The 57,671-nt window shown below is 46.3% G+C and carries 51 protein-coding genes (2 of these 51 running past the window's edge); 31 read left to right on the top strand and 20 right to left on the bottom strand.

What is annotated here, in order from left to right:
* From ACZ5ZC_RS00665 to ACZ5ZC_RS00655, 3 genes are all read right to left on the bottom strand, one after another.
* Nucleotides 1–189, bottom strand: the beginning of a protein-coding gene (locus ACZ5ZC_RS00665) for an acetoacetate--CoA ligase (protein WP_054867461.1). Its footprint begins 1,818 nt before the window's first position; only the first 189 of its 2,007 coding nucleotides appear in the window; its start codon is at nucleotides 187–189; its stop codon lies beyond the left edge, outside the window.
* 87 nt (nucleotides 190–276) lie between these two features.
* Entirely contained in the window at nucleotides 277–1,203 is a 927-nt protein-coding gene (locus ACZ5ZC_RS00660) for an electron transfer flavoprotein subunit alpha/FixB family protein (RefSeq protein ID WP_464931634.1), read from the bottom strand.
* Nucleotides 1,200–1,952, bottom strand: a complete 753-nt coding sequence (locus ACZ5ZC_RS00655; RefSeq protein WP_054867460.1) for an electron transfer flavoprotein subunit beta/FixA family protein — start codon at nucleotides 1,950–1,952, stop codon at nucleotides 1,200–1,202. Before ACZ5ZC_RS00655 ends, ACZ5ZC_RS00660 begins: the two co-directional genes overlap by 4 nt.
* Nucleotides 1,953–2,088: 136 nt before the next feature.
* Here ACZ5ZC_RS00655 and ACZ5ZC_RS00650 point away from each other — a divergent pair, with 136 nt between their 5' ends.
* The 10 genes from ACZ5ZC_RS00650 (at nucleotide 2,089) to ACZ5ZC_RS00605 (ending at nucleotide 14,890) form a co-directional block, all read left to right on the top strand.
* Nucleotides 2,089–3,726, top strand: a complete 1,638-nt coding sequence (locus ACZ5ZC_RS00650; RefSeq protein ID WP_464931633.1) for an electron transfer flavoprotein-ubiquinone oxidoreductase — start codon at nucleotides 2,089–2,091, stop codon at nucleotides 3,724–3,726.
* 241 nt (nucleotides 3,727–3,967) lie between these two features.
* Nucleotides 3,968–4,768 (top strand): ABC transporter ATP-binding protein, encoded by an 801-nt coding sequence (locus tag ACZ5ZC_RS00645; RefSeq protein ID WP_337168898.1) that lies wholly within the window; start codon nucleotides 3,968–3,970, stop codon nucleotides 4,766–4,768.
* Nucleotides 4,768–6,720 carry an AMP-binding protein gene (locus ACZ5ZC_RS00640; RefSeq protein ID WP_464931632.1) on the top strand — a complete coding sequence of 651 codons (1,953 nt, stop codon included), beginning with the start codon at nucleotides 4,768–4,770 and terminating at the stop codon, nucleotides 6,718–6,720. Before ACZ5ZC_RS00645 ends, ACZ5ZC_RS00640 begins: the two co-directional genes overlap by 1 nt.
* Nucleotides 6,720–7,613 (top strand): branched-chain amino acid ABC transporter permease, encoded by an 894-nt coding sequence (locus ACZ5ZC_RS00635; RefSeq protein WP_006741061.1) that lies wholly within the window; start codon nucleotides 6,720–6,722, stop codon nucleotides 7,611–7,613. The genes ACZ5ZC_RS00640 and ACZ5ZC_RS00635 overlap by 1 nt, the downstream gene beginning before the upstream one ends.
* An 11-nt stretch (nucleotides 7,614–7,624) precedes the next feature.
* Nucleotides 7,625–8,692 (top strand): branched-chain amino acid ABC transporter permease, encoded by a 1,068-nt coding sequence (locus tag ACZ5ZC_RS00630; protein ID WP_104973556.1) that lies wholly within the window; start codon nucleotides 7,625–7,627, stop codon nucleotides 8,690–8,692.
* A 45-nt stretch (nucleotides 8,693–8,737) separates the two neighbouring features.
* Nucleotides 8,738–9,982: an ABC transporter substrate-binding protein gene (locus ACZ5ZC_RS00625; RefSeq protein WP_006741059.1), complete on the top strand. Its 1,245-nt coding sequence runs from the start codon at nucleotides 8,738–8,740 to the stop codon at nucleotides 9,980–9,982.
* Nucleotides 9,983–10,062: 80 nt separating this feature from the next.
* Nucleotides 10,063–10,884, top strand: coding sequence for an ABC transporter ATP-binding protein (locus ACZ5ZC_RS00620; protein ID WP_464931631.1), 822 nt, complete (start codon nucleotides 10,063–10,065; stop codon nucleotides 10,882–10,884).
* Between the two features lie 9 nt (nucleotides 10,885–10,893).
* Nucleotides 10,894–12,096, top strand: a complete 1,203-nt coding sequence (locus ACZ5ZC_RS00615) for a phenylacetate--CoA ligase family protein (protein ID WP_464931630.1) — start codon at nucleotides 10,894–10,896, stop codon at nucleotides 12,094–12,096.
* Between the two features lie 124 nt (nucleotides 12,097–12,220).
* Nucleotides 12,221–12,826 (top strand): methyltransferase domain-containing protein, encoded by a 606-nt coding sequence (locus ACZ5ZC_RS00610; RefSeq protein WP_464931629.1) that lies wholly within the window; start codon nucleotides 12,221–12,223, stop codon nucleotides 12,824–12,826.
* Between the two features lie 150 nt (nucleotides 12,827–12,976).
* On the top strand, nucleotides 12,977–14,890 hold the full coding sequence (locus tag ACZ5ZC_RS00605) for a BCCT family transporter (protein ID WP_301660769.1): 1,914 nt from the start codon (nucleotides 12,977–12,979) through the stop codon (nucleotides 14,888–14,890).
* 90 nt (nucleotides 14,891–14,980) lie between these two features.
* On the opposite strand, the gene budC is transcribed toward ACZ5ZC_RS00605, so the two are convergent.
* From budC to budA, 3 genes are read right to left on the bottom strand one after another with little or no spacing between them, the layout of a single operon-like run.
* Nucleotides 14,981–15,739: a meso-2,3-butanediol dehydrogenase gene (gene budC, locus ACZ5ZC_RS00600; protein ID WP_005392589.1), complete on the bottom strand. Its 759-nt coding sequence runs from the start codon at nucleotides 15,737–15,739 to the stop codon at nucleotides 14,981–14,983.
* The gene (gene alsS / locus ACZ5ZC_RS00595; RefSeq protein WP_464931628.1) at nucleotides 15,736–17,439 is read right to left on the bottom strand and encodes an acetolactate synthase AlsS; all 1,704 of its coding nucleotides are present in this window, start codon (nucleotides 17,437–17,439) and stop codon (nucleotides 15,736–15,738) included. Before alsS ends, budC begins: the two co-directional genes overlap by 4 nt.
* A gap of 29 nt (nucleotides 17,440–17,468) precedes the next feature.
* A complete protein-coding gene (gene budA / locus ACZ5ZC_RS00590) occupies nucleotides 17,469–18,254 on the bottom strand; it encodes an acetolactate decarboxylase (RefSeq protein ID WP_054867453.1) in 786 nt (261 codons plus the stop codon).
* Nucleotides 18,255–18,351: 97 nt separating this feature from the next.
* Between budA and ACZ5ZC_RS00585 the strand changes: the two genes are divergently transcribed.
* The 3 genes from ACZ5ZC_RS00585 (at nucleotide 18,352) to ACZ5ZC_RS00575 (ending at nucleotide 20,586) form a co-directional block, all read left to right on the top strand.
* Complete coding sequence (locus ACZ5ZC_RS00585) at nucleotides 18,352–19,233, top strand: LysR family transcriptional regulator (protein ID WP_464931627.1); 882 nt, start codon at nucleotides 18,352–18,354, stop codon at nucleotides 19,231–19,233.
* Between the two features lie 129 nt (nucleotides 19,234–19,362).
* Nucleotides 19,363–20,064, top strand: coding sequence for a hexitol phosphatase HxpB (gene hxpB / locus ACZ5ZC_RS00580; RefSeq protein WP_054867451.1), 702 nt, complete (start codon nucleotides 19,363–19,365; stop codon nucleotides 20,062–20,064).
* Between the two features lie 15 nt (nucleotides 20,065–20,079).
* Nucleotides 20,080–20,586 carry a hypothetical protein gene (locus tag ACZ5ZC_RS00575; RefSeq protein WP_046875948.1) on the top strand — a complete coding sequence of 169 codons (507 nt, stop codon included), beginning with the start codon at nucleotides 20,080–20,082 and terminating at the stop codon, nucleotides 20,584–20,586.
* A gap of 133 nt (nucleotides 20,587–20,719) precedes the next feature.
* On the opposite strand, the gene ACZ5ZC_RS00570 is transcribed toward ACZ5ZC_RS00575, so the two are convergent.
* From ACZ5ZC_RS00570 to ACZ5ZC_RS00560, 3 genes are read right to left on the bottom strand one after another with little or no spacing between them, the layout of a single operon-like run.
* A complete protein-coding gene (locus ACZ5ZC_RS00570; RefSeq protein ID WP_080936814.1) occupies nucleotides 20,720–20,848 on the bottom strand; it encodes a DUF2474 domain-containing protein in 129 nt (42 codons plus the stop codon).
* 20 nt (nucleotides 20,849–20,868) lie between these two features.
* Nucleotides 20,869–21,876, bottom strand: a complete 1,008-nt coding sequence (cydB, locus tag ACZ5ZC_RS00565; protein ID WP_017820345.1) for a cytochrome d ubiquinol oxidase subunit II — start codon at nucleotides 21,874–21,876, stop codon at nucleotides 20,869–20,871.
* A 28-nt stretch (nucleotides 21,877–21,904) separates the two neighbouring features.
* Entirely contained in the window at nucleotides 21,905–23,269 is a 1,365-nt protein-coding gene (locus ACZ5ZC_RS00560; protein WP_045545446.1) for a cytochrome ubiquinol oxidase subunit I, read from the bottom strand.
* Nucleotides 23,270–23,423: 154 nt separating this feature from the next.
* On the opposite strand from ACZ5ZC_RS00560, the gene ACZ5ZC_RS00555 reads away from it, so the two are divergent.
* Entirely contained in the window at nucleotides 23,424–24,839 is a 1,416-nt protein-coding gene (locus ACZ5ZC_RS00555) for an aminotransferase-like domain-containing protein (protein ID WP_464931626.1), read from the top strand.
* Nucleotides 24,840–24,848: 9 nt separating this feature from the next.
* Here ACZ5ZC_RS00555 and ACZ5ZC_RS00550 read toward each other — a convergent pair whose 3' ends face one another.
* Together ACZ5ZC_RS00550 and ACZ5ZC_RS00545 are read right to left on the bottom strand one after the other, a co-directional pair.
* Complete coding sequence (locus ACZ5ZC_RS00550; RefSeq protein ID WP_047008221.1) at nucleotides 24,849–25,397, bottom strand: sugar O-acetyltransferase; 549 nt, start codon at nucleotides 25,395–25,397, stop codon at nucleotides 24,849–24,851.
* A gap of 248 nt (nucleotides 25,398–25,645) precedes the next feature.
* A complete protein-coding gene (locus ACZ5ZC_RS00545; RefSeq protein ID WP_031427956.1) occupies nucleotides 25,646–25,966 on the bottom strand; it encodes a DUF1840 domain-containing protein in 321 nt (106 codons plus the stop codon).
* Between the two features lie 132 nt (nucleotides 25,967–26,098).
* On the opposite strand from ACZ5ZC_RS00545, the gene ACZ5ZC_RS00540 reads away from it, so the two are divergent.
* Entirely contained in the window at nucleotides 26,099–26,935 is an 837-nt protein-coding gene (locus tag ACZ5ZC_RS00540) for a phosphate/phosphite/phosphonate ABC transporter substrate-binding protein (RefSeq protein ID WP_193447203.1), read from the top strand.
* 11 nt (nucleotides 26,936–26,946) lie between these two features.
* Entirely contained in the window at nucleotides 26,947–29,568 is a 2,622-nt protein-coding gene (locus ACZ5ZC_RS00535; protein ID WP_464931625.1) for an ATP-binding protein, read from the top strand.
* An 86-nt stretch (nucleotides 29,569–29,654) separates the two neighbouring features.
* On the opposite strand, the gene ACZ5ZC_RS00530 is transcribed toward ACZ5ZC_RS00535, so the two are convergent.
* The 6 genes from ACZ5ZC_RS00530 to ACZ5ZC_RS00505 form a co-directional block, all read right to left on the bottom strand.
* The gene (locus ACZ5ZC_RS00530; protein ID WP_464931624.1) at nucleotides 29,655–30,557 is read right to left on the bottom strand and encodes a hydroxymethylglutaryl-CoA lyase; all 903 of its coding nucleotides are present in this window, start codon (nucleotides 30,555–30,557) and stop codon (nucleotides 29,655–29,657) included.
* Nucleotides 30,538–32,598, bottom strand: a complete 2,061-nt coding sequence (locus ACZ5ZC_RS00525) for an acetyl/propionyl/methylcrotonyl-CoA carboxylase subunit alpha (protein WP_464931623.1) — start codon at nucleotides 32,596–32,598, stop codon at nucleotides 30,538–30,540. Before ACZ5ZC_RS00525 ends, ACZ5ZC_RS00530 begins: the two co-directional genes overlap by 20 nt.
* Complete coding sequence (locus ACZ5ZC_RS00520) at nucleotides 32,591–33,373, bottom strand: enoyl-CoA hydratase-related protein (protein WP_464931622.1); 783 nt, start codon at nucleotides 33,371–33,373, stop codon at nucleotides 32,591–32,593. The genes ACZ5ZC_RS00525 and ACZ5ZC_RS00520 overlap by 8 nt, the downstream gene beginning before the upstream one ends.
* 105 nt (nucleotides 33,374–33,478) lie before the next feature.
* The gene (locus tag ACZ5ZC_RS00515; RefSeq protein WP_395193860.1) at nucleotides 33,479–35,086 is read right to left on the bottom strand and encodes a carboxyl transferase domain-containing protein; all 1,608 of its coding nucleotides are present in this window, start codon (nucleotides 35,084–35,086) and stop codon (nucleotides 33,479–33,481) included.
* Between the two features lie 114 nt (nucleotides 35,087–35,200).
* Nucleotides 35,201–36,370, bottom strand: a complete 1,170-nt coding sequence (locus ACZ5ZC_RS00510) for an isovaleryl-CoA dehydrogenase (protein ID WP_464931621.1) — start codon at nucleotides 36,368–36,370, stop codon at nucleotides 35,201–35,203.
* A 45-nt stretch (nucleotides 36,371–36,415) separates the two neighbouring features.
* Nucleotides 36,416–36,802: a MerR family transcriptional regulator gene (locus ACZ5ZC_RS00505; RefSeq protein WP_005373242.1), complete on the bottom strand. Its 387-nt coding sequence runs from the start codon at nucleotides 36,800–36,802 to the stop codon at nucleotides 36,416–36,418.
* 209 nt (nucleotides 36,803–37,011) lie between these two features.
* Between ACZ5ZC_RS00505 and ACZ5ZC_RS00500 the strand changes: the two genes are divergently transcribed.
* From ACZ5ZC_RS00500 to choV, 14 genes are all read left to right on the top strand, one after another.
* Entirely contained in the window at nucleotides 37,012–38,190 is a 1,179-nt protein-coding gene (locus tag ACZ5ZC_RS00500; RefSeq protein WP_464931620.1) for a thiolase family protein, read from the top strand.
* 70 nt (nucleotides 38,191–38,260) lie between these two features.
* Nucleotides 38,261–39,754, top strand: coding sequence for a CoA-acylating methylmalonate-semialdehyde dehydrogenase (locus tag ACZ5ZC_RS00495; protein WP_256898736.1), 1,494 nt, complete (start codon nucleotides 38,261–38,263; stop codon nucleotides 39,752–39,754).
* 95 nt (nucleotides 39,755–39,849) lie between these two features.
* Nucleotides 39,850–41,004 carry an acyl-CoA dehydrogenase family protein gene (locus ACZ5ZC_RS00490; RefSeq protein ID WP_005373226.1) on the top strand — a complete coding sequence of 385 codons (1,155 nt, stop codon included), beginning with the start codon at nucleotides 39,850–39,852 and terminating at the stop codon, nucleotides 41,002–41,004.
* Nucleotides 41,005–41,053: 49 nt separating this feature from the next.
* Entirely contained in the window at nucleotides 41,054–41,830 is a 777-nt protein-coding gene (locus tag ACZ5ZC_RS00485) for an enoyl-CoA hydratase (RefSeq protein ID WP_140074837.1), read from the top strand.
* 10 nt (nucleotides 41,831–41,840) lie between these two features.
* Entirely contained in the window at nucleotides 41,841–42,971 is a 1,131-nt protein-coding gene (locus tag ACZ5ZC_RS00480) for an enoyl-CoA hydratase/isomerase family protein (RefSeq protein WP_337168916.1), read from the top strand.
* Nucleotides 42,972–42,989: 18 nt separating this feature from the next.
* Nucleotides 42,990–43,886 carry a 3-hydroxyisobutyrate dehydrogenase gene (mmsB, locus tag ACZ5ZC_RS00475; protein ID WP_005392560.1) on the top strand — a complete coding sequence of 299 codons (897 nt, stop codon included), beginning with the start codon at nucleotides 42,990–42,992 and terminating at the stop codon, nucleotides 43,884–43,886.
* 9 nt (nucleotides 43,887–43,895) lie between these two features.
* Nucleotides 43,896–44,654, top strand: coding sequence for an SDR family oxidoreductase (locus ACZ5ZC_RS00470; protein ID WP_005392559.1), 759 nt, complete (start codon nucleotides 43,896–43,898; stop codon nucleotides 44,652–44,654).
* 456 nt (nucleotides 44,655–45,110) lie between these two features.
* A complete protein-coding gene (locus ACZ5ZC_RS00465) occupies nucleotides 45,111–47,132 on the top strand; it encodes a diguanylate cyclase (protein WP_085344421.1) in 2,022 nt (673 codons plus the stop codon).
* A gap of 525 nt (nucleotides 47,133–47,657) precedes the next feature.
* Entirely contained in the window at nucleotides 47,658–48,257 is a 600-nt protein-coding gene (gene betI / locus ACZ5ZC_RS00460; protein ID WP_005392557.1) for a transcriptional regulator BetI, read from the top strand.
* 18 nt (nucleotides 48,258–48,275) lie between these two features.
* Nucleotides 48,276–49,736, top strand: coding sequence for a betaine-aldehyde dehydrogenase (gene betB / locus ACZ5ZC_RS00455; RefSeq protein ID WP_085344420.1), 1,461 nt, complete (start codon nucleotides 48,276–48,278; stop codon nucleotides 49,734–49,736).
* A gap of 181 nt (nucleotides 49,737–49,917) precedes the next feature.
* Nucleotides 49,918–51,633, top strand: a complete 1,716-nt coding sequence (gene betA / locus ACZ5ZC_RS00450; protein WP_464931619.1) for a choline dehydrogenase — start codon at nucleotides 49,918–49,920, stop codon at nucleotides 51,631–51,633.
* Between the two features lie 38 nt (nucleotides 51,634–51,671).
* Complete coding sequence (locus ACZ5ZC_RS00445) at nucleotides 51,672–52,610, top strand: choline ABC transporter substrate-binding protein (RefSeq protein ID WP_005392553.1); 939 nt, start codon at nucleotides 51,672–51,674, stop codon at nucleotides 52,608–52,610.
* A gap of 78 nt (nucleotides 52,611–52,688) precedes the next feature.
* The gene (choW, locus tag ACZ5ZC_RS00440; RefSeq protein ID WP_005392552.1) at nucleotides 52,689–53,531 is read left to right on the top strand and encodes a choline ABC transporter permease subunit; all 843 of its coding nucleotides are present in this window, start codon (nucleotides 52,689–52,691) and stop codon (nucleotides 53,529–53,531) included.
* 2 nt (nucleotides 53,532–53,533) lie between these two features.
* The gene (choV, locus tag ACZ5ZC_RS00435) at nucleotides 53,534–54,712 is read left to right on the top strand and encodes a choline ABC transporter ATP-binding protein (RefSeq protein ID WP_006741028.1); all 1,179 of its coding nucleotides are present in this window, start codon (nucleotides 53,534–53,536) and stop codon (nucleotides 54,710–54,712) included.
* Nucleotides 54,713–54,815: 103 nt separating this feature from the next.
* Here choV and ACZ5ZC_RS00430 read toward each other — a convergent pair whose 3' ends face one another.
* Nucleotides 54,816–55,472 carry an NAD(P)H-dependent oxidoreductase gene (locus ACZ5ZC_RS00430; protein ID WP_464931618.1) on the bottom strand — a complete coding sequence of 219 codons (657 nt, stop codon included), beginning with the start codon at nucleotides 55,470–55,472 and terminating at the stop codon, nucleotides 54,816–54,818.
* A gap of 238 nt (nucleotides 55,473–55,710) precedes the next feature.
* Here ACZ5ZC_RS00430 and ACZ5ZC_RS00425 point away from each other — a divergent pair, with 238 nt between their 5' ends.
* Entirely contained in the window at nucleotides 55,711–56,115 is a 405-nt protein-coding gene (locus ACZ5ZC_RS00425; RefSeq protein ID WP_005392547.1) for a globin, read from the top strand.
* Nucleotides 56,116–56,199: 84 nt separating this feature from the next.
* Here the strand turns inward: ACZ5ZC_RS00425 and ACZ5ZC_RS00420 are convergent, their stop codons facing one another.
* On the bottom strand, nucleotides 56,200–56,982 hold the full coding sequence (locus tag ACZ5ZC_RS00420; RefSeq protein WP_005373196.1) for a slipin family protein: 783 nt from the start codon (nucleotides 56,980–56,982) through the stop codon (nucleotides 56,200–56,202).
* Between the two features lie 10 nt (nucleotides 56,983–56,992).
* Nucleotides 56,993–57,671, bottom strand: the 3' end of a protein-coding gene (locus tag ACZ5ZC_RS00415; protein WP_085344417.1) for an NfeD family protein. 698 nt of this gene lie beyond the right edge of the window; the window shows 679 of its 1,377 coding nt (coding positions 699–1,377); its start codon lies off the right edge, out of view; it ends in the stop codon at nucleotides 56,993–56,995.

Raw genomic sequence — 57,671 nt, 5'->3', positions numbered from 1 at the left:
GTTACAGAAATGCCAGGTATGTCGCCAAAATTCGTCATTGTGGTCAATGGACCACTGGTGTAAAGACGTGTAATTATTGATTGAGATATCTTCGGTTTGGTGCGCATTAACCGTCTCGATAAATCGTAGCAAGTTGCTATTGCTGATGCGCTCAGCAGATGGTGACCAAATAGGTGCAGAATTTTGCATAGGTCCCTCTAATTTCGATTCTTTTTGAATATGACCAAAACAAAATAAAGGGGCGAACATAGCAGTGTTCGCCCCTTATCTGATTGTTTAAAGTTGTTCGGCAAGTTGAGGTAGTACCTCAAATAAATCACCAACCAATCCATAGTCGGCAACTTCAAAGATAGGAGATTCTGGATCTTTGTTGATCGCGACAATCACTTTGGATTCCTTCATTCCTGCAAGGTGTTGGATGGCACCGGAGATCCCAACTGCAATATAAAGCTTAGGCGCAACGATTTTACCGGTTTGACCCACTTGTAAATCGTTGGCAACAAACCCAGCATCAACCGCCGCGCGAGAAGCGCCAATGGCGGCCCCCAGTTTATCGGCGACTTGTTCGATCAATGCGAAGTTCTCTTTGCTACCGACTCCGCGTCCACCTGACACAACCACCTCTGCCGCGCTTAATTCAGGACGCTCTGACACGGTTTTATCGACAGAAACCAATTCAACCAATGGAGTTGAGATGGTGACTTGCTGATGCTCGATATCAGCTTGGTTGTGACAAGTAACCGGCTCAAACGCAGACGCGCGCACGGTGATGACGCGAACCTTGTCGCTGGTGGTCACTTTGGCAAATGCATTCCCTGCGTAAATAGGGCGGATAAAAGTGTTTTCATCGATAACTTGGACAATATCGGAAATTTGCCCAACGCCGAACTTCGCTGCTATTCGCGGTGCAAGATCTTTCCCTTTTGATGATGAGCTAGCCCAGACTGCGTCAAAACCTTCAGCAATACTCACCACAATAGGTGCGATACTCTCGGCAAATTGATGCTTAAGTTGCTCATCATCGACACAAATTACGTTTGATATACCATCAACGCGACAAGCTTGCTGAGCGACTTCTTCACACTGGTGGCCCACTACGATCAAAACATTGTCTTGACTGACTTGTTTTGCTGCATTAACCACTTTGAGTGTGTCCGCATGCAATTGGTTATTGTCATGTTCCGCTATGATTAAGTTCTTCATGAAATCACCTTCGCTTCGTTACGCAGCTTATCGAGAAGCTCTGAGACAGATTCAACCTTGATGCCACCTTTTCTCTGCGCTGGTGGTGTGACTTCTTGAATGGTTTGGCTAAATACCACTTCAACACTCAGACTGTCAGGTGTGATTGTATCTAACGGCTTGCGCTTAGCTTTCATGATATTAGGCAATGAGGCAAAACGCGGTTCATTCAGGCGTAAGTCAGTACTGATCACTGCAGGTAAGTTCATAGCGACCGTCATCAAGCCGCCATCCACTTCTCTCACGACCTGAACTTTTTGATCTTCTATCTTAACGTCGGAAGCGAAAGTTGCTTGAGGCCAGTCAAGTAGGGCTGCCAACATCTGAGCCACTTGGTTGTTGTCGGTATCAATCGACTGTTTACCCGTAATCACAAGCTGTGCTTGTTCTTGCTCGACCAGAGCTTTGAGCAGCTTAGCGACGACTAATGGCTCTATTTTGTCTTCAGTATCGACATGAATAGCGCGATCGGCACCTAACGCAAGCGCAGTACGTAGTTGCTCCTGACATTGGCTACCGCCAGCACTGACAACGATGACTTCATCTGCAATACCTTGCTCTTTTAGTCGTACGGCTTCTTCAACGGCTATTTCGCAAAATGGATTAATCGTCAGCTTGACGTTATTGGTTTCAACATCGCTATGGTCCGCTTTCACGCGAACTTTAATGTAGGGATCAATGACCCTTTTGATTGGCACTAGTATTTTCACGTTAGATTCCTTTTTACAGTGAAGACTATGTGATGACGTCTTTAAAATGATGTTAATTTACCTTTACGTTTGCGTCAACTTTAAATATATTGTTGCTTAACAAGTTGGCAACATGCAAAGAAAAAGGAATGCAATCATGGAAAGAGACTGCATGGAATTTGATGTTCTGATTGTAGGCGCTGGTCCCGCAGGTTTGTCTGCGGCATGCCGAATCAAACAATTAGCAGCAGAAAAAGAACAAGACCTCTCTGTTTGCGTGGTAGAAAAAGGCTCTGAAGTTGGAGCGCATATTTTATCGGGTGCGGTGTTTGAACCGCGAAGTTTGGATGAACTGTTTCCAGATTGGCAGGAGAAGGGCGCACCACTCAATACCAAAGTAAACCTAGATAAAACCTATTATCTGGGCAATGAAATCAATGGTCATGAACTGCCGTCTTGGGCAGTGCCTAGCACGTTGCACAATGATGGGAACTACATTATCAGCTTGGGCAGTCTATGCCGATGGATGGCGTTGCAGGCTGAGAACTTAGGGGTGGAGATCTACCCAGGTTTTACCGCCAGTCAAGCGATCATCGATGAAGATAGTCGTGTTTGTGGCGTGATCACGGGCGATATGGGATTAGATAAAAATGGTGAACAAAAAGGAAATTTCGAACCTGGTATTGAACTGCGAGCGAAGTTTACTTTATTTGCTGAAGGCGCACGGGGGCATATTGGTAAGCAGTTGATTAACCGATTTAATCTTGCTGAAGAGAAAACGCCTCAACATTACGCTATCGGTTTTAAAGAGCTGTGGGAAATCCCATCAGAGCAGCATCAGCAAGGCTTAGTAGTGCACGGATTAGGTTGGCCGTTATCAAACGAAGCTGCAGGTGGCAGTTACCTCTACCATTTAGAGGGAAACCAAGTTGCCGTCGGGTTGATTGTTGACTTGAACTATAAGAATCCGCACTTGAGTCCATTCGATGAATTTCAGCGTTTTAAACATCACCCGTTGATTGAGCAATACCTCAAAAATGGTAAACGCATTAGTTATGGCGCAAGAGCGATCACCAAGGGCGGTTTCCATTCGCTTCCCACGCAACAGTTTGCTGGTGGCTTGTTGATTGGCTGTGATGCAGGAACGCTTAACGGCGCTAAAGTCAAAGGCACGCACACCGCAATGAAATCTGGCATGCTTGCCGCTGAAGCAGTATGTGAAGCCCTTGAGAGTCAGTCTGTTACTGTTGATTATCAAAAGCATTTCAAACAGTCTTGGCTGTATGAAGAGCTTTATCAAGCACGTAACTTCTCAAGTGGCATTCACCGCTTTGGATCGTGGCTGGGCGGTGGCTTAGCGCTGCTGGAACATAACGTGTTAAAAGGCAAAGCCAAGTGGCATATCCGCTGTGATAAGCCCGATCACCAGTCTTTGCTATTGGCGGAAAACAGCAATAAAATTGTCTATCCGAAGCCTGATGGCGTGTTAAGTTTCGATCGCCTCTCTTCTGTTTATCTATCCAATATCTTCCATGAGGAAGATCAACCATGCCACTTACGACTGGCGAACCAACGGATTCCTATTGAGCAGAACCTTGAATTATATGCAGAGCCAGCACAGCGCTATTGTCCGGCTGGCGTGTATGAAATCGTACAGGGGGAGGAGCAGCCAGAGCTGCAAATAAATGCGGCGAACTGTATCCACTGTAAGACCTGCGACATCAAAGATCCAAGTCAAAATATTACCTGGACACCGCCGGAAGGTGGTGGTGGCCCTAACTATCCGAATATGTAGTCGTCTGAGAATAATTTTTATTAACAATTTATTTACTTAAAGTTTGCGTTAGTTCAAATCTTTCTCGATGAACTCGATTGCAACTTAATCTTTCAAGCACTATTCTGATTTTAAATTGACGTTTACGTAAACTGAATACAAAGTTGATGCATAGGTGTAAAAGCGGTTACCAGTATCAAAGTTAGGTTTGATCAAATAGTGCTCAATGGAACGCACTTAAATAACGAAAGGGAGATCAACTATGGTATCGGAATCGCCTCTGTTGCAGGTAAACGATATTTCATTGGCTTTTGGTGGGGTGAAAGCTTTAACTGACGTGAGCTTCCATGTGAATGAAAAGGAAATCTTTTCAATCATTGGTCCAAACGGTGCAGGTAAAACCTCAATGCTCAATTGCATCTCTGGTCGATACACACCAAACAAAGGCTCTGTAATCTTCGCTGGAGATGATGTAACCAAACGAACACCTAGCCAACGAGCTGAGTTAGGGTTGGGAAGAACCTTCCAAAACTTAGCGCTCTTTTCTCATATGTCAGTACTGGACAACATTATGGTTGGCCGACATCACCTACTGAAAAACAACTTCGTCACGGGGCCACTGTATTGGTTCTCTAACGCACAGAAAGAAGAGATGGCGCACCGCAAGTACGTGGAAGACGTGATCGATTTTCTAGAAATCCAGCACATTCGCAAAGCCACCGCTGGCACACTTTCTTACGGTTTACGTAAACGTGTAGAACTTGCTCGTGCCATTGCCTTAAAACCTAAGTTGTTGCTGCTTGATGAACCGATGGCAGGCATGAACTTGGAAGAAAAGGAAGACATGGCGCGTTACATCATGGATTTAAACGAAGAGTTAGACATCACCATCATCATGATCGAGCACGATATGGGCGTGGTGATGGATATCTCTAACCGCGTATTGGTGTTGGATTTTGGTAAACACATTGCTATGGGCGAGCCAGAAGGAGTGATGGCCAACCCGCATGTGAAACAAGCGTACTTAGGCGAAGAGCTACCGACATTAGAGGAGAGTGCATAATGGCACAGCAACATAATGATTGGGCAGATATAACCCGCTTAGATACCTTTCCAAAAGTATTGCAGCACAACGCCAAGCACTGGCCCGAGCAAGTCGCAATGCGTGAAAAGGAGTTTGGTATTTGGCGAGAGTTCACTTGGCAAGATTATGAAAACCGAGTGAAGTGGATGGCGCTCGCACTCAAAGACTTAGGTGTTGGTGAGCAAGACGTTGTTGGTTTGCTGGGTGATAACCGCCCGGAATGGGTATGGGGCGAGTTGGCCGCACATGCGATCAAAGGTTTCTCGCTGGGTATCTATCAAGATTCCATGCACGAAGAAGTGGCGTACCTCATCAACTATGCCAAAGCAAAAGTCGTGGTTGCGGAAGATGAAGAGCAATGCGATAAGCTACTTGAGCTCGGTGATGAGATCCCAAGCGTAGAATTCATTATCTATTGTGACCCGCGTGGAATGCGCAAGTACGACGACCCACGACTGATTGACGTTGAAAAGGTCTATAAAAAAGGTCAACTGATCGACAAAGCGGATCCGGATAAATATCTCAATATGGTTGCGGCAACCAAAGGCAGTGATCTTTCGATTCTTTGTACCACGTCGGGTACGACTTCCAAACCAAAGTTGGCTCAGCTACACAGCGGCACTTTCTTAGATCACTGTGCGGCTTATCTGCGTGCCGACCCGCGCTCTCCAGGCGACAACTACGTTTCTGTTCTGCCTTTGCCTTGGATTATGGAGCAGGTATATGTGGTTGGTCAGGCGTTGATTTCTCGTCAAATCGTTAACTTCGTGGAAGAACAAGAAACCATGATGTCCGACTTGCGTGAAATCGGTCCAAACTTTGTGCTGTTAGCGCCGCGAGTGTGGGAAAACATTGTGGCAGACGTGTCTGCGCGAATGATGGATTCCACACCGTTTAAGCAGAAGATGTACAAACTGGGCATGAGCTTAGCGAATAAAGCGTTGGAGCAGGGTAAACGTTCTAAGTTGGCTGAATGGATTCTTCTGCGTGCTCTGCGTGACCGTTTAGGGTTTTCGAACCTGACATCTGCGGCAACCGGCGGTGCGGCGATGGGACCGGATACTTTCCGTTACTTGCAAGCGATCGGTGTACCACTCAAGCAGCTTTACGGTCAAACCGAAATGTGTGGTGCGTACACCGTCCACCAAGCCGATGACGTGGACTATGATTCGGTCGGCGTTGCGTTTGATAATGCAGAAGTGAAAGTCATCAACCCAGACAGCAATGGCGTGGGTGAGATCATCGCGAAAAGTACCGGCATGTTTACTGGCTACCTGAACAACCAGGAAGCGTATGACGAAGACGTACAAGACGGATGGATGCATACGGGTGATGCGGGTTACTTTAAAGATTCTGGTCACTTGGTGGTGATTGATCGTCTGAAAGACATGTCGGAAACCAGCCATGGCGACCGCTACTCTCCGCAGTTCATTGAAAACAAACTCAAGTTTTCGCCGTTTATTGCAGAAGCCGTAGTGGTGGGCAAAGGTCGACCTTGGCTATCCGCCATCATCTGTATTCGCTACGCGATTGTTGCGAAGTGGGCAGAGCAGCGAGGCTTAGCATTCACTAACTACACCAACTTATCTGCTCAACCAGAAGTGTATCAAGCTATTCGTGAAGAAGTGCTGAAAGTGAACGAATCCCTACCCGATGCACAGAAGATCAGCAAATTCATTCTACTTTACAAAGAGCTAGATGCCGACGATGGCGAGCTAACTCGCACACGTAAAGTACGCCGTGGTGTGGTTGCAGAGAAATACGGAGACATCATCGAAACCATCTACAGTGACGATCCAAAAGTCGATGTGGATACGGTGATCACTTATCAGGATGGCACCAAAACACGCATTCAAACGTCGCTAGTGATTGAAACGCTTATTGAACATGAGCCAATACTAGTGGATAGCGAACAACGGAGGATCGCATAGTGAATACGGATTTATTACTGCAACTCGTCATTAATGGCGTGATCGTTGGCATGTTGTATGGCGTGGTCGCCATGTGCTTTGTACTGATATACAAATCGACCCAGGTGGTGAACTTCGCTCAGGGGGAGTTTCTTCTGATTGGGGCGTGGGTATGTTGGGCGGCGCTTGTTCATCTGCAACTGCCATTTTTTATCGGCTTTTTACTCACGCTCGCGTTCATGATGGTGTTCGGTATCGCCGTGCAAACCATTGTGCTCAGACCGTTAATTGGTGAACCGATTATCTCTGTGATCATGGTGACCATCGGTCTGTCTATGTTCTTCCAAGCGCTGATGAAGTGGATATTCGGCGTCTCGGCTGTTTCTTATCCGCAGGTGTTCGAAACAAATGTGGTGAATATCGGTGGTTTGAATGTTGAGTTTGCTTACATTCTGAGTTTGATCTTCTCAATGTTCATCATGGGCGCGTTCTACTGGTTCTTTAAATTCAGCAAAATGGGCTTGGCGATGCGCGCAACAGCGTTTAACCAGCAAGTCGCGCAGAGTCTTGGCATTTCCATCAAGAAAGTGTTCGCCATCAGTTGGGCTATTTCGGCAATGGTATCCGCGACAGCAGGGATTGTTATCGGGATCGTGAACGGTGTCTCTGACGCGCTATCCATCATCGGTATCAAAGTCTTCCCAGCCGTTATTTTGGGTGGTTTGGACTCGGTGGTCGGCGCGATTGTCGGTGGCATCACCATCGGGGTGCTAGAGAACTTAGCTGAGTTCTTTGATAGTCAATACCTGCAAGTGGGTAACCTGTACAACATCGCACCATTCTATGTGCTGTTAATCATTCTTGCCTTCAAGCCATACGGCCTGTTTGGTACCAAAGATATCGAGCGTATTTAAGGAGAAATAACATGGCTCAACTTAGCATGCGCCCATGTGGGGATTTTCGAACCACATACAAAAGTGATACGCCAATTTTTGAAACCAAAACCATCAGAAGCCTTGCGATTGCAGGTGTCATCGCCATGCTGGCAGCACCGCTGGTCTTGGATATTTACTTCCTAAACCTGTTTATTCAGATTGCATACCTCGGTATCGCGGCATTGGGCTTAAACATTCTGGTTGGTTTTACCGGACAAATCTCGCTAGGTCACGGTGCGTTCTTTGGCTTTGGCGCCTTTGCATCGGCTTGGCTAAATAACCAGTTTAACATTCCAGTCGTGTTTGCGATTCCGCTCGCGGGTTACTTAACCATGATTGTAGGGATGCTGTTTGGTCTGCCAGCGGCTCGAATTAAAGGTTTATATCTAGCTATCGCAACGTTGGCGGCGCAGTTTATTTTAGAGGACTTCTTTGCTCGTGCAGACTGGTTCAGTGGCGGCTCATATGGTGCTGGTGCAAACCCTATCAATCTGTTTGGCTTTGAGTTTACGACCGACGAAAGTTTCTTCTACATCGCTCTATTTGCGCTGATCTTCATGTATATGTGGGCATCGAACTTGATCCGTTCTCGTGATGGTCGCGCGTTTGTATCGGTACGAGATCACTATCTGTCGGCAGAAATCATGGGCATCAACCTAACTAAGTATCGTCTGCTCTCATTTGGTGTATGCGCATTCTATGCGGGCATCGGGGGCGCACTCTACGGACATTATCTAGGTTTTGTATCAGCAGAAGGTTTCACCATCATGATGTCTATCCAGTTTTTGGCAATGATCATCATTGGTGGCTTGGGTTCAGTCAAAGGCACATTGATGGGTACGATATTTATCGTATTGCTGCCTGAAGTTTTGGAGTTTGGCGTGACGGGGTTGGCTGAGTTTAGCAATAACACTTCGTTCATTGATGGCCTGGCTTACTTCAAAGAAATGGCGATTGGTTTAGTCATCATGCTGTTCCTCATTTTCGAACCTCAAGGGTTATCGCATCGCTGGCAACAGATTCGAGCATATTGGAAACACTATCCGTTCTCATATTAACGTGGAATTAAGTGGAATATACCTCAATAACAAGGACAACGAGTTATGAACAAAGGACATCTAGCGACAACGTTGGTGCTATCTTCGGCACTGTTTACTACCGCAACTTGGGCAAAAGACTCTGTATTCGTCGGGCAATTGGTCGACTTTTCTGGACCAACGGCGTATGTGAGTAAGCCTTATGGTTCTGGCGTGCGAGACGCATTACGCTGGATTAACCAAAACGGTGGCATTAACGGTACCGAGCTCGAATTTGAAACAGTAGATATGGCGTACAAAGTACCAGTGGCGATTTCTAACTATAAACGTTGGGTGGCACGCAAAGACATGGTTGCGCTGCAAGGCTGGGGCACGGCAGATACCGAAGCTCTCATCTCGTTTGTGACCAAAGACAAAGTGCCAGTGTTCTCTGCCTCTTATTCAGGTCACTTAACGGACCCAACCGGCAAGAACCCAAAAACCGCGAAACCAGCGCCTTATAACTTCTTCTATGGTGCGTCGTACTCAGATGCGTGTCGTGCACTAGTGAAGTGGGCGAAAGAAGATTGGGAATCAAAGGGCAACCAAGGTGCGCCGAAATTTACCCACATTGGCGATAACCACCCATTCCCGAATGCGCCAAAAGAAGCGTGTGCAGAATATGCTGAAGAGCTTGGTTTTGAGGTGCAAAACCCAGTCGTTGTGTCACTAAAACCAGGGGACTTCAAAGCACAATGTCTGTCACTCAAAGAGTCTGGCACCAACTACGGTTACATTGCCAATATCGGTAGCTCGGTAATCTCACTCGTGAAGTCTTGTAATACGGTTGGTACAGAGTTCCAGTACATGGCGAACATTTGGGGCGGTGACAAACCAGTACTTGAAGCGGCGGGCGATGGCCTTAAAGATTATGTTTTTCCTGGCATGACGGCGTTTTGGGGAGACGATAACGAAGGCATGAAACTGGTTCGTGAGATTTCTAAGCAGTCTGAATCAGAGCCTGGCGAGTTTAGAACTCACCACTACATTCGCGGTATTTGTTCTGCGTTCTACATGAAAGAAGCGATGGAGTGGGCGAAAGACAACGGTGGCATCACGGGTGAAAACATCAAGAAGGGCATGTATGTCCATGACAACTGGGTCCCACAAGGCTTAGAAGGTGTTTGTGTACCTGCGAACTGGAAACCGGAAGATCACCGTGGCACAACAACCGTGAACGTGTTTATGGGTAACAACAACGGCGGCGCAGTAGATATAAAGAAAGTGTCTCAAGTGACATTGTCACGTCGTGACGATTGGCTAGGTTACTAATCTACGACTTATTAATAACAAAGCTTACTGAAAATAAGGATGGGTGAGAGGACACTCTCACCCTAGCAAGGAGTAGCTTGATGGCTGAATTAGCAACGAATATCGAACCGGCAGAAATACTGCTTTCAGTGAACAACATTGAAGTCGTCTACGACGAAGTAATACTAGTACTTCGCGGTGTGAGCTTAGATGTTCCAAAAGGGCAGATTGTGACCTTACTGGGCGCCAACGGTGCGGGTAAATCCACGACGTTAAAAGCTATTTCTGGTTTGTTGAAAACCGAAGATGGTGAAGTGACGCGCGGTGAAATCAACTTCATGGGCGAGCGCATAGACAACAAAAGCCCGGAAGAGATCGTCCGTTCGGGCATCTTCCAAGTTATGGAAGGGCGCCGAATTGTTGAAGATATGACGGTAATAGAAAATCTTCGCTTAGGGGCTTACACGCGTACGGACAACGAAGTCGAGCAAGACATCGAAATGGTGTTTGATTATTTCCCTCGCCTTAAAGAGCGCACCGGTCTAGCGGGTTATTTGTCAGGTGGTGAGCAGCAAATGCTAGCGATTGGTCGTGCACTGATGGCTCGTCCAAAAATGATCTTGTTGGATGAACCTTCGATGGGGCTTTCGCCGCTGTTGGTGAAGGAGGTGTTCAGCATTATTAACAAGATTAATAAAGATCAAGGCATTACCATGCTTTTGGTTGAGCAGAATGCCAACTTTGCCCTTCAAGCGGCCGATTACGGTTACATCATGGAATCAGGCAAAATCGTACTGGATGGCAGCAAGCACGAACTGCTAAACAATGAAGATGTGAAAGAGTTCTACCTTGGCGGCGGCGATGAAGATCGCAAGAGCTTCAAGAATCTGAAATCTTACAAACGTCGTAAGCGTTGGTTATAAGGAGCAAGGATGAACGAACTATTTGATGCGAAAGAATCGTTATCTCCGCAGGCACGAGAAGAATCGCTGTTTCAACGTCTGCCAACGTTGATTGAAAATGCAAAAGCCAACAGCGAACATTATGCGGCGCATTTTGCTGAGTTAGATCCTACATTGGTGAATAATCGTGAAGGGCTTACCCAGTTTCCAATTACGCGCAAATTCAATATTCCAAACCAGCAGCAACTTAAACCGCCGTTTGGTGGTTTAAATAGTGTTGCGATTGGTCAGATGGCGCGTGTATTCCAATCACCGGGGCCGTTGTATGAGGCACAAACGGATGAGGTGGATTTCTGGCGTATGGGGCGCGCGTTTCACGCGGCTGGATTTAGTGCGGGCGATTTAGTGCATAACACGCTCTCTTATCATTTCTCGCCTGGTGGATTTATTATGGATGGTGGCGCAAGAGCTTGTGGCTGCGCGGTATTTCCGGCGGGTGTCGGGAATACCGAAGCACAAATTGAAGCGATTAAACAGCTGCAGCCAACGGGTTATACGGGCACGCCTTCTTACTTGCTGACGTTGCTACAAAAGTACCAAGAGAAATATGGTGAGTCGCCGAGTTTTACCAAAGCGCTAGTCTCTGGTGAAGCAGTCACTGCAGACATGCAACAGATGTTTGAGGTTAAAGGAATTGCAGTCTCTCAAGCCTACGCAAGTGCTGAGCTTGGTTTGATTGCTTATCAAGTGTCTGGCGAGCAAGGCTTGGTGGTTGCCGAAGATATTATCGTTGAAATCGTTAATCCTGATGGCATTCCTGTACAACCGGGAGAAGTCGGCGAAGTGGTCGTGACATCGCTCGATGAGAAGTTTCCGCTGATTCGCTACGCAACGGGAGATTTATCGGCATACCTAGAAACGGGCTCGGATTCGCCACGCACGAATGCGCGAATTAAAGGCTGGATGGGGCGTGCGGACTCAGCGGTGAAAGTGAAAGGCCTGTTTGTTTATCCGCATCAGATCCAAGAAGTCTGTCGTCGCCACGATATTAAAGGCTCCTTGAAAATTGAGCGCGATGGCTTCAACGATGCCATTACTTTCTGTTGTCATGATGTGCATGTATCAGCAGAGGACATTCAAGCAACACTCCAGTCTGTCACTAAACTGAAAGGCAATGTCCAGTTTGTACCGAACCAAGCGGAGCAGCCGTTAATCAATGACCTGCGCAGTTAACCCATCATTGTAAAACGCATTTATAAAAAGCTAACAACGTAAAAATCAAAGGCTAGGAGAGGGGATACCACATTGTGCTGCGTATCCCTTTCTTTTTGTGCCAGTACAATCAGGAGGGCGATAAATGAAGCAGGCACCGACCATCAATCAACAGTTTTGGGATAATTTGTTTACCCAAGGCACCATGCCGTGGGATGCCAAAACCACACCTCAAGAGCTAAAAGCTTACCTAGAAAACGCGCTTCATAGAGGTCAGTCTGTATTTATCCCTGGCTGTGGTGCTGCTTATGAACTCAGCTCTTTTATTCAATATGGGCATGATGTGATCGCGATGGATTACAGCCAACAAGCAGTAAAAATGGCGCAATCGACGTTAGGCAAGCACAAAGATAAAGTCGTGCTGGGGGATGTATTTAACGCTGACTCTGCGCACTCATTTGATGTGATTTACGAGCGTGCCTTTCTCGCTGCACTACCGAGAGACCAGTGGCCAGATTACTTTGCTATGGTGGATAAATTGCTGCCAAGAGACGGTTTGTTAATTGGTTATTTCGTTATAGATGATGATTACCACTCTCGCTTCCCTCCATTTTGTTTGCGAAGTGGGGAGTTGGAGGGTTATCTAGAACCGACGTTTAAGCTTGTGGAATCCTCAGTGATGGCAAACAGTGTTGAGGTTTTTAAAGGTAGAGAGCGCTGGATGGTGTGGCAGAAAAGCTGCCGTATTTAAACGCTATGGCATCAAATAATGAATACAAAATCAGCGTCACATAATGCATATTTTAAAGATAATTATTCTTGTGGTAACGATAATTGTTGTGAATTGGCGAAGTTGTGAGAAATGTAGATCATGTCCTTTGAAAACATAAGGATATATAATATGGACAAATCATTTTCTCTCATCGATAAGCCTACCTTCTTAGGCTCACTCTTTCTTTTACTTAGCGTCGTTATACCTTTAATTTTATTTCCCACACAAGGTGCGGATTGGATAGCTTCAGCCAAATTTTTCATGACCGATAAGCTTGGTGTGTTATACCTCGCACTGGGTATCGCAGCAATGTGTTTTATGATTTACACCGTGTTCAGCGATCTTGGCCAAATCAAACTTGGTGAAGCCGACGAGCAACCAGAATTTGGTAACGCCTCATGGGCTGCAATGCTATTTTGTGGAGGTATTGGCGCAAGTATTCTGTATTGGGGGTGTATCGAGTGGGCATACTACTATCAATCACCACCATTTCAGTTGGAAGCAGGCAGTGAAGAAGCCATTCGCTGGGCCGCGACTTATGGTCTGTTTCACTGGGGACCGATCGCTTGGTCAATTTACCTTATTCCTGCTCTGCCTATCGCTTACTTCTTTTATGTACGCAAACAACCTGTTTTGAAAATCTCTAGTGCGTTAATGCCTGTATTAGGAGAAAAGCGTGCAAACGGTGGTATTGGCAAGTTTATTGATGTGTTGTTTATTTTTGGTATGTTGGGTGGTGCGGCGACTACGCTTGGCTTAGCAGCGCCTCTTATCAACGGTGGTCTACATCATATCTTCGGTCTTCCAAACAATACCTTCAGCCAAGTGGCTGTATTACTTCTCTGTACTGCTATTTTTGGTTACTCCGCGTATGCAGGGCTTGAGAAGGGGATCAAATTCCTTAGTAACATTAACTTCTGGGGTGCGATGGGCTTGTTACTCTTTGTACTTGCCGTTGGGCCAACCGTGTTCATGTTAGAAACGGGCTTAGATTCTATTGGTCGTATGTTGTCTAACTTCTTTGTTATGGCTACCTGGGCGGAGCCGTTTGGTGGTTATGGTGAGTTTACAGATACACACTTCCCGCAAGACTGGACTATTTTCTACTGGGCATGGTGGTTGGTCTTTGCTCCTTGTATGGGATTGTTTGTTGCGCGTATCTCGCGTGGAAGAACGATCAAACAGATGGTCGTAGGTTCTATATTTTACGGTTCTTTAGGTTGTTTCTTATTCTTCATTGTTTTAGGTAACTATGGTTTATCGTTGCAATTGACGGGTGAGCTTGATGTCATCGCAATCCTCAACGAATCAGGCGCACCAGCGGCTATTTTTGCAACGTTAGACACATTACCGTTAGGGCCAATCGTTATTGGTGTTTTTACACTATTGTGTATCATTTTTACGGCGACTTCGTTTGACTCTATCTCGTACATTCTTGCGTCTGTGGTTCAAAATGATGTCACGGAAGAACCGATGCGCTGGAACCGTTTGTTCTGGGCGTTTACTTTGTCTTTTCTGCCAACCGTCCTAATGTTCATGGGAGGTTTATCGACATTACAAACCGCTGCGATCGTGGGAGGTTTACCGTTGTTAGTTATCTCGGTGATGTTGATGGTGTCCTTTGTCCGCGCGGCGAGCCTAGATATTAAACATCAAGCAGAATACGAAGAGCCAACCATTAACATTGAAGAACTGCCGGAAATTGACCCTTGGTCAACAGAGGGAATGGCTTTGGCGAAATTTGAGCGCTTTAAAGACTTAGCTCAACAGGCGGCTGAAGAAGAGCGCGAAGCAATGGCGGCCCTGATGAGCATGCGTAAGAGAATTCGCGCATTCGCCTTAGAACACAGCTGTGAATCTGGGTTTTCGGACCATCATTTACCAGAAGATATGCAAACAGAGCTACAGCAACTAACCGAAGCGCTTGAGTTGGCTCAACAGAAGAAACAAGAACTGTCTGAACAAGCCCAAGAATCTCGAATGGAATTTAATCATGTGTTATTAGGCGGCGCGTCGGCAGGTTTAGCAACGTCTCAGGCTTAAGAACAGACACACAAGAGCCGAGTACAAACTCGGCTCTTTTTTTGCGTGGATACCTTACAGTTAAAGATTCTGCTCAGTCAGTGTTAATGCTTATACTATTTTAGGTTGACCATCTGATGCGGTGGCACCGCCGTCTACAGGTAGGTTTACGCCATTAATGAAAGATGCGTCATCACTTGCCAAGAAAGTCACGACAGACGCAATTTCTTCAGGTTCTGCTGCTCGGCCAAGCGCAATGCGCTCATTGAATTTATCGCGGATTTCCTGCGGCCAGCCGTTCGTCATGTTGGTTTTTACTAAGCTTGGGCATACGGCGTTAATTCTTACACCCTCCGCACCATGGTCCAATGCCATCGCTCTAGTCAGGTTGACCACAGCGCCTTTACTCGCACAATAGAATGCGGCACCCCAGTCACCACCCAAACCGGAAACGGACGCGGTATTCACCATACAACCTTTCGTTTTTAAGAGTTCAGGTAACGCAAACTTCGCGCAATAAACGACGCCGTCAATGTTTACACCAGAGATCTTCTTCCAGTCTTCCACACTACCTTCAATCACGGATCCTGGGACATGTACGCCAGCATTATTTACTAAAATATCCAGTTTACCGAAACGGGTAACAACATCAGAAATCAGTGCTGCGACTTTGTCTGGATCAGAAACATCAATGGAATGCGCAGACACACGTTGTTTATCAAAGCCCTCAACGGCGTTTGCCAACTGCTCTTCATTCCAATCGGCAAGAGCGACGTTTGCGCCTTCTTCATACAGACGTTTTGCGATGGCCAAACCAATACCATTGGCAGAACCAGTGACGAGTGCGACTTTATTTTTTAATCCTCTCATGCGATTTCTCCTTCGAAACTTACAAAAACGGGATCTTGATTTTTCTCTGTGCGCGGCAACATCAGTTTGTCGTTGTCGCTGTAATCTACGGGGATAGCCACCACTGCTGGTCCTTCAACGTCCATGGCTTTATTCAATGTCAGTAGCAATTCGTGTTGACTAGTCACTGCGAAGCCTTTCGCGCCAAATGCTTCGGCGTACGCTTTGAAGTCAATTGGACCAAATTTCACACCAGAGCAGCGCTGATATTTGTTGATCTCTTGCATTTCTACCATGTTGTAGGCGTTATCAACCCACACAATATGGACGATATTGCAGTTCAGTCTAACCGCGGTTTCTAACTCCATGCTCGATTGCATAAAACCGCCGTCTCCCGATATCGATACCACTTTGCTGCCAGGTTTCAGTAGGCTGGCACCAATGGCCCATGGCAGTGCAACGCCCATCGTTTGTTGGCCGTTAGACACCAGCATTTGGCGAGCTCGAAAACAACTTAAGTAACGAGCGATCCAGATGTGGAAGCTCCCCATATCAAGACATAGCGTGGTATCTGGTGTGATGATAGATTGCATGGCTTTAATCAGTGCCAGTGGATGAAATCCTTGCTTGTTATAGACATTGGGATAGGTTTTGATCACTTGCCGTTGCAGTGCTACCTCTTCCAGTACTGAAAGTGCCGTTGGGGAAAGGCGCGCATATTCAGAGATATAGCTGCCCATCTTGTCTAATGACTGCGCAATGTTTCCGACGATTTCAACACAAGGCTGATAATTAAGTTGGTACTCTGCAGGTTCAATATCGAGATGAATCACTGGGTTGCGGTGGCTGTTCCAAAGCTCAGGGTCATACTCTATTGGGCTAAAGCCGATGGTGAGAATTAAATCGGCGTCCCGCAGTAAAACATCGCCAGGTTGGTTATTAAATAAACCGACACGCCCAGCAAAGTGGTGATAGTAATTGATGTCTACCGTGCCGGCGGCCTGGTAAGTGCCGACAACGGGTAGCTGCGTATTTTGAAGAAATCGGGCGATAGCAGCAGCGTTTTGACTGCGGCTCGCGTGAAGGCCAAGTAAAACCACACAGCGCTTTGCTTTACTGATTCGACTGACCGCTTCTTCGATTGCTGCGATGTCTGCGCAACCAGGCTGTGTGTAAGGCGAGGGTACAATAATGTCCGTTTGGGTTTGCTCGGATAAAACATCTTGGGGGAGACTCAAAAAGCAAGCCCCAGGGCGACCTGACTCTGCGATACGAAATGCGTTCGCCATGATCTCGCTTGCGGCGTCCACATGCTGCACTTCAGCACTGAACTTAGTTATAGAGCGAAAAATACTGACGGTATCCATGCTCTGGTGTGTTTGTTTTTGCTGGTCAGTTCGTTTCACCGCACCACCGATAGCAATCAGCGGATCGCCTTCGGAGTTTGCTGTTGCCACCCCTGTAACTAGGTTTCCACAGCCTGGACCTGACGTAACCATTGTGACGCCTGCTTTGCCGGTTAGTCTTCCCATAACGCCCGCCATAAATGCGCCGTTAGCCTCGTGACGTACCGGAATCATTTGGATGTTAGTGTCTTCAATCGCATCGAACAGTCGATCGATTTTTGCACCGGGAATACCGAAAATGTACTTAATGCCGAGAGACTCTAGCTGTTGAGCGATCAACTGAGCTCCATTTTTATTTGAAGGTTTGGATTGCATTTGTTGTCCTTATTATTTGCCTGACTTTGTTACTTTTCCGCCTTTTCTATAGCGGTATTTATATCTTCCGGAGCCAAATTGGCGTTGAGAAAGTCTGTCGATACTGGTGTATCAATCACTAGCCGCGAGACTTTGCCAATCTGGAGAAATCCTGACGAAATGCTGTAATCCTGAATATGACCACCTCCTTGGCGGTCATCGGTAATAAAGTGTTCGTGATAGCCGTGTACATTGATGCCAGTCGTATATTTAGGACTACGAAAGCCAGCGACCACGCCTTGCTTATGCGTGAAGCGGAATGTTGGTTGTTCTTTGACCACTTCAAGCATTGGCCGATAAGGGCGTGTTTGTTTAGGTACGGTGCGAGTACGAACTGAATCGAAAACGCCATCAATGCGCACTGCGCAAAATAGGTTGTCACTTGGAACCATGTCGTCTATGAGGCTATGGACTTCATGACGTGACATGCGCGATGTCAGTGGCAGCTCGATATCAGGCTTAAAAAAAGTCATGACAGCAAAGGGCGTTTTTTGCGCTAGGTCTGCCGGGTTTGCGGAGCCATCCGACTTGAGTTGAAAAACTTCCTTATCAAAAGCAATCAGCTCACCATCCAATTCATTGAACGTACCTAAACCAAAATCCCCATGTTTCAGCAGTTCTTCTATGGTTGTTGAGCCTTCGTAAACACCAGCGATCAAAGCACTCATTAACGAAGTCTGATAAATCTCACCATCTCCGGTAACGTGATGGTATTCAGAAAATTCTTTCGCTACTTCAAGCGAACAAGCACATAGAGGGTTATAAAATCCACGCATGAGTAAGACCAGTTATGCAATGAAGAGTATATTTAGATTGACTTCTACACGGTGCTAAATCCAATATAAAAAAGATTTATTTTGATATGGAAAATATATGGAATTTCGCTACCTGAAGTATTTTGTCGCGGTCGCCGAGACTCGTCACTTTACCCGAGCCGCTGAACAGTTAGGGATTGCGCAACCTCCTTTAAGTCAACAAATCAAAAAGTTAGAGCACGAGCTTGGTTTGGACCTATTTAAGCGCTTGTCTAGAGGGGTAGAACTGACCCATGCTGGCCAAGTCTTTTATACTGATGCGGTAAATATTCTTGCTGATGTGGAACGCGCTAAAGCAAAAGCTCGACAGATTGCCCGTGGTGAAAATACGCAGGTTAAAATCGGGTTCGCAACGTCAACATCAACCTGCATTAAGGTATTAGAGAGGGTGGGGCGTATTCAAGAGAATGGGGTTCATTTACAGACGGCGGAACTGTCAATGCCAGAGCTTGCCACTCAGTTAAAAAGCAAACAACTTGATCTCGCAATCATGCGGCTACCCTGCTACGCCAGTGAGCCTTTTGAGCGCAAGGTGTTGTTTAACGACCCGTTTGTCGCGGTGATTCCGGCGGGGAACGAGCTGGCAAAGTATCCCTGTATCCAGATGAAACAGTTGAGAGGCCATAAAATTTTACTGTTTCCACGAGAGACTGGACCTGCATTGTTTGATGGTATGAGCACACTTTTTGCCGACGCAGGAGTAAGGCTCGAACCACAGTTTGCAGCACCGCAACTTCGTACGACGATTGCCATGGCGCAGGCTGGGTTAGGCATTGCTATCGTTCCACGTTCACTGGCTGAACATCTCGATGATTCTGCGACAGTCGCCGAGATTGATGATATCCCCCTAACCAGTCGTGTTGTCGTTGCTTGGGAGGCGTCTAATCTCAATAAGCTGGCGTTAAAAGTAGTCACGAACATCAGTCATGTTGAGGCTTAAAGATGAGTTATCGAACTGGCTCTGATAGCCCCAGGCAAATGTGATACTCTCCCTCGTTATATGCAAAGCTATGCTTTGGTTGAATAGACAAATCTTACTCAACGAATAGAACTTACTGAGGGTGTACCAATGATATACGCTGCGGTCTTTGATATGGACGGGTTGCTGATTGATTCAGAACCTTTGTGGAAGGAAGCTGAAAAGCAGGTGTTTTCATCAGTTGGCGTCCAAGTGACCGAAGTATTATCAAAGCAGACTGCGACGATGACGACAGGTGAAGTAACAAGGTTTTGGTATGAACGTAATCCTTGGCAAGAAAAGAGCCTAGAGGAAGTAGAGAATGCTGTTGTGGATAAAGTGGAGGCATTAATAATTGAAAAAGGATGCGAATTAGAGGGTGTTACAGAAACACTCAAATTGCTTAAGGAAAAAGGGTTTAAGATAGGATTGTCTACTAATTCACCTTATCAACTCATTCCCATCATTTTGAACAAACTCGGTATTGCCAGTTACTTTGACGCGATATCATCGTCAGACGATGTAGAACAGGGCAAGCCAGAGCCAGATGTCTACCTTTCAACAATCAATAAACTAGGTGTAGATTCAAGTAACTGTATTGCCTTTGAAGACTCTTATTCGGGTATGCTTGCGGCAACACGAGCAAACATAAAAACAGTCGTGATACCTCAACCTGAGAAGTTCTACCAAGAGTTTAATGAAGCCAGTCTAAAGCTGCAAAAGCTATCAGAGTTTAATGAAAGCCATTTGGCGAGTTTAATGGACTTGAGTTTGAGAGCAACAATTGCACCAACACCGTATGAAAGTTTTTAGAAAAAGGACTTGATTGTGAACAGTCGGTCGCTGAAAAAATACCTACTGCCAATGTTCTTATTGGTTTTACCTATAGAATCATTCGCAAAAGATACGACTATGTTGGACGAGCTCAATAATCGATTTGTTACATTTGAAAGGCGATTTGATGATTGTATCAACTCTGCTTCTCAAAATGATATGAGTGAAAACATTGTCGGTCAGATTCAAGCGCTTAATATTGATTTTGAAATTTCGGTTGGCTATTTATACAAACAATCACTTTATTTATGCTCTGATAATGAATTCAGTGATTTAGCAAGAATTATCATGATAATTGAAACCTCCGATAATGATGGATTGCAATTATCAAAGGCAAAAGCTAGTCAAATTAGAAAGCTACTTTTTAGCAAAGTGGATTTACGTTTAGAGTCGAAGTTTCAAAGTTTACCGCAAGATAAAAAGGAAGCATTACTGAGCATTGCGAAAAAGCTTGAACCTTTTGATCTCGTAAGCATGCATGAACGACTTCAGGCAATGTAGACTTATGAAAGAGTGTTTTGAGTAGATTCTTAACGCTTGGCTTTTTCATTAAGATTGAGTATTAGGTTCAACGCCTCTAGCTCTTACACAAGATCTAGAGGCATCCATTTTCTATTGACTTAAAAGTGCCGAGCTAAGATTTTAACCCTGCAGCGGTCATCATGACGCGAAATAACATAGACACTAACCCTAATGCAGCGACGCTAACGATCCAAATTCCAACCATCCAAGCCCATTGGCGGCACCAATTTTTGACTTTCATACTCACTCCTTATCAACTCGTTAATGGTACGCTTCGTCTTCTTTCACTTTTCCAGAGAAGACGTAGTAACTCCAAAAGGTGTAAGCCAGAATGATCGGGATGATGATCACTGCTCCAACGAGCATAAAGCGTTGACTGCTTGCAGGAGCGGCTGCTTCCCATATTGATATGCTAGGAGGAATGATATTTGGCCAGATACTGATGCCAAGCCCAGCGAACCCGAGAATCACGATCACCAATGCCATCACGAAAGGGCTGCGCTCTTTTCGCTTTTTAACGGAGTCGGCAATCTTCAAACATACCAGCCCAGTAATGACAGGTACGGGCAGTAAGTAGAACAAATTAGGCAGAGAAAACCATCTTTCCGCAATGGCAGGGTAAGCAAGTGGAGTCCAAGCGCTCACAATGACTAATGCGGAGATCATCGCCAGTAGTGTTTTGTTAGTGAAGCGGTACATCGTGTTTTGCAGTTCACCTTCCGTCTTCATGATGAGCCATGTGCTACCAAGCAGCGCGTACGTTGCGACTAAACCCAAACCACAAAAGATGGGAAAAGGGCTGAGCCAGTCGAGTTGGCTACCTACGAAGACGCGGTTTTCCACCGCAAAGCCTTGAATTACCGCGCCAACAACGATGCCTTGGAAAAACGTGGTTAAAATCGAGCCGACCATAAAAGAGCGATCCCAGAACTTTAAGTGGCTTTCCAATGCTTTAAAGCGAAACTCAAACGCGACGCCACGAAAGATCAAAGCAATCAACATCAACGTTAAAGGGATGGTTAGCGCTTCAATAATCACCGCGTAAGCCATCGGAAAAGCGCCAAATAGAGATGCGCCTCCAAGTACAATCCAAGTTTCGTTACCGTCCCAAACAGGCGCGACACTGTTGACCATGACGTCTTTTTGTTTTTCATCCTTGATGAAGGGCATCAGTATTCCAATACCCAAATCGAAGCCGTCCATGATGATGTACATCAAAGTGGCAAAAACGATGATCGCGAACCAAATCACGGATAAATCAAAATGCATATTTTCTACCTTCACTTTGTGACAAATTCTAGATACGGCCTGAAACGGTCGTCATGTCGTGCTCATCGTGTTCGATTGCATCGGGGCCTTTCTTGATTTGGTGGATCATGTAGTAATAACCAAAACCAAATACCAAGCTGTATACAACAAGGAAACACAGCAGGCTGATGCTCATTTGTAGGTCTCCGTGTGCAGAAACCGCATCACGCGTTTTTTGTACGCCATACACGACCCAAGGTTGCCGACCAACCTCTGTCGTAAACCAGCCAGCGAGTATTGCGATAAGACCAGATGGCCCCATAAACAATGAAAACTTGAGGAACCAACGCGAGGTATAAAGCGTGTTCTTTTTTCGTAACCACATGCTGTAGAAGCTTTGAAAAATCATCAGAAGTCCTAGTCCGACCATGATTCGAAATGACCAAAAGACGATAGGTGAGTTCGGTCGTTCCTCTTTCGGGAAGTCTTTCAGCGCCGGGATTGGCTCAGTTAAACTGTGGCGTAGGATCAAACTTCCTAGAACAGGAATTTCTAAGGCATAGTCTGTGCGTTCTTGTTCCATGTTTGGCATGCCGAACAATATCAATGGGGTTGGTTTGCCATCGCTGTTATCCCAATGTCCTTCGATGGCAGCGATTTTGGCGGGCTGGTGTTTGAGAGTGTTTAACCCGTGTACATCGCCAATCACGGCTTGGAGTGGCGCAAGGAACACTAAGATCCCGAGCGACATCGAAAACATCGTTTTTACCGCAGTCGATTGATTGTCTCTCAATAAATGCCAAGCGGCTGACGCGCCTACAAAGAGTGCGGAACTAACGAAAGCCGCGACGCTCATGTGCGCCAAACGATAAGGAAATGAAGGATTGAAAACGATAGCAAACCAGTCGGTTGGCACCACACGTCCGTCGACAATTTCATAGCCTTGTGGCGTTTGCATCCAACTGTTGGAGGCGAGAATCCAGAAGGTCGAAATGATCGTGCCTAACGCCACCATCGAGGTTGCAAAAAAGTGCAGCTTTTCGCCGACGCGACGCCAACCAAATAGCATCACGCCAAGAAATCCAGCTTCGAGAAAGAAAGCCGTTAACACTTCATAAGTCAGTAATGGGCCAGTGATAGAACCAGCGAAGTCGGAGAAACCACTCCAGTTGGTGCCGAATTGATAGGCCATGACAAGGCCAGATACAACGCCCATCCCAAAGTTAACCGCAAAAATTTTCGACCAGAAGTGATAGAGCTTTTGGTAATCGGGATTACGTGTTTTTAGCCATAAGCCTTCCAGCACGGCGAGATAGGTGGCCAGACCTATGGTGATAGCGGGGAAAATAATATGAAAGGATACCGTAAAGGCGAACTGTATCCGTGCAAGCATAAATGCGTCGAGGCCAAACATTAAACTTCCTTTGATCTTTTAAGTTTTATGAGAGAGCTATTTTAAAAGGAGCGGAATGAGGGAAGTAGGTACAGACAGTGACTATAAACCTATAACAGATTAAATATTGAAGTGTTATTATTTTGAATTCGGCTTTATGGAGGGGGATTCGCGTGTGGCGAAGTATCAAGAGTTAGTGGAACAGCTTAAAAGGCAGATAAAATCGGGGATATGGCATCCGGGTGACAAGCTGCCTTCTCTGCGTCGCCAATCGGAACACTCGGGTTTGAGCTTGATGACGGTATTGCACGCTTATCAAATTCTGGAATCTCAAGGCTGGGTAACGTCACAGCCGCGATCTGGTTATCGAGTTGCTCCCTATATTAAGAGTTCAAATGAACCCCAAGCGCCAGCCGCGGTTTCGTGGACAGAGCAGGTAGACATCAATGAGTTTATCTTTGATGTTCTGCAGGCGAGTAAAAATCCATCCATGATCAATTTTGGCTTTGCCTATCCAGACCCAAGTTTGTACCCACGATATCACGTGAATCGGGCGATGAGCGCAGCCGCTCGCAATATGCCGATTTCCACCACCTTTGATAACTTACCGCCGGGAAACGAACAATTACGCACCATCATCGCGAAGCGTTATGCTGCGAAAGGCATTGAAATTTCGCCCGATGAAATTGTCATTACGGCAGGCGCGCTGGAGGCGTTAACGCTCAGTTTGCAAGCTTGTACAAGACCGGGAGATTGGGTGGTTGTGGAGTCGCCTGCATTCTATGGCGCATTGCAATCCTTAGAGCGGTTAGGTTTGAAAGCGCTCTCAGTAAGAACAGACCCGGTCACGGGCATTGACCTAGATTCATTGGAACGAGCGCTGCAAACACACGATGTGAAAGCATGTTGGCTTATGTCGAACTTCCAGAATCCTTTGGGTTTTACGCTTTCCAACGAGAAAAAACAAAAGCTGATTGAGCTGACACAGCGATATAACGTGCCAGTGATTGAAGATGATGTGTACAGCGAGCTGCATGCCGGGAATGACTCGGTTTACCCACTAAGAATGTTTGATGACACGGGCAATACCATGTTGTGCTCCTCGTTTTCAAAATCATTAATCGCAGGGCTACGTATTGGTTGGGTTGCGGCGGGAAAGCGGGCGCTAGAGGTACAAAAGTTACAGTTAATGAGTACATTAGCGACGAGTGCACCAGTGCAAATGACATTGGTGCACTATTTAACAAGCCGCAATTATGAATCGCATTTGAAGCAGTTACGAAAAAAGTTGTTTGAACGTAAAAGTAAGATGACGGATCTGCTTAGTGACCTGTTACCTGGAGAAGTCAAAGTGTTAAGCCAAAGCGGCGGGTACTTTATTTGGTTAGAGCTTCCCAAGCATATCGACGCCTTGCCGATATATCGAAAAGCGCTAAAAGATAATATCAGCATCGCACCGGGAAAGATGTTCAGCCTGACAGAACAATACGATCACTGTATTCGTCTTAACGCTTCTTTTGAGCTCAATGACAAATACGTCCATGCTCTCAATCTGCTTGCCAACATTATTCGCGAACATTTGGCAAAATAGCGACTTTCTTCAGTTTTTTGGTTTAATGGAGCGCGCCGGATTTCCAGCAACTCGATCGCCTGGCGCAACATCTTTGGTTACGACAGAGCCAGCGCCGACGACGGCCTCATCGCCAATGGTCACGCCTGGCAGTATGATTGCGCCCCCACCAATCCAAACGTTATTGCCGATTTTTACCGGTTTGGCGATCTCATCTCCGGCTAAGCGTCTTTGTGTATCCAGTGAATGAGCGGCTGTGTAAATTTGCACTCTAGGCCCAATCATGACGTTCGCGCCAATCTCAACCTGCCCATTGTCCAGAATGATGGCATCCCAGTTGATGTAGGTGTTTTCCCCGATGGACAAGTGGCAACCGTAGGTAAGTTGAAGCGGTGGCTCTATACAGGCGCTGTTTTCTAATTGGACGCCCATCTCCGCCAATAGTTGTCTACGGATACCTGGGTTTGGCTCGTGGTTAAATTGGAAGACAAGCTGCGCAGTTTTGGCGCGCATTAGCTTTAGTTCTTCATCCAGGCAATTATAGGTTTCTCCAGAGCGCATCCGAGTCAGTTCTGACATAACAATCATTCCATTAATGGTTTGCAGTTGAGGCCACAATGATAAGTGAGTGTTTCAGTCAATAGGAGATTTTTATTATTAAATCAGATGTTTATCACTGATTTATATTCAATAGGTTAGTTTTGAGTAAGCACTCGTTAAGAGTCATTCAAATAGAGAAGTGAAGTGAATTGGGTAAGTTCCTTTTAGCAGGGGAGGAAAGTATAAATTGGATGTTGCTTTCCTCTCCACAGCTTGATTTGGAGCATTTATTGGCTGTCCCACATCACTTCGCATTCTTCTTTAATAGCCGATTTTAAAAGCTCAATAAGTGGAAATGCTCTGCGTCCTAAACTGACCGTTTGTTCCTCTTGCTCCTCATCTTCTTCCATTGCTTGACTGTTGTTCTGCTCTATCGCTTCTTGTGCTGCGAGAGCGGAGGTCAATCTAGATAGAGCATCAGGGATGTCTTGAGCGGAAATTGACCCTGGTACTGAGCCACTATGGCCCATCATTTTGATCATCTTTATCGCAATATCGCCAAACATAGTGACGTTCGAGTGGCTATGGCAACGAAATGTAATAAGCATTTACCTGCTCCTGTTTTAGGTGTTCATTTGAGTATAAATGGTATCTGAGACACGAGGCAATTTAATCCGATAATTCGCAATCTTTCAGATAGCTATCTATCTTTAACGAAAGACAAACATAAGGAGATGATTTTGTTGAACTCCCAACTAAAGACGTTGATTTGGCGGCTTCACAAGCGAATATTTACGTTGCTTACGGTGTTATGCATATGGTCACCTTCTGTCGTTGCTCAACCTTCCATTGTTTTTGGTGTCGTACCGCAACAGTCGGCGACCAAACTAGTGCAACAATGGCAGCCATTACTGCAACGCTGGGGAGATCTTGCTGGCGTTGAGATTAAGTTTGCCACGGCACGTGATATTCCCACATTCGAAGCTCGCTTGATGGCTGGAGCCTACGACATTGCATACATGAACCCATATCACTTTACGTTGGTGAATCAAAACCCAGGTTATACGGCTTTAGCAAGAGCGAAAAATAAGCGCATCACAGGCATTATTGTAGCAAGGCTAGGGAAGTCGGTTTCCCTTGATGAGCTGCAAGACAAGACCATCGCTTTTCCTGCCCCTCGAGCATTTGCTGCTTCTATCATCACACAATCAGAGTTGGCGCAGAAAGGCATCAAGTTTACGCCTAAATATGTTGGTTCGCACGACTCAGTCTATTTGGGGGTACTTAAAGGTTTGTACATTGCTGGTGGTGGCGTGAAGCGTACCTTTGAGAGCTTACCGAGTGAAATAAAAGACCAACTTAGCATCATTTATACAACCGCTGGTTATACGCCTCATGCTATTGCGGTTTCAAATAATGTCGATGAAGAGATTACTCTTGCCTTACGAAAGGCAATTTCGCAACTTAATGACGATCCAAAAGCACAGGAGAGTTTTACTTTACTCAACATTGACGGGTTACAGCTTGCACAAGACCAAGATTGGCAAGATGTTGTTCAATTGGGAATCTCAAGATAAATGGTTGTCCTATGACGCTGCGTTCGAAAACGATACTTGGCATTGCTCTTATTGAGGCCCTTGCGCTCGGTGTACTCATCATTAGTGGGCTTAATTGGTTGGAAAGTTCCAACGAGACTAGCCTAGAGGTTGGGAGCCAACACTTGGTGAGTGTATTTGCTCAGGCGTCGAGAGATGCGGTGATTGCGACGGACTTAGCCTATCTAGACAGTTTTGCTCGTTCTGTCGTGAGTGAGCACGAGCTGGCTTACATTCGTATTGTTAATCAAGATGGCGTCGAGCTGACGCTACAGGGGGATTACAGCGGTGTTGATACTGGTGTGAGACCGTTTGATGTGACCGATGGAGTTTACGATGTTGCGCAAGAGATTACTCTTGGAAAGCAGACTTTCGGTAAGGTTGAAATGGGTGTGAATGTTGAACATGTACATCAAGTTCTTTCATTTGCGACTCATGCAAGTTTGGTTATCGCCTTTATTGAAATGTCGCTGGTGGCCATGTTTTCGTATGCTCTCGGTAGCTATTTGATGAAGCGGCTCGATCTTCTTCGTACTGGGGTAATCAAGGTTTCACAGCAAGGTCCGGGTTCGCAAATTTCGATTTCAGGCAATGACGAAGTTACACGTGTTGGCGAAGCGTTTAACCAAATGTCACGCTCTTTAGCACAAGCGCAAACTAAACTTCAGCAAGAGCATCAAACCCAGCAACAGTTATCGGCCAAAATATCGCAGCTTGCCGAGGTGGCGGAACACGCTCGCGATACGATCATCATTACTCACCCTGACGGCACTATTGCATGGGTAAACCCCGCGTTTGAACAGCTAACCGAATATACGTTGGAAGAAGTTATTGGCAAATCGCCGGGCGAGTTACTCCAAGGGCCAGACACAGACCCAAATACGGTGGCATTGCTCTCAAAAAGTGTCCGTAAGCACTCTCCTATTAGGGTTGAAATACTCAACTACACCAAGTCGAAGCACCCGTATTGGGTCGAGTTGGAGCTCTCTCCTGTGTTTGATGAAGATGGCGGGCTGTTACGTTTTATTGCGGTAGAGCGTGACATCACCGACAGGCGCAGGATGGAGAGGCGTCTGTCGTCTGCTTTAGATAAATCGAAAAAGGCGATGCAAGCCAAATCGGAATTTTTGGCGAACATGAGCCATGAGATTCGCACCCCAATGAACGCGATCATGGGGATCAGCGAGATATTGCTTGAGAACGAAAACCGTCGAGAGCCAAGGGAGTTATTACTCTTGCTGCACAAATCTGCCAACAACCTTGTGACGATCATTAACGACATCCTCGACTACAGCAAAGTAGAAGCGGGCAAGTTGACGTTAGTTGAAGAGGAGTTTGACTTGCGTTCACTCGTCGAGAGTTGCACCGCTTTGTGTGCCTATCAGGCGGATAAAAAGAACCTTAAGTTGTTGGTTGATATGCCATTGTCTATGAATACGGTCGTGGTCGGCGATAAAGGTCGGATTAATCAAATCTTGCTTAACTTGATCGGTAATGCGGTGAAATTCACGGACGAAGGTCATGTGCTACTCAAAGTCAGAGAAAGTGAGCACGGTTTTGATTTTTCCGTGAGTGATACGGGCATTGGTATCCCCGAAGATCGATTGGCTCATATTATGGATAAGTTTGAGCAGGTCGATACCTCCGCGACAAGACGCCATGAAGGTACAGGCTTGGGGTTGGCAATCTCAAAACGTTTGATCAGCATGTACAACGGCGAGCTTTGTGTGCATTCAGATTTTGGCAAAGGGTCGTGTTTTAGCTTTAGTTTGCAGTTGCCTAAGCAAAGTCAGCTTCTTTCCGATCCGATAGAGCTGAGTGCAAATCGACTATTGTTGATTGATGATTATCAACCGCGCGTGCAACACTTGATACATTTAGCTCAAGAGATTGGCATTGAAGTTACTCATGCCAACGATTGGTCAACTGCGCAGTCTTTGGGTAAAAAATTGGATGGTTTTGATCGTATCCTCGCGAGTGTAAACAATGCTCAAGATAGAGATGCGCTTTATGAGCTTGATGCGACAGAATCCGCCGCCAAACGGGTACTGTTCCTTGCACCTTGCGTGATGGAGGAAGGGCAGGCATGGTCGTGCGAGCGGGATCGTTTATTGCCGCAACCGGTCACGCAGCATAAACTGCAAGCTCTGTTTTCTACTAAGACACAAAAGCGTCGAGAACTTTCCTTAGATGAGAACCCTGACTTTTCTAGCCTGCACCTATTAGTCGCAGAAGACAGCCATATCAATCGAATATTGATTGAAAAAATGTTGCAAGACACATGTGTTAAACTGACGTTGGCGGAAGATGGTGTTGAAGCCGTTGAACTTTATAAACAGCTTTCTCCGGACTTGGTGATTACCGATATTTCTATGCCAAACAAAGATGGTTTTGGCGTGACAAAAGACATTCGTGAGTTACAGGAAAGTGGTGCGTTTCCTTGGTGTCCAATCGTTGCGTTTTCCGCACATGCGATGCAAGAGCAGCAACAAAAAAGTATCGCATTAGGTATGGATGATTACCTGACAAAACCAGTTCAGAAAAGTGATTTGCTTAATATGATCGCGAAGTGGGGATGCCATACCCTTGCAGAGGAAAAGCACGCCTCTGTTTAGTGTTTCGGTTAGATTAAATCGGCTCAAAAAAACGAGCATGTTATTAAACATGCTCGTTTGTAGTTGTGTATCGTGGGTTGAGCAATTTACAAGCTGTTTGGGTCACCCAAAGCGAGTGCTACTTTGGAAGACGGACGTTTACCTAATGCATGGCAAATTTGCCAACCTGCTTGATTGATGATGTTGAGATTAATCCCAGTTTCAATACCAAGCTGTTCACACAAATAAATCACATCTTCTGTTGCAACATTCCCACTGGCACCTTTCGCGTAAGGGCAGCCCCCCAAACCTGCAACGGCACTATCAATGGTATTGATCCCCATCAGCAAGGCTTGGTAGATATTGGCTAACGCTTGTCCGTACGTGTCGTGGAAGTGCACGGCTAACGCATCTTTGGGTAGCTGTGTTAGCAGAGAGTCCAGCATGGCGATAACGCGATTAGGCGTTGCTTTGCCGACCGTGTCACCGAGCGAAATTTCATAACATCCCATATCAAACAGCGTATTCGCTACCGCGGTGGTTTGCTCTGGTTTTATTTCTCCCTCGTAGGGACAAACCATAGTGCAAGACAAGTACCCGCGCACAGGTATGTTGTGCTGGTTCGCTAGTTGGATAACGGGTTCAAAGCGAGAGAGGCTGTCGGCAATGCTGCAGTTAATGTTCTTTTGGCTGAACGCCTCCGAAGCCGAACCAAACACCGCAATTTGCTTTACGCCACTTTCCAGCGCACGTTCTAACCCTGCTAGGTTTGGTGTGAGCGCACTATAAACCACGTCAGGCTTTTGTATGATACTTGAAAATACTTGATCGGAATCGGCCATTTGAGGCACCCATTTCGGCGAGACAAAAGAGCCTGCTTCAATGTGTTTTAAGCCACTGGTGCTTAGTTGGTTAATCAAACGGATTTTATCAATCAGCGTCACTGCCGTTTCATTCTGCAAGCCATCACGCGCACCAACTTCGACGATATTAACCTTCGCTGGTAGCATATTCGTGCTCCTTATCTTCACAGACATTATCGGGTGCAGAAATTAAATGCAGCAGGATGGAACCGTGCTGTACTTGGTCTCCATGTTGATAAAACAATTCATCAACGGTCGCTGCTACCGGAGCGGTAATGGTGTATTCCATCTTCATCGCTTCGAGCACTAACAACGGATCACCAGCCGCTACTTTGTCTCCCTTATTTACCATGACCGCCGATATCACACCGTTCAGTGGTGCGGTTGGACTAAGTTCATCATCTACATCTTTTGCAGAGTCAAAGTTAGGTTGATGAGCGAAAGTGCGCTGCTGACCAAGATAAAACAGCGTTGTCTTTTGTTCGTCGTTGAGCGCGTTAAAGGTGTAACGCACATTATCAATATCGACGATAAACTGGTTGCCACTTTCAAGCAGGGTGACCTGATGCAACTCCTCGCCGCATCGGACATTGAGGTGATTAAGATGCTGAGATCCTGTATCTTGCGATGATTGTTGCAAACGTACCTGATGGTTGGCATTGGCATCCGTGAAGTTAAATCGATAAACGTTGTCAACCGACAGTCTAAAACCTTGTGCGGTTGGGGCGGGTAACGTTGAGCTGCCTGATTTAGCAGTGAGAGCATTCCAGCGAGCAACCGCCGCCAACGTTAGCCAGATCGAATCAGACACGTTTTGCTGCTCGTTAATGCCTTGCTGGTGTTTGACCAAGAATCCAGTATCAAGCTCAACATCAGCAAAGGCTGGCTGTGAAATAATGCTGTGCAGATAACCGATGTTGGTGGTGACACCACGCACGTGATACTGAGTTAAAGCCTGTTTAAGCTGTTTGAGTGCAATATCACGCGTTTGGCCCCAGACGATCAGTTTGCTGATCATCGGATCGTAGAACTCGCTAATGGCATCGCCCTGTGTGACACCGCTATCGACGCGCACACACGCCAAGCGAACATTACTGTCTGAGACGGGTTCCTTTAAATAATCGATGCATCCAGTCGACGGCATAAAGTCGTTCTCGGCGTCTTCGGCGTAAATTCGTAGCTCGATTGAGTGACCGTTATGCGTGATTTCGTTTTGTGAGATAGGTAAACGCTCGCCAGCAGCAACTTTGAACTGCCATTCAACGAGATCTACACCTGTTATCAATTCAGTGACTGGGTGTTCAACTTGCAGGCGGGTATTCATCTCCATAAAGTAGAACTGACCACGGCTATCAAGTAAGAATTCAACCGTACCAGCGCCAACGTAGTCGATCGCCTGAGCGGCCTGAACAGCGGCTTCACCCATTTGTTTACGCAGTTCATCACTAAGACCGGGAGCAGGTGCTTCTTCGACCACCTTTTGGTGACGACGCTGAATGGAACAGTCACGATCAGAAAGATAGACACAGTTGCCGTGTTGGTCAGCAAATACCTGAACTTCAACGTGGCGAGGCTGCAAAATACATTTTTCAATAAGAAGCTGCTTATCGCCAAAGCTGGAAAGTGCTTCACGCTGCGCGCCATCAATGGCCAACGGCATTTCGGCGGCGCTGTTGACCACTCGCATGCCTTTACCGCCGCCCCCTTGGGTTGCTTTGAGCATCACTGGATAACCGATTTTCTCTGCTTCAGCCAATAAGTGCTCAACGCTGTTGTCTGTGCCGTGATAGCCCGGAACGAGAGGCACGTTCGCCTTTGACATAATGGCCTTGGCTTGTGACTTCGAACCCATCGCCTCAATTGCGCTGGTGGAAGGGCCAATAAAGACGATACCATTTTCACTGCAAGCTTTGGCTAGTTTCGGGTTCTCGGAAAGAAAACCATACCCAGGGTGGATAGCATCGGCTTGCCATTTTTTCGCAGCGCCGATAATCGCATCGATATTGAGGTACGACTCACTCGCCGGAGCAGGGCCGATAAATTCAGCGAAATCTGCTTGTTTAACATGTAAGCTGCTGCGATCCGCTTCGGAATAGACGGCAACCGTCTCTATAGCCATACTTTTTGCGGTTTTAATGATTCGGCAGGCAATTTCACCGCGGTTTGCGATCAGTATTCTTTTAAACATGATTCCTCCAATTGGCGGCGCGCTTTTCGAAAAATGCATTCAGTCCTTCTTGTCCTTCTCTGGACACGCGGGCGGTTGCTATGGCTTGGCTAGTGTATTCAATTAATGAGTGATCGATAGGTTGGTTATCACAACGTAAACAAAGTGCTTTTGCCGCCTGCATGGCTTGCGGGCCATTATTAAGCAGGTGCTCAACTATACGGTTGACCGCCTCTTTTGTCTGGGGATCGATTAGATGAAGAATGTTCATCGAAAGCGCAGTCTCGGCATCAATCAGTTCCGCGGTTAAAAAATAGCGTCGGCTTTGTCGTTGTCCAATTGCTCGGATTACGTAGGGACCGATGGTCGCGGGCAATAAGCCGAGTTTCACTTCACTCAAACAGAAGCGACTTTCAGGTGTACCGATTGCGATATCGCAGCAGCAGATAAGCCCAAGTGCGCCGCCAAATGCAGCGCCGTGTACCATAGCAATGGTTGGTTTGCTAAAGGTATCCAGCGTATGCAAAAGTTTTGCTAGTTGCTTTGCATCTTGAAGGTTTTCACTCTCGGTTTTGGTGGCCATTGACTGCATCCAGCCAAGATCCGCACCCGCAGAAAAGTGTTTCCCTTGCGCAGTGAGTACCAATGCACGTAGAGAGTCGTCTCTCTCAAGTTTTTCCAAGATTTCGATAAGTGAAGCAATTAATTCATCATTAAACGCGTTGTGTTTCTCTGGTCGATTGAGGCTCAACCAGGCAACGCCATTGCTGTCTTTTTCAAGCAGTAGTCCGGTCATGTGACTTCCTTTGTCTGACATTTCAGTCTGTATTCCAATACTCGCTAGCCGTTATTTGTATAAACATCGGTATTCGCGAGGAGTTAAGGGTTGCCTTGCATCCGACTACATACGGAAGATGCCAAATTTACTGTCTGGTATTGGCGCATTAAGCGCAGCAGACAGAGCAATGCCGACAACATCGCGAGTTTTAGCGGGATCAATAATGCCGTCGTCCCACAAACGGGCACTTGCGTAATACGCATGGCTTTGGACTTGATATTGCTCCGCAATTGGACGTTTGAACGCTTCTTCTTCCTCTACGCTCCAGCTTTCACCTTTGCGCGTTTTAATATCACGGGTCACTTGTGCCATCACGCCAGCCGCTTGTTCACCACCCATGACGGAGATGCGCGCATTTGGCCACATCCACATCATGGTTGGATCATAAGCGCGACCACACATGCCGTAGTTGCCTGCGCCATACGAACCACCAATAACCACGGTAAACTTTGGCACGTCTGCACACGCAACAGCAGTTACCATTTTCGCACCATGTTTGGCGATGCCTTCTGCTTCGTACTTCTGACCGACCATAAAGCCAGTGATGTTTTGCAAGAAAAGTAGAGGGATTTTGCGTTGTGCGCACAGCTCAATAAAATGCGCGCCTTTCTGCGCCGACTCTGAGAATAGAATGCCGTTGTTAGCGACAATGCCAATCGGCATGCCGTGAATATGAGCAAAGCCACAGACCAAAGTTTCACCGAACAATGCTTTAAATTCATCAAATTGTGAATCATCAACAATTCGGGCAATCACTTCTTTTACATCAAACGGTTTTTTAAGATCGGTACCGACAATACCGTAAAGCTCCTGCGCAGAGAAACGCGGTTCTTGTGGCGCTTTTTGCTTGAGTTGAACGGGTTTCAAGTGGTTGATTTGGGAGACAGCTTGTCTTGCCAGTTCTAACGCGTGGTGATCGTTTTCTGCATAATAGTCGGCTACGCCAGACGTACGGCAGTGAACGTCTGCGCCACCAAGATCTTCCGCGCTGACTTCTTCTCCTGTTGCTGCTTTTACCAGAGGAGGGCCCGCTAAGAAGATCGTGCCTTGCTCTTTGACTATGATGGAAACATCACACATGGCAGGAACGTACGCCCCGCCAGCGGTACATAGCCCCATGACCACTGCAATTTGCGGGATGCCCTTGGCTGACATTCGAGCTTGGTTGTAGAAAATACGTCCGAAGTGGTCTTTATCAGGGAAGACTTCATCTTGACGGGGTAGGTTAGCACCGCCAGAGTCGACTAAGTAAACACACGGCAGTTGGCATTTTTCTGCAATTTCTTGTGCGCGTAAGTGCTTTTTCACCGTAAGTGGGTAGTAACTACCGCCTTTTACCGTCACGTCGTTGGCAACGATCATACACTCGGTGCCGTCTATTACACCCACGCCAGCAACCACGCCAGCGCATGGAACGTAATCTGGATACACATCCCAGCCAGCAAACTGACCGACTTCTAAAAAGGATGAGCCAGGGTCGAGTAGGGCAAGAATACGCTCACGAACCGGAAGTTTGCCTTTCTTCTGCTGATGCTCTCTTGCTTTCTCGCCGCCACCATCTTCGATTTGCGCGGTCACGGTATAGAGTTGATCCACAAGAGACGCCATAGAGCGGTAGTTTTCCTGATACTGCTCTGAATGGGTATTAATATTGGTCGTCAAACAAGCCATAAATAGCCGATCTCCATTCGGTAAACGGGTGACGCCACCCGTCTTTATCTATGTTGAATAAGATTTAGGTTGAATAAGGAAGTTATTTAGAGTCAGAGCGCCTAGGTATGATGATTAGGCGCTTTCGTTAAACAATTCGCGACCAATAAGCATGCGGCGAATTTCTGAAGTGCCCGCACCAATTTCATATAGCTTGGCATCACGCAACAAACGACCAGTATCAAACTCGTTGATGTAACCATTACCGCCAAGTAACTGAATCGCATCCAACGCCATTTTGGTTGCCAGCTCTGCACTGTAGAGGATCGCGCCGGCAGAATCTTTACGTGTGGTTTCACCGCGATCACACGCGGCGGCTACTGCGTAAACATACGCTTTCGCGGCATTCATCTGTGTGTACATATCAGCGATTTTTGCTTGCACAAGCTGGAACTCACCGATGGATTTGCCGAACTGTTTGCGGTCGTGAATGTAAGGTACAACGATGTCCATACACGCCTGCATGATGCCAAGCGGGCCGCCGGCAAGTACCACACGTTCGTAGTCCAAACCGCTCATTAGCACTTTCACGCCTTGGTTTTCTTCGCCGAGAATGTTTTCCGCAGGGACTTCGCAGTTTTGGAATACCAGTTCACACGTATTCGAGCCGCGCATTCCCAACTTGTCCAGCTTCTGTGCCTGAGTAAAGCCAGGGAATCCACGCTCTATAATAAAGGCGGTAATGCCTTTCGCATTTAGACTTGGTTCAGTCTTGGCGTAGACAACATAGGTGTGCGCATCTGGGCCGTTGGTGATCCACATTTTGTTGCCATTTAACAGGAATATATCGCCTTTACGTTCCGCTTTAAGCTGCATTGAAACCACATCGGAACCTGCGCCGGGCTCACTCATCGCTAGTGCGCCAATATGTTCGCCAGAGATGAGCTTTGGTAGGTATTTCTCTTTTTGTGCTTGTGTGCCGTTGCGGTGGATTTGGTTGACACAAAGGTTGGAGTGAGCGCCGTAACTTAACGCAACCGAAGCGGAAGCTCGGCTGATCTCTTCCATAGCGACAACGTGGGCGAGATAGCCCATGTCTGCACCACCAAACTCTTCGCTGGTGGTCACGCCTAAAAGACCCATGTCACCCAGTTTGGACCAAAGATGGTTTGGAAAGTCGTTAGATTGGTCGATAGATTGCGCTAGCGGCGCAATTTCTCTTGCAGCAAAACTATTGATTTGCTCGCGAAGCAAATCGGTATTTTCGTCATAAACAAAGTTCAGGGAAGAGTAGGTAGATTTCATTGCGTGTCCTTGCCTTTACGTCACCTACATCCCAGAGTTGAGGTGTTAGGTGACTTTTTCGCCTTTCATGGATCTCAGTGTGTTTTGGCATCGCAACTGCGCAGCATTTAACTCCATCATTACCGCTTGAATGTCGTTTGCTTGCTGTTGCAATGCTGCCTTCTTCTCTTCGATCAACCGAATCATATAGTTCAACTGCTCAGTACTTTGATCGGTATCGTAGAGTTCAAATAACTCTTTGATATCTGCAAGAGAAAAGCCCAATCGCTTACCTCGCAAAATCAGTTTTAGTCGAATTCGATCGCGACCATTGTAGATTCGAGTGTTGCCTTTACGTTCTGGAGTTAGGAGACCTAAATCTTCGTAGAAGCGAATACTTCGGGTAGTAATGTCGAACTCTTTCGCGAGCTCGCTGATCTTAAATGTGTTCATTCCTTAACCTTACGACTTTCGTATAACATTCATACGAATATACAATTCGTTAACGTTAAAGTAAATAAACAACATCCACTCTTGAGCCTTGATATCACTCGCATTTACTCGAAATAAAAGAATCACTCGAACAAACAATAACTGCAAACTTGACGTTAACGTAAATGTTAGTATAGTTATGACGTAAACGTCAACAAAAGGTTAATGGAATGAAAAATGAAACATGGATTGTTGCCGCCAAGCGAACGCCTATCGGCTCTTTTCAAGGTGCATTAGCTTCAACAGATGTCACGGAACTCGGTGCGAAAGCCATTCAAGGGGCGCTAGCCGAAAGCCAACTCGATGTGCAAAAAATAGACGAAGTGTTGATGGGATGCGTTTTACCCGCCGGCGTGGGGCAAGCGCCAGCAAGACAAGCAAGTCTTAAAGCAGAAATGCCACAATCGATCGGTTGTACGACACTGAATAAAGTCTGTGGTTCGGGTATGAAAACCGTCATGCTGGCACATGATCTTATTCAATCTGGTAACGCGCACGCGGTTATCGCTGGCGGTATGGAAAACATGTCCTCTTCTCCTTATCTACTTAAGAAAGCGCGTGATGGTTTCCGCTTAGGCCATGAGCAAGTGCTTGATCATATGTTTTATGACGGTTTGCAGGATGCCTACCAAGGCGAATTGATGGGTGTCTTTGCCGAACAAACCGCGCAAAAGTATCAGTTCAACCGTGAAAGTATGGATATCTGGGCGCAGCAGTCGTTGACTCGTGCGCAGCAAGCGATTGAGCAAGGTTTGTTCAAAGAAGAGATCGTGCCTGTTAACGTAAAAAGTCGACGCGACGAAACCTTGGTGGTAGACGATGAGCAACCGAGCAAACTCGACGTCACTAAAATTCCCACCTTACGACCTGCGTTTGCCAAAGATGGCGGCGTAACGGCAGCAAATTCCAGTTCTATTTCTGATGGTGCATCGGCAATGGTATTGGTTGATAGTGAATTTGGCCGTCAGGAAAACCTTCAACCTCTAGCAAAAATTGTCGCGTACAGCACGCATGCAAGACAGCCTGATGAGTTCACCATCGCACCCGTATTCGCGATTGAAACGCTGTTGGAAAAAACGGGCTGGGACAAATCGGACGTTGACCTTTGGGAAATTAATGAGGCCTTTGCTGTTGTCACTCAATACGCAGTGAAAGTACTCGAACTCGATGAGAACAAAGTTAACTCGCGCGGCGGCGCTTGTGCGTTGGGGCATCCAATTGGTGCGAGTGGTAACCGAATCCTCGTCACTCTGATTCACGCTCTTAAACAAACAGGCGGTAAACGTGGCGTTGCATCGCTTTGTATTGGTGGCGGCGAGGCAACCGCCATCGCGATTGAAATCTGCTAAATCATTCTCAACAAAGTTTCACTTACATAACAGTAGTCAGTAACAAGCTGAAAAATACAAGGATGTCATCATGACAGAACAAGTAAAGCAGTATATCGGTGGTGAATTCGCCATCTCCGACTCAAAACAATGGCTAGATGTAACTAACCCGGCAACCAACGAAGTGATTGCGCAAGTACCTTGTGCCACGGAATCGGAAATGAATGCGGCGATTGCTAGCGCAACGGAAACGTTCAAGCGTTGGAAAGAAGTTGCCGCTCCGGAGCGTGCGAGATTGATGCTGCGCTACCAACACTTGCTAAAAGAGCAACACGATGAGTTGGCGATACTGCTTTCAAGTGAGACAGGCAAAACTCTTGCGGATGCAAAGGGTGACATTTGGCGCGGGATTGAAGTCGTAGAACAAGCGGCGAACATTTGTAGCTCAATGATGGGTGAAACGGTGGAAAACGTCGCAACCAATATTGATGGTTACTCTTACATTCAACCGCTCGGTGTTTGTGCGGGTATTACTCCGTTTAACTTCCCTGCGATGATTCCATTGTGGATGTTCCCAATGGCGATCGCTTGTGGCAACACCTTTATTTTGAAGCCGTCAGAGCAAGTGCCACTAACGGCAATGAAACTGGCGGAGCTGTTTGAACAAGCAGGTGCACCAAAAGGTGTTTTGCAAATTGTTCACGGCACCAAAGAGCAAGTCGATCGCATTCTGACTGATCCAGTCGTTCGTGCGATCTCTTTTGTCGGCTCAGTGCCCGTTGGTGAGTACATCTACAAAACAGGTACAGACAACCTGAAACGCGTGCAGTCATTTGCAGGTGCTAAGAACCACATGGTCATCATGCCAGATGCAAACAAGCAGCAAGTCATCAATAACCTAGTTGGCGCGTCAGTCGGTGCCGCAGGCCAACGCTGTATGGCGATTTCGGTGGCGGTATTTGTCGGCGAAACCAAAGAATGGATTCCAGAGCTTAAAGAGGCGTTAGCTCAGGTTCAACCTGGCGCGTGGGATGATGAAACCGCCGGTTATGGTCCGCTGATTAGCCCGCAAGCGAAACAACGTGTGGTGAACTTAATTAATGAAGGCAAAAAATCTGGTGCGAACTGTGTTCTGGACGGTACCGACTGTCAAGTACCTGGCTTCCCGAACGGTAACTGGGTGGGACCAACACTGTTTACCAACGTGACCACAGACATGTCGATTTATCAGGAAGAAATTTTCGGGCCTGTACTGTTAACTATGGAAGTGGATGACCTAGATGAAGCGATTGAACTGATCAATGCAAACCGCTTTGGTAATGGTACGTCTATTTTCACGGCGAACGGCGCTGCCGCGAGAAAGTATCAGCACAATATCGAAGTGGGTAACGTAGGTATTAACGTGCCGATTCCAGTGCCATTGCCGTTCTTCTCATTCACGGGTTGGAAAGGCAGCTTCTACGGCGATCTGCATGCTTACGGTAAACAAGCGGTTCGCTTCTACACCGAGACGAAAACTGTCACTGCGCGTTGGTTTGAAGATGACATTCCAAGCGGCCCAAACATGACCATTCAATTGAGCTAGTCACAGAAGTAGCGATACCTCTAGCCAAGCCCTTCAACCCTTTAGAGGGCTTGGCTCGGATACAAATGCAACGAATTAGACCTTAGGACTTCAAGATGGATTTTGAATTAAACGAAGATCAACTCGCGTTTGCCGAAGTAGCAAAGCAGTTTGCAGACCAAATGTTAGCGCCGCACGCGGCCGAGTGGGATGAAAACCATCACTTCCCTAAAGATGTACTGCGTCAAGCAGGTGAACTTGGCTTTCTGAGCATCTATACGCCGCCAGAGCATGGTGGTTTGGGATTGTCTCGTTTGGATGCGGCGATCATTTTCGAGCAGTTGGCTATGGGTTGTACCGCGACTACTGCGTTTATGACCATTCACAACATGGCGACGTGGATGATCACCAGCTTTGCCAAAGCGGAAGTGGCGCAGCAATTTAGCGCGGATTTAATTTCGGGTGAAAAGCTCGCTTCCTACTGTTTAACCGAACCTAATGCCGGATCTGATGCCGCTTCACTGACGACCAGTGCAGTGCGTGACGGCGATGAGTTTGTCCTGAATGGCGCAAAAGTGTTTATCTCTGGCGCGGGTGATACAGATGTTCTCGTCGTGATGGCGCGTTCGTGCGGCGAAGGAGCGGGAGGCGTTTCTGCGTTCGTCGTTCCTGCTGATTGCGAAGGCATTAGCTACGGTAAGAAAGAAGCCAAAATGGGTTGGAACTGCCAACCAACGCGCATGATCACCTTCGAAAATGTCCGCATTCCGGCTGACTATCTGTTGGGTGAAGAGGGAGAAGGCTTTAAGTTCGCCATGCTTGGCCTTGATGGTGGTCGAATCAATATCGCCACTTGTTCCGTCGGTACTGCGCAACAAGCACTGAACGAAGCCAAGCAATACATGAACGAACGCAAACAGTTCGGCCGTTCACTGGCGCAATTTCAAGCGTTGCAGTTCAAGCTTGCTGATATGGCGACTGAGCTGGTCGCTGCGCGTCAAATGGTGCGACTCGCTGCCGCTAAACTCGATGCCCAGCACGCAGAAAAAAGTGCGTACTGTGCCATGGCAAAACGCTTTGCTACTGATGTGGGCTTTAAAGTCTGCGATCAGGCGCTGCAAATTCACGGTGGCTATGGCTACATCAAAGAATATCCTGTTGAGCGCCATTTCCGAGACGTTCGTGTTCACCAAATCCTTGAAGGTACCAACGAAATCATGCGTCTGATCGTCGCAAGACGATTACTAACGGAAGGCGTTGAGCTGCTTTAGTCAGCGAGACACAGCCTTACCTAAAGAAATTAAAAAGGACTGAAAGATTATGACGGCACAAATCAAATTAGAGCGCGAAGCGCATATTGCCAAGCTCACGATTAGTAATCCGCCAGCGAACACTTGGACGCTTGAGTCTTTGAATCAGCTAAAAGAGTTGGCGATTGAACTTAGCAATGATCGCTCTATTTATGCGTTGGTTTTAACAGGCGAAGGCGAGAAGTTCTTCTCTGCTGGAGCAGATCTTAATAACTTTGCATCGGGTGATAAATCACAAGCAGCAGACATGGCGTTCGCATTTGGTGAAGCGTTTGAAGCGCTTTCTGCATTCGATGGGGTTTCTATCGCAGCGATTAATGGCTATGCGATGGGCGGCGGTCTGGAAGTGGCGATGGCGTGTGACATTCGTATCGCAGAAGAACAAGTTCAAATGGCACTTCCTGAAGCATCGGTCGGCTTGTTGCCTTGCGCGGGTGGGACGCAAAACCTGACCGCGTTGGTAGGTGAAGGTTGGGCGAAGCGTATGATTCTGTGTGGTGAGCGCGTGACGGCCGAGCGAGCGGAAAAAATTGGTTTAGTCGAAGAAGTGGTGGCGAAAGGCCAAGCACTAGAAGCGGCGATAGTACTTGCACAGCGTGTTGCTGGCCAATCGCCGAAATCCGTGTCTGCGTGCAAAACGCTCATTCAAGGTCGACGCAGCCAAACTCATGCGGCTGGATTGGTTTTGGAGCGTGAACTGTTTTTACAGCTGTTCAATACACAAGATCAGACTGAGGGTGTGAACGCCTTCTTGCAAAAGCGTAAGCCACAATGGACAAACAGCTAGCGGAGGCCAAATGACAGGTACAGTAAATGTTTCAAAACTTGAGTGCGCTGATGGTTCTGTTATTGGTGTGCTGGAACTTGATAATCCAGCTGCTCTCAACGCGTTGAGTTACGTGATGATTGAGAAGTTGTACAAACAGCTTAATGAATGGCAAACGGACGACAGCATCGTCGCGATATTCTTGCATGCTCAAGGTGAAAAAGCGTTTTGTGCTGGTGGTGACATTCAAGCGATTTACCGTGCACTTGAAAACAAAGAGCAAGACTTTGATTCCGCGTTTTTAGCGATGGAAACCTTCTTTGACCTCGAATATCGCTGTGATCATCTTATTCACACTTATCCAAAACCGATCATCGCGTGGGGGCATGGTTATCTGATGGGCGGCGGTGTGGGCTTATTTATGGGCGCAAGTCATCGCGTAGCAGAAACCACCACACGCTTTGCGATGCCAGAGATTAAAATCGGCCTTTACCCAGACGTAGGCGCGACGTACTTCCTAAATCAGTTGCCAAAACATTTGGCACTTTTCTTAAGTTTGACGGCTTGCCAAATCAACGCGACAGACATGAAAGCGTTGGGATTAAGCCAATGGATTGCAAAGCCAGAAAGCAAACAAGCACTGTTGGATCTGCTCGCATCGGTAAGTTGGAAAGGTGAAGCAAACATCAACGAAAAAATCGCCACTACGCTACGTTCGGTACAAGTGGACGAGCCAAGCGAAGGGATGTTGATGCCATATGCGGGATTGATTGAGCAGCTTTGCTCGGGTGATTTAGATTCGATTGTTCGCGCAATCAGCAGTGCCGACGTTGATGATAAGTGGTTCATCAATGCGCAAAAAGCATTGAATTATGGCAGTCCGTTGTCGCTCAATATCACTTATCAGCAGCTAACGCAGTATCAAAACCTCTCTTTGAAAGCGTGTTTTGATATGGAATTTAATCTGACGTTACGTTGTGGCTTAGAAGGTGATTTTAGGGAAGGGGTTCGTGCGCTGATTATCGATAAAACCAATCAACCGACTTGGCAACATCGCACGGTTTCTGACGTAACGCCACAAGTTTTGGAACGCTTCTTCGCGCCCATTGACTCAGCAGAATACCCACTGACCGCATCCTCGGTTGCCACTGTGGCACTTTAGACAAGGAAGAAATACGACATGGATAAAATTGCATTTATTGGCCTTGGCAACATGGGCGCGCCTATGGCTAAGAACCTACTCACAGCGGGCTTGAACGTCGAAGTGTTTGATTTGAATCCAAACGCTGTGGCAGAACTTACCGCACTTGGTGCGTCGAGTGCAGATTCGGTAAAACAAGCCGTTCAAGGTGCGAGCGTGGTGGTCACCATGCTACCTGCTAGCCAACACGTTCAAAGTGTTTATCTTGGTCAAGACGGGATATTAGATAGCGTAGATTCTGGGACGCTGCTAATCGACTCTTCGACCATCGATCCAGCGACCGCTCGTTTGGTTGGCGAAAAGGCGCTGCAGCTTGGCATCAGCTTTGTTGATGCACCGGTATCTGGTGGCGTTGCGGGCGCAGCGGCAGGTACGTTGACTTTCATTGTTGGCGGCTCACAAGAGAACTTTGTTCAAGCCAAGGTGGTGCTTAGCCACATGGGCAAAAACATTTTCCATGCAGGTGATGCCGGAGCCGGTCAGGTGGCGAAGATCTGCAATAACATGATGTTGGGCATTTTGATGAGCGGCACTTGTGAAGCACTCAATTTAGGCATGGAAAACGGACTCGATCCCAAAGTGCTGTCTGACATCATGCTGCAAAGTTCAGGCCGTAACTGGGCGCTAGAGCTTTACAACCCGTGCCCAGGTGTGATGGAAAACACGCCTGCAAGCAATGGTTATCAGGGCGGCTTTATGAGTCAGTTAATGGCGAAAGATCTCGGTCTTGCGATGGAAGCGGCGGTTGCCAGTCAAACATCAACACCAATGGGCAGCTTAGCTCGTAACCTGTTTAATTTTCACAACGGTCAGGGCAACGGACAAAAAGATTTTTCAAGCTTGTTTGAGTTCTACCAAAAGCAAAATCAGGCCTAAGGAGTGCTTATGGATTTAGCAAATAAGGTTATTGCGATCACGGGGGCCGGGCAGGGGCTTGGTAAACAAATGGCGCTGTCGCTAGCGGAAAGCGGTGTTCACCTTGCGCTTATCGACCTCAATTCAGACCAACTGGCTGAAACGAAAGCGGAGTGTGAATCTTTCGGCGTCACCACTCGTTTTTATGTAGCGAACGTGACGGAAGAACAAGAAGTGTGCGCTGCTTTTACGCAAATTGAAGCGGATTTCAAACAGCTCAATGGCGTGATCAATAACGCAGGCATTATGCGCGATGGTATGTTCATCAAAGTTAAAGATGGTCAGGTTAATGCGATGTCGCTGGAACAATTTCAGTCTGTTATGGATGTGAATGTGACAGGTACTTTTCTGTGTGGCCGCGAAGCGAGCAAAGTAATGCTGAACACCGATAGCAAAGGCGTTCTGATCAACATATCTAGCGTCGCGCGTGCGGGGAATATTGGTCAAACTAACTATTCTGCATCCAAAGCGGCGGTAGCCACCATGGCGACGGTGTGGGCGAAAGAGTTAGGGCGTTTCGGAATTCGCTCAGTAGCGATTGCTCCGGGTGTCATCAAGACTGCCATGACGGACCAAATAAAACCTGAAGCGATGGAGCGTTTAGTGAAAATGATTCCTGTCGGACGCTTAGGTCTTGCTGATGAAATTTCTTCGACCATCAAATACGTGTTAACCAATGAGTTCGTGACTGGAAGAGTATTCGAAGTCGATGGCGGAATGCGAATGTAGCCCCTCCTCATATTAAAAAGGGGAGCGAGCTTGATTGTCCGCTTCCTTCCTCTTTTCTTATATTGTTTCTATCGATAATTATTAATGGATGTTTTAGTAACGGCTGCTGTACCGATTACATTTACAACTCTTTTGTATTTTTGGTATGAATAAGTGCTCTCGTGTTAATTTTTATGTAAATGCATTAATTCACAATCAAGACAATTTTTTGTCTCATCGATGAGATTTTGCTTATTGGGGTATGAAAAACACTCTTATTGATTATATTGTGACCGAAAACCATTTCGACATCTAAAGATGGTGATTTATTATTCAGCGCAAAATACATGGGAATATGAGGCTGGCTGAATAACCTTCAGCTACCTTAATAATAAAATAACCAGAATTCTCTATTACACTGAAGTAACTACCCATTAGGGAAGAGCAATAATGTCACTATTTCATTCGCTTAGGACGATGCCACTACTATTGGGGTGTCTGTGTCTTTCTATTCAGGCATCCGCAGAAAAGGTTGAACAAGAAGGTAAGTTTTTACAGTCGCTAGAAGGCATTGAAAATCAAATTTACGCATTACCTCAGAGCTCTTTAGCTTTGATTGAGGCGTTAGAAGAAGACTCTCTACTACAAAATCAACCAACAGAGCTACTGGTACGTTATTGGCTTGCAAAGTCCACGGTTCTAGAGCTACTTGGGCGCGCGGAAGAGAGCCAAAACGTCGCACAAAAAGGGTTGGAACTTGTGCGTCCACAAAGCCATGAGTATCTCTTATTTAAGTTGATTCAGATGCGAACTATGGTCGGAAAGAGCGATATCGATACCGCGCTTTCTTCGTTGGATAGTTTGTTGGAAACATCGCGTGAAAATGGCGATAAGCAGCTCGAGTCGGAGATCCTGTTGCTAAAAGGACGTTACTACGATGAGCAGGGCGAGTTTAAAAAATCCTATGCCGCAATTATGTCGTCAATGGATGCGGCTGAGTCCTCTGGCGTTCAAGGATTGGTCGAACGGGCGGCGCTAGAGCTTGGTGACGTACTGGTCAAAATTCAGGGCTATGACCGTTCAGAAGCATTGTTGGAACAAGCGTACCGTTATTTTAGGGATAGACGCATGTCGTTCAATGAGCTGCTGAGCGTCTTAACGATAGCAAAGCTTCATAAGGCACAGTTCCAATACGAAGAGGCGATTGTATCGTATCAGAGAGCGCTAAAGCTCGCGCAAATCATTGGTGACGGGCGCTTTAGGTTTCGAGTTAACCTTGAGCTTGCTGCGTTATACCGTGAGACGAACCAAGAAAATAAGATGGTTCGCCACTTAAAGTTGGCGGAGAACTTACAGTATAGAGAAACCTCTAGCGCCTACTTAGCTACATTTAAGCTGTTGCAAGCCGAATATATGCTAGAACAGAAGCAGTTTGAGACACTTCTAGCGATGATCGCGCCTATGTTGCCGGAAATTATCGAGAGCCGATATGTTAAGCAACAGCAAATGGAACTACTAAAAGTGGCTGCCATGGCCTACGCGGGAAGCAATGACTTTAAATTAGCGTATAAAACTTACGGCAACTATCACGATAAATTCATCCAATTTAGCAACCAAAGAGAAGTTGAAAATCTTGAGCGTCAGCAGACGCTATTTGAGCTAGAAAGACTTGAATATGAGAACGAAGATCTCAACTGGAACAACGTGTTGCAGCGTATGGAACTGGAAAATAACCGTCGTACCTTTTATCTATTGGGTGAAGCGCTACTAGCACTCATTGGTGTTCTCTTTTTGATGGCAGTGGTATTCCTTGTTGTGAATCGATCACGTTTAAGAATGCGCCGCCTAGCAAAGACAGATACGTTGACAGGCTTATTCAATCGCCGTTTTTTAGAAGATTGGTTCACTAAACCCGTAGAGACGAAACGTGAACGCAAAGAAAAGCCGACGCCTCAATCTAAGCAAGAAAAGGTGCAGTATTTTGTGTCTGAGCAAGTCGAGCAAGTTAAGTACGGCTACCTAGCTTTAAACAAATGGGTGGATAGCAAACTCGATAAACAGAAAATGGTGCCAAAGAAGCCGCAGTCGGGGCCGGTAAGTTTAGCGCTAATCGATGTAGATTATTTTAAACAGGTAAATGATACCTATGGACATGTGTTCGGTGATGCCGTACTAACAGGCGTTGCCAAAGTGCTAGAAGAGACGGTGCGTGAAAATGACATTGTTGCACGCTTTGGTGGTGAGGAGTTTGTTGTTGTGATGCCCAATACCGATCATGAAGACTCTCTCATTACCGCTGAACGATTACGTAGCGCTTTATCCTTACATGGGTTCGTCACGGAACAGAATGAAGAAGTGAGAGTGACCTGTAGTTTTGGTGTTGTGACGATTGAAGATAGTGAGATGAATTTTAAATCACTCTGTGATCAGGCAGATAAATTACTTTATCAAGCTAAAGCGGATGGACGTAACTGCGTGAAAGGGCGCAAGCTGACCTAATAAAATCAAGAATGCAGGCTCATCAAACGGTGAGCCTGAACTCATCCTTCCTACTGATTACTTCAAAATCGCTTAAGAGTATCGAATTACATACTCATAGCGTTCAGTATTATCTACTCGTTTTATCTCCCACATTTTCAAAGTACTAATGTCACTTGTGTATACGAAGCTATAACACACGAGTATGTCTGTTTTTTATACAAACAAAGCCGATACAGGTGAAATGATTAGTGGTCGATGTAAAATTTTTCTGGTGTGGATTTTTGTGGCACGAAAAACAATTCTCTGAAAGGTGTGTTAAAAATTGACACTTAAATAAGTTATTGGTTTGTTTGTGTTTTTATTTGGATTTTTAAACGCATCTTTGACTTTTACGACAAGTTATCGCATAGAAATTTTGCGTACACCATCAACTTTCCTTCCTTTGTTAATAACCTTTTTCTTAAAAAATGATTTGAGTTCGAACTAATTTTAAGGCATTTTATATTTAACTAACCGTTCAATTAAAAATAACAAGGACGCAAAATGCCAAAGGTGGGGATGCCTGAAATCAGAAAACCACAGCTGGTGAAAGCGACAATGTCAGTGATTGATAGAGTCGGTTTACACGCTGCGAGTATTTCGTTAATCAGCAAAGAAGCCGGAGTATCAACGGGGATTATCAACCACTATTTCGGTGGTAAGCACGGATTGCTGGAGGAAACGATGCGCGAAATCTTGCGTCAGCTTTCGTCTACTATCACACAGAAGTTACGTGAGCTGCCAAGTGATGCTCATCACCAAAGAATTAATGCCATCATTGACGGTAACTTTGTCGGCTATCAGGCAGAAAACCAAGTTGCTAAGACTTGGCTAGCGTTCTGGTCGTACTCAATGCATGACGAGCAGCTTAAGCGTTTGCAGCGTGTCAATGAACGACGTTTATTGTCCCACCTAAGAAAAGAACTCAAAGCATTATTAAATGCAGAGCAGGCCGAACTGGTTGCTCATGGTATTGCGTCACTTATTGATGGTATTTGGCTGCGCGGAACGCTCAACCCGCAAGGTATTGATGCCGAAAGAGCGAGAATCATCATCAACGACTATCTCGACAAACAACTTACGTTTTATTCTGAAAAAATATAAAAGTCACAGGTCTTCAAAATGGAAATGAAAGCACACTATATCAATGGTGCGATGTACAACGGGTGTTCAGATGAGCACTTCACCACTTACAATCCGGCGAATGGTGAGCCATTGGCCAACATTAAACAAGCGAACCAAGACGATCTCGAAGCGGCGATTGAGTCGGCAAAGAAAGGTTTTGCTGCATGGTCAGCAATGACTGCGATCGAGCGTAGCCGTATTTTACACAAAGCCGTTGCCATTTTACGTGAGCGTAATGACGAGCTGGCTGCATTAGAAGTGGCAGATACTGGTAAGCCAATTCAAGAAGCTATCGCGGTTGATATAACGACAGGTGCCGATGTTCTTGAGTACTATGCGGGTCTTGCTCCAAGCTTGCAAGGTGAGCAGCAGCCACTCAGCGAAGACCAGTTTTTCTACACACGTCGCGAGCCATTGGGCATTTGCGCAGGTATTGGCGCTTGGAATTATCCAATTCAAATTGCGATGTGGAAATCGGCGCCAGCACTGGCTGCGGGCAACGCTATGATCTTCAAACCATCAGAAGAAACACCATTAACAGCGCTTAAGCTAGCAGAAATTTATTCAGAAGCGGGCATGCCAGATGGCGTATTTAATGTCGTACAAGGGGATTACCGAGTAGGGCAGATGCTAACGGCGCATCCTGAAATCGCAAAAGTATCGTTCACGGGCGAATCAGGCACCGGTAAAGTCGTCATGAGTGACAGCGCTAAGACACTAAAACAAGTAACGATGGAGCTGGGTGGTAAGTCTCCACTGATTATTTTTGATGATGCGAAGTTAAACGATGCCGTTTCTGCGGCCATGGTGGCGAACTTCTATACGCAAGGTGAAGTTTGTACGCACGGTACACGCGTGTTTGTTCATGAAGGTATTTATGATGACTTTATTGCACAACTTAAAGCTCGCACTGAGTTGTTAGTCGTCGGCGATCCACTTGATGAGAACACGCAAATTGGCGCGCTGATCTCTAAAGATCATGAATCGAAAGTACTAGGAGCGATTGAAGCTGCGAAAGCGAGTGGCGCGACGTTACTGACTGGCGGCTACAAAGTAACAGACAATGGCCTAGCCAATGGTAACTTTGTTGCTCCTACCGTATTTGTCGATTGCGATGATGACATGAGCCACGTTCAACAAGAAATCTTTGGCCCGGTAATGTCAGTGCTGAAATTCCGCGATGAGTCGGAAGTGATTGCGCGTGCAAATGGCACAGATTATGGCTTAGCGGCAGGTGTATTTACTCAAAACCTATCTCGTGCCCACCGTGTGATCCATCAAATTCAAGCTGGTATTTGTTGGGTGAACACATGGGGTGACTCACCTGCGGAAATGCCAGTTGGCGGCTACAAACAATCAGGTGTTGGCCGTGAAAACGGTGTCGAAACCCTTAAACATTACACGCAAACGAAGAGTGTTCTGGTTCAGCTAAGCGACTTCGAAAGCCCTTACAAATGATACCAATCGTAGTAGATAACTGACCACTTTAGCTTGTTAAAATGCTCGATAACTGCGTTGTCAATTTTGATTGTAGGCTAACTACTTATCGAAAATTTCCGCCTTGTTCTCAAGCATTTTTCCTACGCTAATTTCGTTCACTTACCTACTGTGATTGGTATTAACTCCTAGGAGAATCAAAATGCAACAACACTACGATTATATCATCGTCGGTGCGGGTTCGGCCGGCTGTGTGTTAGCGGATCGCTTAAGTGAAAGTGGTCAATATTCGGTCCTATTACTCGAAGCGGGTGGGTCGGATAAAAGTATTTTTATCCAAATGCCGACGGCGCTTTCTTACCCGATGAACACTGAAAAATACGCGTGGCAGTTTGAGACGGTTGAAGAGCAAGGGTTGGATGGTCGCCAACTTCATTGCCCTCGCGGAAAAGTTCTGGGCGGTAGCTCTTCTATCAACGGCATGGTTTACGTTCGTGGACACGCTTGTGACTTTGACCAGTGGGAAGAGGAAGGAGCTAAAGGCTGGAATTATCAATCGTGTTTGCCTTATTTCCGTAAAGCAGAGTCTTGGATTGGTGGTGCTGATGAATACCGAGGCGATAACGGTCCAGTCGGCACATGTAACGGCAACGATATGAAGCTCAATCCGCTGTATCAAGCTTTTATTGATGCAGGCAAAGAAGCTGGCTACCCAGAAACAAAAGATTACAACGGTTATCAGCAAGAAGGCTTTGGCCCAATGCATATGACAGTTGACAAAGGCGTACGCGCTTCAACCTCTAATGCATACTTAAGCCGTGCTAAAAAACGCAAAAACTTCACCCTAATGAAGAGGGTGACGGTTCATCGAGTTTTATTAGAAGAAACAGGTGCAGAAGGCAAGAAAGCGGTTGGTGTTGAATTCGAAAAGTCAGGTTCAGTTCAGCAATGTTTTGCGAACCATGAAGTGGTTTCGAGTGCTGGCTCGGTAGGCTCAGTTCAGCTGTTGCAGCTTTCAGGCATTGGCCCTAAAGCAGTATTAGAAAAAGCGGGCATTGAGGTGAAACATTCGTTGGAAGGGGTAGGTAAAAACCTGCAAGATCACTTAGAAGTGTACTTCCAATATCACTGTAAACAACCTATCACGCTCAACAGCAAGTTAGGTTTGGTGAGCAAGGGCTTGATTGGTACCGAATGGATATTAACTCGCAAAGGCCTTGGGGCTACTAACCACTTTGAATCATGTGCGTTTATCCGTTCTCGTGAGGGACTAAAGTGGCCAAATATTCAATATCACTTTTTGCCAGCGGCAATGCGTTATGACGGACAAGCTGCTTTTGACGGTCATGGTTTCCAAGTGCATGTTGGACCTAACAAGCCCGAAAGTCGCGGCTCGGTCGAAGTTGTATCTGCGAATCCGAATGATAAGCCGAAGATTGAGTTTAACTACATTTCCACTGAACAAGATAAGCAGGATTGGCGTGATTGTATTCGCCTTACTCGCGAGATCCTCAATCAGCCAGCCATGGATGAGTTTCGTGGTGATGAGATCCAGCCGGGTCTGAATATCACAACGGATGAACAAATTGATGAATGGGTGAAGCAGAATGTCGAGAGTGCTTACCATCCATCTTGTACCTGCAAAATGGGCGCAGACAATGACCCATTAGCGGTTTTGAATGAGCGATGCCAAGTACGCGGTATTCAAGGCTTGCGTGTGGTGGACTCTTCTATTTTCCCAACCATTCCGAACGGTAATTTAAATGCGCCAACTATTATGGTGGCAGAACGTGCCGCGGACATGATTTTGGATAACGCCCTGGAAACGTCGAACAACGCACCAGTTTGGATTGCACCGAACTGGCAAGAGATGCAACGAATGCATCCGCCAAAAAGAGATCTCGATTCGATCTCATAAAAACGAAAAAAGTCAGTAATCATTACAAGGAATTCAATATGTCTAAGATGACAAAAATCTTCTCAACAATCGCACTAAGTACTTTAGCAACAGGCGCTTATGCCAACCAATGTGAAACGGTACGTTTTGCAGATGTAGGTTGGACCGACATTACGGCGACCACCGCCGTGACATCTGAGCTGCTAAAAGGGTTGGGGTACAAAACGAAGACCGATCTACTATCGGTACCCGTTACTTACTCTTCTATGGCCAATGGCGATATCGACATTTTCCTAGGTAACTGGATGCCAACAATGGAAGGTGACATCGCGAAATACCGTGATGCAGGTACCGTTGAAACCGTACGAGCGAACCTCGTCGGCGCAAAATACACACTCGCGGTTCCAAAGTACGTTTATGACGCAGGCGTGACCAACTTCGCTGACCTAGTAAAACATGCCGACAAATTTAAAGACCGCATTTACGGCATTGAACCAGGTAACGATGGTAACCGCTTAATTCAATCAATGATTGATAGCAACGCATTCGGCCTAAAAGACTTCAGCCTAGTTGAATCCAGTGAAGCTGGCATGGTGTCTCAAGTATCACGTGCTGCGCGCCGCAACCAATGGATTGTGTACCTAGGTTGGGCCCCGCACCCAATGAACAGCAACGTTGAAATGGAATACCTAGCGGGTGGTGACGACTTCTTCGGCCCTAACTACGGCGGCGCGAATGTGTACACAAACGTACGTAAAAACTACCTTGCTGAGTGTCCAAATGTAGGTCAGCTAGTGAAAAACCTAGAATTCAACCTAGAAATGGAAAACGAATTGATGGAAGCGATTCTCAACCAGAAGCAGAAACCGTCGAAAGCAGCGCAAGCATGGTTGAACGCAAACCAAGAACAAATTGAAGCGTGGCTAGAAGGCGTTAAGACGGTGGATGGTCAAGACGCAGTAACAGCAATTACAAACTATTTAAAAACTAACGCTTAATTAAGCAGTTTTTAAGCGCGTTTTTTTGAAAAAGAAAGTGGGCAGTCATGCCCGCTTCATTAACACAAAGGTTTTATTTTGAATTTTATTACGGACAACAAACTACCGTTGGGCCAATGGATGGAAACTGGCGTCGATTGGTTAACCATCAATGCATCGGGTTTCTTCGATGCAATCTCTATTACACTTGAAACGATCATTCTTTTCGTGGTGGACATTTTTAAATGGATGCCACCTGCAGCGCCAATCATTATGACGGCGGCAATTGCTTGGTTCTTACACCGCAGCATTCCGCTTGTTGTATTCATCGTGTTGGCCTTGCTCGCAATTCTCAACCTTGGTTACTGGCAAGAAATGCTGGAAACCTTTGTCCTTGTGTTTGCAGCGACAACGATTTCCGTATTAATTGGCGTGCCGTTGGGCATTATGGCGGCACACCGTCCTTGGTTATATACCTTGTTGCGACCAATCCTCGATTTGATGCAGACCGTGCCGACATTCGTTTACCTAATTCCAACCTTGGTTCTGTTTGGCTTAGGTATTGTCCCTGGCCTAATCTCGACCATCATTTTCGCTATCGCTGCGCCAATTCGATTGACGTACCTCGGTATTATTAAAGTGCCGGAGGAGCTACTTGAAGCGGGCAAAGCATTTGGTGCAAGCCGCATGAAGCTGCTGTTTAAGGTAGAGTTACCTGCGGCATTACCAAGTATTATGGCCGGTGTTACGCAATGTATTATGTTGTCTCTCTCTATGGTGGTCATTGCGGCACTTGTTGGTGCTGATGGACTTGGTAAGCCAGTCGTACGTGCACTGAATACCGTAAACATCTCGCAAGGTTTTGAAGCGGGTTTAGCGATTGTACTCGTCGCCATCATTCTTGACCGCTTGTGTAAAGCACCAAACCAGAAGGAGGCTTAATCATGGACGCTATTACTATTCAAAATCTTGATGTGGTTTTTGGTCAGCAGCAGTCACAAGCGTTAGCACTACTAGACCAAGGCAAGTCTCGACAAGAAATCATCGACGAAACTGGCCAAGTGGTTGGTGTTGATAATGTTTCGCTGAACGTGAAACAGGGTGAGATCTGTGTTTTGATGGGGCTTTCAGGCTCGGGTAAATCAAGTTTGCTGCGAACAGTTAACGGGTTGAACGAAATTTCTCGTGGCTCTCTGAAAATTAAAGACGGCGACGACATGGTTGAGCTCTCTAACTGTGACGAACAGAAGTTGCGCCACCTTCGTACTCACCGCGTATCCATGGTGTTTCAGAAGTTTGCATTGATGCCATGGTTAACGGTATTAGATAACGTTGCGTTTGGTCTAGAAATGCAAGGCATTGGCAAAGCAGAGCGCCGTAAAAAAGCGCGTGAACAGCTCGAAATGGTCGGTTTGTCTGAGTGGGAAACGAAATTCCCGCACGAGCTCTCTGGTGGTATGCAGCAGCGTGTTGGCCTAGCGCGAGCGTTCGCGATGGACACAGATATCTTGTTAATGGATGAGCCGTTTTCAGCGCTTGACCCATTGATTCGTGCTCAGCTTCAAGATGAATTGATTCTGCTTCAAGAAAAGCTAAACAAAACCATTCTTTTTGTGAGCCACGACTTGGATGAAGCGTTAAAAATCGGTAATAACATCGCCATTATGGAATCAGGAAAATTGATTCAACACGGCAAGCCCGAGCAGATCATTCTTGCTCCAGAAAACGATTATGTGGCTGACTTTGTAGCCCACACTAATCCATTGAACGTACTTAAGGGACGCTCTTTGATGCGTGACGACTTAGTTCGTGAAGATGAGCGTGTACTGATTTGCCCTGACAAAGATATTTGGGTGACCCAAGAGAGCAAAGGCTTAAGCTTAGCGGATACAGATAAGTCGTTGGTTCAATGGAAGAGCGATTCTTCGAACCTTGATGAGGTAAACGAAAATTCTCTGGTTCAGGTTAGCCCGGAAATCAGTATGCGAGAAGCGATTGAGCTTAAGCAGCGCAGCAATCAGCCTCTGCTTATGGTGGAGGACAACCAGTTAGTTGGTGTGTTAAGCGACAACGAGCTTTACGATGCATTGCTTGGTAACTTTAAGTCTGAGCAAGTGGCATAAAGTTAGAGTAGAGTTGAAGCCAAGCTAAAAAAGAGCCGCACATTAGTGCGGCTCTTTTTGGTTTAAACAATGAGTTAAGTAGTTAAGCTAAGGAAACGGTCGACTATAGAGTCGTAATTACATCATCCATCGCAAGGCGAGCTTTTGGTAGACCATGATTATAATCTTCCCCGTCTTTGTGGTAGCCAATCGCCAGTGCAACTTCACAGACATGGCCTTCTAATTCTTCTTTGAATACTTCTCCAATCAGTGTTGGATCTACGCCTTCCATCGGCGTTGAGTCAATACCCAGACGAGCCAAGGTGTGTAGTAGATTGCCTAGCGCTAAATAGACTTGTGCTTTTGTCCAGTTTCCGTTAAAGCCATTTTCATCCGTATTTGCATCGGCAAAAGCGTAGGCGCCCATAAAGTTGTTGTACATTTCCGCCGGTAGGTGGCCAGACGTTACTTCGGCATCCACACGTTTCGCGAACTTCTCTTTGGTGAAGTTTGGATCGTACGCAAACAGAATCGTATGTGACGCGGCTTTCGCGTGTGGCTGGTTAAATTGGTGCATATTTGCAAATGTATCGTGGAAGCGTTGCTTGGCCTCATCACTTTCAATCACGATGAATTTCCACGGTTGCGAATTAATTGAAGACGCTGAAAGACGGAGTGCTTCTTTGATGATTACCATATCTTCTTGAGAAACGCGTTTGGTTTCGTCGTATTTTTTAGCAGTGTAGCGGCTGTTTAGATCAGTAATGATTTGATGAGACACGTTTGTATCCTTTTTATTTTTGTGACAAATGAGGATGCGCTTAGCATCGACAACCATGCGTACCTCGAATATGGATTCATAATACGGGATATTTTTTCATTGATAAGAGGGCGTTTATTTGAATCACTTTTTACTTTTTATTGAAAATTGGTGTGCTTCATAGGGTTAGGCATCATCATTTAGATGCTTTTGATGATTATTAAATTACACTCATATTAAGAGAGTAATGGAGAACAACATGAACGTGATTCAAGTTTTCAACGATAGTTATGAACGTTGTATCGCGAACCAAGGCTTTTTCGACTTGTTTTACAAGAATTTATGGTCAAAAAGTACAAGCTTCAGACAAAAGTTTGATGGTGTCGACATGCACCAACAGGTGCGAATGCTTAGAGGATCTATCGTGTTTTTTATGATGGCCGATACCTCTAACGAGGCGCACAAGATGGTGGAGAAATATGGTAAGAAGCATGCGAGTTCCGATATTGGCATTGAACCACAGGATATTGATGTTTGGTTTGAAAGCCTTATCGAAACGGTTCAAGAGTGTGATTTTGAATACGACGATGATGTCGAAACAGCGTGGAGAGCTTGTTTTAACACAGGTTTGTCGGTAATGAAGCGGGAGTGCTCCAAACACTAAAAGAGAAACTAAATGCTCTTCGAAAACAAGCAAGTTAAAGCAAGGAAGTAACGTGTAAACAGCTTACTTCCTTGAGTATGGCTTTTATTTGTCTTGTGTCTCTTTATTCTTTTTTACCGCTTCGGCGATATCACTGACGGCTTCGACAAGATTGATCGGCATTGGGAAGATAATAGTCGATGTTTTGTCTGTCGTGATTTCCGTGAGGGTTTGCATGTAACGCAATTGCAGCGCATTCGGCGCTTCGTTGAGCATTTGAGCTGCCTCTTTTAATTTATTAGAAGCTTCTAGCTCACCGGTAGCGTGAATGATTTTCGCACGACGGTTACGTTCTGCCTCAGCCTGACGCGCTAGCGCTCTGACCATGCTGTCATTTAAATCAACATGTTTGACTTCAACCGTGGCAATCTTGATGCCCCAGTCATCAGTCTGTTGATCGAGGATGGATTGTAAGTCCTTGTTGAGACGCTCGCGCTCTGATAGTAATTCATCCAGTTCATGTTGACCTAATACTGATCGCAGCGTGGTTTGCGCTAACTGGCTGGTGGCATCGCTGTAACTTTCGATGTTGTTAATTGCCATTTGAGGATCGACTACGCGGAAATAAACAACCGCATTGACGCGCACAGACACGTTATCTTTGGTTATCAAGTCTTGTGTAGGCACATCCAAAACGACAGTACGTAAATCCACCCGTACCATTTGTTGGATAAATGGGATAAGAATGATTAAGCCAGGGCCTTTTACTTCTTGAAAGCGACCAAGAAAGAATACAACCCCACGTTCATATTCTCTCAAAACCTTAAACATTTGGGTCGCAAGTGCGAACAACAGCACCACGATCACCGCAACAGTATAGAGCATCATAAAGCGCCTCCTATTTATTTTGGCGGTCATCAGGCATCACGGTTAAGGTCAGCCCTTTCACATTCACAATGGTGACATGATCACCTTGTTTGAGTTGTTGATGGTCTTTGGTTTTGGCTCTCCATAGCGCACCATCGAGTTGAACGCGCCCTTCGCCATCGATAAAGTCATCGCTCACGACAGCGATTTTCCCAGGGTAAGTTTCTAAACCTGTTGTCACACGTCGTCGGCGTATTTTGAGCAGCAGGCCGACCGTCAACACGATCAGCGCGACAGAAAAGATAGAAATACCGAAAATTAAAGGAAGGGCGATCTGAAATCCTGGCAACTCACTGTCCATTAGGAATATGGAACCGAGCACAAAGGCGACAACACCACCTAAGCCCAAAATGCCAAAGCTCGGACTGAATGCTTCCGCGATCATCAGTGCAATTCCGAGTAACAGCAGACCAAGCCCAGCGTAGTTTACAGGCATCATTTGTAATGCATACATGGCGAGGAGCAAACAAATACCACCCAACACGCCGGGTAAGCCAATGCCTGGGTTGTAAAACTCAAGAAGCAAACCGTAGATACCAATGAGCATCAGGATGTAGGCGACGTTTGGGTTTGTGATAACGGCTAGCATTTCTGCTCGCCAATCGGGTGTTCTTTCAATCCATACGGGATTTTCCAGTGACAATGTCACA

It is taken from the genome of Vibrio sp. JCM 18905, assembly GCF_055393305.1.
Note: the sequence above shows the minus strand (reverse complement) of the source record. Positions and strands in the feature narration are given on the sequence as shown.

What these genes read in the sequence shown, in the direction of transcription:
- ACZ5ZC_RS00660 (WP_464931634.1), bottom strand. Translation starts at nt 1,203, where the DNA reads ATGAAGAACTTAATCATAGCGGAACATGACAATAACCAATTGCATGCG.
- ACZ5ZC_RS00650 (WP_464931633.1), top strand. Translation starts at nt 2,089, where the DNA reads ATGGAAAGAGACTGCATGGAATTTGATGTTCTGATTGTAGGCGCTGGT.
- ACZ5ZC_RS00645 (WP_337168898.1), top strand. Translation starts at nt 3,968, where the DNA reads ATGGTATCGGAATCGCCTCTGTTGCAGGTAAACGATATTTCATTGGCT.
- ACZ5ZC_RS00640 (WP_464931632.1), top strand. Translation starts at nt 4,768, where the DNA reads ATGGCACAGCAACATAATGATTGGGCAGATATAACCCGCTTAGATACC.
- ACZ5ZC_RS00630 (WP_104973556.1), top strand. Translation starts at nt 7,625, where the DNA reads ATGGCTCAACTTAGCATGCGCCCATGTGGGGATTTTCGAACCACATAC.
- ACZ5ZC_RS00625 (WP_006741059.1), top strand. Translation starts at nt 8,738, where the DNA reads ATGAACAAAGGACATCTAGCGACAACGTTGGTGCTATCTTCGGCACTG.
- ACZ5ZC_RS00620 (WP_464931631.1), top strand. Translation starts at nt 10,063, where the DNA reads ATGGCTGAATTAGCAACGAATATCGAACCGGCAGAAATACTGCTTTCA.
- ACZ5ZC_RS00615 (WP_464931630.1), top strand. Translation starts at nt 10,894, where the DNA reads ATGAACGAACTATTTGATGCGAAAGAATCGTTATCTCCGCAGGCACGA.
- ACZ5ZC_RS00610 (WP_464931629.1), top strand. Translation starts at nt 12,221, where the DNA reads ATGAAGCAGGCACCGACCATCAATCAACAGTTTTGGGATAATTTGTTT.
- ACZ5ZC_RS00605 (WP_301660769.1), top strand. Translation starts at nt 12,977, where the DNA reads ATGGACAAATCATTTTCTCTCATCGATAAGCCTACCTTCTTAGGCTCA.
- budC (WP_005392589.1), bottom strand. Translation starts at nt 15,739, where the DNA reads ATGAGAGGATTAAAAAATAAAGTCGCACTCGTCACTGGTTCTGCCAAT.
- alsS (WP_464931628.1), bottom strand. Translation starts at nt 17,439, where the DNA reads ATGCAATCCAAACCTTCAAATAAAAATGGAGCTCAGTTGATCGCTCAA.
- budA (WP_054867453.1), bottom strand. Translation starts at nt 18,254, where the DNA reads ATGCGTGGATTTTATAACCCTCTATGTGCTTGTTCGCTTGAAGTAGCG.
- ACZ5ZC_RS00585 (WP_464931627.1), top strand. Translation starts at nt 18,352, where the DNA reads ATGGAATTTCGCTACCTGAAGTATTTTGTCGCGGTCGCCGAGACTCGT.
- hxpB (WP_054867451.1), top strand. Translation starts at nt 19,363, where the DNA reads ATGATATACGCTGCGGTCTTTGATATGGACGGGTTGCTGATTGATTCA.
- ACZ5ZC_RS00570 (WP_080936814.1), bottom strand. Translation starts at nt 20,848, where the DNA reads ATGAAAGTCAAAAATTGGTGCCGCCAATGGGCTTGGATGGTTGGAATT.
- cydB (WP_017820345.1), bottom strand. Translation starts at nt 21,876, where the DNA reads ATGCATTTTGATTTATCCGTGATTTGGTTCGCGATCATCGTTTTTGCC.
- ACZ5ZC_RS00560 (WP_045545446.1), bottom strand. Translation starts at nt 23,269, where the DNA reads ATGTTTGGCCTCGACGCATTTATGCTTGCACGGATACAGTTCGCCTTT.
- ACZ5ZC_RS00550 (WP_047008221.1), bottom strand. Translation starts at nt 25,397, where the DNA reads ATGTCAGAACTGACTCGGATGCGCTCTGGAGAAACCTATAATTGCCTG.
- ACZ5ZC_RS00545 (WP_031427956.1), bottom strand. Translation starts at nt 25,966, where the DNA reads ATGCTTATTACATTTCGTTGCCATAGCCACTCGAACGTCACTATGTTT.
- ACZ5ZC_RS00535 (WP_464931625.1), top strand. Translation starts at nt 26,947, where the DNA reads ATGACGCTGCGTTCGAAAACGATACTTGGCATTGCTCTTATTGAGGCC.
- ACZ5ZC_RS00530 (WP_464931624.1), bottom strand. Translation starts at nt 30,557, where the DNA reads ATGCTACCAGCGAAGGTTAATATCGTCGAAGTTGGTGCGCGTGATGGC.
- ACZ5ZC_RS00525 (WP_464931623.1), bottom strand. Translation starts at nt 32,598, where the DNA reads ATGTTTAAAAGAATACTGATCGCAAACCGCGGTGAAATTGCCTGCCGA.
- ACZ5ZC_RS00520 (WP_464931622.1), bottom strand. Translation starts at nt 33,373, where the DNA reads ATGACCGGACTACTGCTTGAAAAAGACAGCAATGGCGTTGCCTGGTTG.
- ACZ5ZC_RS00515 (WP_395193860.1), bottom strand. Translation starts at nt 35,086, where the DNA reads ATGGCTTGTTTGACGACCAATATTAATACCCATTCAGAGCAGTATCAG.
- ACZ5ZC_RS00510 (WP_464931621.1), bottom strand. Translation starts at nt 36,370, where the DNA reads ATGAAATCTACCTACTCTTCCCTGAACTTTGTTTATGACGAAAATACC.
- ACZ5ZC_RS00505 (WP_005373242.1), bottom strand. Translation starts at nt 36,802, where the DNA reads ATGAACACATTTAAGATCAGCGAGCTCGCGAAAGAGTTCGACATTACT.
- ACZ5ZC_RS00500 (WP_464931620.1), top strand. Translation starts at nt 37,012, where the DNA reads ATGAAAAATGAAACATGGATTGTTGCCGCCAAGCGAACGCCTATCGGC.
- ACZ5ZC_RS00495 (WP_256898736.1), top strand. Translation starts at nt 38,261, where the DNA reads ATGACAGAACAAGTAAAGCAGTATATCGGTGGTGAATTCGCCATCTCC.
- ACZ5ZC_RS00490 (WP_005373226.1), top strand. Translation starts at nt 39,850, where the DNA reads ATGGATTTTGAATTAAACGAAGATCAACTCGCGTTTGCCGAAGTAGCA.
- ACZ5ZC_RS00485 (WP_140074837.1), top strand. Translation starts at nt 41,054, where the DNA reads ATGACGGCACAAATCAAATTAGAGCGCGAAGCGCATATTGCCAAGCTC.
- ACZ5ZC_RS00480 (WP_337168916.1), top strand. Translation starts at nt 41,841, where the DNA reads ATGACAGGTACAGTAAATGTTTCAAAACTTGAGTGCGCTGATGGTTCT.
- mmsB (WP_005392560.1), top strand. Translation starts at nt 42,990, where the DNA reads ATGGATAAAATTGCATTTATTGGCCTTGGCAACATGGGCGCGCCTATG.
- ACZ5ZC_RS00470 (WP_005392559.1), top strand. Translation starts at nt 43,896, where the DNA reads ATGGATTTAGCAAATAAGGTTATTGCGATCACGGGGGCCGGGCAGGGG.
- ACZ5ZC_RS00465 (WP_085344421.1), top strand. Translation starts at nt 45,111, where the DNA reads ATGCCACTACTATTGGGGTGTCTGTGTCTTTCTATTCAGGCATCCGCA.
- betI (WP_005392557.1), top strand. Translation starts at nt 47,658, where the DNA reads ATGCCAAAGGTGGGGATGCCTGAAATCAGAAAACCACAGCTGGTGAAA.
- betB (WP_085344420.1), top strand. Translation starts at nt 48,276, where the DNA reads ATGGAAATGAAAGCACACTATATCAATGGTGCGATGTACAACGGGTGT.
- betA (WP_464931619.1), top strand. Translation starts at nt 49,918, where the DNA reads ATGCAACAACACTACGATTATATCATCGTCGGTGCGGGTTCGGCCGGC.
- ACZ5ZC_RS00445 (WP_005392553.1), top strand. Translation starts at nt 51,672, where the DNA reads ATGTCTAAGATGACAAAAATCTTCTCAACAATCGCACTAAGTACTTTA.
- choV (WP_006741028.1), top strand. Translation starts at nt 53,534, where the DNA reads ATGGACGCTATTACTATTCAAAATCTTGATGTGGTTTTTGGTCAGCAG.
- ACZ5ZC_RS00425 (WP_005392547.1), top strand. Translation starts at nt 55,711, where the DNA reads ATGAACGTGATTCAAGTTTTCAACGATAGTTATGAACGTTGTATCGCG.
- ACZ5ZC_RS00420 (WP_005373196.1), bottom strand. Translation starts at nt 56,982, where the DNA reads ATGATGCTCTATACTGTTGCGGTGATCGTGGTGCTGTTGTTCGCACTT.